The organism is Roseicyclus mahoneyensis (genome assembly GCF_003148775.1).
Taxonomy (GTDB): Bacteria; Pseudomonadota; Alphaproteobacteria; order Rhodobacterales; family Rhodobacteraceae; genus Roseicyclus; species Roseicyclus mahoneyensis.
The window spans coordinates 1-56995 of the sequence record NZ_QGGW01000014.1; the positions used below are offsets into that span (position 1 = coordinate 1).

52 protein-coding genes and 2 tRNA genes (1 of these 54 cut by a window edge) are annotated in these 56995 nt (G+C 63.8%); 32 read left to right on the top strand and 22 right to left on the bottom strand.

Going from position 1 to position 56995, the window contains the following annotated elements; translation table 11 throughout:
- Positions 1-119 precede the first annotated feature (119 nt).
- Positions 120-193, top strand: a tRNA-Gly gene (locus C7455_RS18375).
- Positions 194-207: 14 nt separating this feature from the next.
- On the opposite strand, the gene C7455_RS18380 is transcribed toward C7455_RS18375, so the two are convergent.
- The 3 genes from C7455_RS18380 to C7455_RS18385 form a co-directional block, all read right to left on the bottom strand.
- A complete protein-coding gene (locus C7455_RS18380) occupies positions 208-873 on the bottom strand; it encodes an SOS response-associated peptidase (RefSeq protein ID WP_109670745.1) in 666 nt (221 codons plus the stop codon).
- Positions 874-896: 23 nt separating this feature from the next.
- Positions 897-1061 carry a hypothetical protein gene (locus tag C7455_RS20255; RefSeq protein WP_170119142.1) on the bottom strand — a complete coding sequence of 55 codons (165 nt, stop codon included), beginning with the start codon at positions 1059-1061 and terminating at the stop codon, positions 897-899.
- A gap of 164 nt (positions 1062-1225) precedes the next feature.
- Positions 1226-2836 (bottom strand): bifunctional metallophosphatase/5'-nucleotidase, encoded by a 1611-nt coding sequence (locus tag C7455_RS18385; protein ID WP_109670747.1) that lies wholly within the window; start codon positions 2834-2836, stop codon positions 1226-1228.
- Between the two features lie 122 nt (positions 2837-2958).
- Here C7455_RS18385 and C7455_RS18390 point away from each other — a divergent pair, with 122 nt between their 5' ends.
- Both C7455_RS18390 and C7455_RS18395 read left to right on the top strand, forming a co-directional pair.
- Positions 2959-3294 (top strand): DUF952 domain-containing protein, encoded by a 336-nt coding sequence (locus tag C7455_RS18390; protein ID WP_109670749.1) that lies wholly within the window; start codon positions 2959-2961, stop codon positions 3292-3294.
- A 3-nt stretch (positions 3295-3297) separates the two neighbouring features.
- Entirely contained in the window at positions 3298-4350 is a 1053-nt protein-coding gene (locus C7455_RS18395) for a quinone-dependent dihydroorotate dehydrogenase (RefSeq protein ID WP_109670751.1), read from the top strand.
- 86 nt (positions 4351-4436) lie between these two features.
- On the opposite strand, the gene C7455_RS18400 is transcribed toward C7455_RS18395, so the two are convergent.
- Genes C7455_RS18400 through C7455_RS18410 form a run of 3 tightly spaced genes read right to left on the bottom strand, consistent with a single transcriptional unit; the run spans position 4437 to position 6740 of the window.
- Positions 4437-5762: an MATE family efflux transporter gene (locus C7455_RS18400; RefSeq protein ID WP_109670753.1), complete on the bottom strand. Its 1326-nt coding sequence runs from the start codon at positions 5760-5762 to the stop codon at positions 4437-4439.
- A complete protein-coding gene (locus tag C7455_RS18405) occupies positions 5755-6264 on the bottom strand; it encodes a PaaI family thioesterase (protein ID WP_109670755.1) in 510 nt (169 codons plus the stop codon). The genes C7455_RS18400 and C7455_RS18405 overlap by 8 nt, the downstream gene beginning before the upstream one ends.
- Positions 6261-6740 (bottom strand): PaaI family thioesterase, encoded by a 480-nt coding sequence (locus tag C7455_RS18410; protein WP_245904426.1) that lies wholly within the window; start codon positions 6738-6740, stop codon positions 6261-6263. Before C7455_RS18410 ends, C7455_RS18405 begins: the two co-directional genes overlap by 4 nt.
- A gap of 139 nt (positions 6741-6879) precedes the next feature.
- Here C7455_RS18410 and C7455_RS18415 point away from each other — a divergent pair, with 139 nt between their 5' ends.
- Positions 6880-7254 (top strand): MerR family transcriptional regulator, encoded by a 375-nt coding sequence (locus tag C7455_RS18415; protein WP_109670845.1) that lies wholly within the window; start codon positions 6880-6882, stop codon positions 7252-7254.
- Between the two features lie 113 nt (positions 7255-7367).
- Complete coding sequence (locus C7455_RS18420; protein WP_211315519.1) at positions 7368-7745, top strand: hypothetical protein; 378 nt, start codon at positions 7368-7370, stop codon at positions 7743-7745.
- A gap of 8 nt (positions 7746-7753) precedes the next feature.
- Here the strand turns inward: C7455_RS18420 and C7455_RS18425 are convergent, their stop codons facing one another.
- On the bottom strand, positions 7754-8509 hold the full coding sequence (locus tag C7455_RS18425; protein ID WP_109670759.1) for a glycosyltransferase family 32 protein: 756 nt from the start codon (positions 8507-8509) through the stop codon (positions 7754-7756).
- Between the two features lie 226 nt (positions 8510-8735).
- On the opposite strand from C7455_RS18425, the gene C7455_RS18430 reads away from it, so the two are divergent.
- The 7 genes from C7455_RS18430 (at position 8736) to C7455_RS18460 (ending at position 16096) form a co-directional block, all read left to right on the top strand.
- Complete coding sequence (locus tag C7455_RS18430) at positions 8736-9137, top strand: MerR family transcriptional regulator (RefSeq protein ID WP_109670847.1); 402 nt, start codon at positions 8736-8738, stop codon at positions 9135-9137.
- Between the two features lie 31 nt (positions 9138-9168).
- On the top strand, positions 9169-10944 hold the full coding sequence (locus tag C7455_RS18435; RefSeq protein ID WP_109670760.1) for an acyl-CoA dehydrogenase C-terminal domain-containing protein: 1776 nt from the start codon (positions 9169-9171) through the stop codon (positions 10942-10944).
- Positions 10945-11004: 60 nt separating this feature from the next.
- Positions 11005-11217: a hypothetical protein gene (locus tag C7455_RS18440; RefSeq protein WP_109670848.1), complete on the top strand. Its 213-nt coding sequence runs from the start codon at positions 11005-11007 to the stop codon at positions 11215-11217.
- A 301-nt stretch (positions 11218-11518) separates the two neighbouring features.
- On the top strand, positions 11519-12151 hold the full coding sequence (locus C7455_RS18445) for a glutathione S-transferase family protein (protein ID WP_109670762.1): 633 nt from the start codon (positions 11519-11521) through the stop codon (positions 12149-12151).
- Positions 12152-12164: 13 nt separating this feature from the next.
- Positions 12165-13376: an acetyl-CoA C-acetyltransferase gene (locus C7455_RS18450; RefSeq protein ID WP_109670764.1), complete on the top strand. Its 1212-nt coding sequence runs from the start codon at positions 12165-12167 to the stop codon at positions 13374-13376.
- Positions 13376-13858 carry a hypothetical protein gene (locus C7455_RS18455; RefSeq protein WP_109670766.1) on the top strand — a complete coding sequence of 161 codons (483 nt, stop codon included), beginning with the start codon at positions 13376-13378 and terminating at the stop codon, positions 13856-13858. The genes C7455_RS18450 and C7455_RS18455 overlap by 1 nt, the downstream gene beginning before the upstream one ends.
- A 33-nt stretch (positions 13859-13891) precedes the next feature.
- Positions 13892-16096, top strand: a complete 2205-nt coding sequence (locus C7455_RS18460) for a 3-hydroxyacyl-CoA dehydrogenase NAD-binding domain-containing protein (RefSeq protein WP_109670768.1) — start codon at positions 13892-13894, stop codon at positions 16094-16096.
- Between the two features lie 79 nt (positions 16097-16175).
- On the opposite strand, the gene C7455_RS18465 is transcribed toward C7455_RS18460, so the two are convergent.
- Positions 16176-17264, bottom strand: coding sequence for an enolase C-terminal domain-like protein (locus C7455_RS18465; RefSeq protein ID WP_109670770.1), 1089 nt, complete (start codon positions 17262-17264; stop codon positions 16176-16178).
- Positions 17265-17421: 157 nt separating this feature from the next.
- Here C7455_RS18465 and C7455_RS18470 point away from each other — a divergent pair, with 157 nt between their 5' ends.
- Positions 17422-19056 carry an AMP-binding protein gene (locus C7455_RS18470; RefSeq protein ID WP_109670772.1) on the top strand — a complete coding sequence of 545 codons (1635 nt, stop codon included), beginning with the start codon at positions 17422-17424 and terminating at the stop codon, positions 19054-19056.
- A 76-nt stretch (positions 19057-19132) separates the two neighbouring features.
- Positions 19133-20143, top strand: a complete 1011-nt coding sequence (locus C7455_RS18475) for a hypothetical protein (protein ID WP_109670773.1) — start codon at positions 19133-19135, stop codon at positions 20141-20143.
- Positions 20144-20165: 22 nt separating this feature from the next.
- Here the strand turns inward: C7455_RS18475 and C7455_RS18480 are convergent, their stop codons facing one another.
- The 9 genes from C7455_RS18480 to C7455_RS18515 all read right to left on the bottom strand — a co-directional run bounded on the left by C7455_RS18480 (position 20166) and on the right by C7455_RS18515 (position 29361).
- Complete coding sequence (locus C7455_RS18480) at positions 20166-20981, bottom strand: hypothetical protein (RefSeq protein WP_146200049.1); 816 nt, start codon at positions 20979-20981, stop codon at positions 20166-20168.
- A 69-nt stretch (positions 20982-21050) separates the two neighbouring features.
- Entirely contained in the window at positions 21051-21683 is a 633-nt protein-coding gene (upp, locus tag C7455_RS18485; RefSeq protein ID WP_109670777.1) for a uracil phosphoribosyltransferase, read from the bottom strand.
- Positions 21680-22666, bottom strand: coding sequence for an adenosine deaminase (locus C7455_RS18490; RefSeq protein WP_109670779.1), 987 nt, complete (start codon positions 22664-22666; stop codon positions 21680-21682). Before C7455_RS18490 ends, upp begins: the two co-directional genes overlap by 4 nt.
- 1 nt (position 22667) lies before the next feature.
- On the bottom strand, positions 22668-22832 hold the full coding sequence (locus tag C7455_RS20260; RefSeq protein WP_211315520.1) for a hypothetical protein: 165 nt from the start codon (positions 22830-22832) through the stop codon (positions 22668-22670).
- Positions 22816-24045 (bottom strand): phosphopentomutase, encoded by a 1230-nt coding sequence (locus C7455_RS18495; RefSeq protein ID WP_109670785.1) that lies wholly within the window; start codon positions 24043-24045, stop codon positions 22816-22818. Before C7455_RS18495 ends, C7455_RS20260 begins: the two co-directional genes overlap by 17 nt.
- Entirely contained in the window at positions 24045-25355 is a 1311-nt protein-coding gene (locus tag C7455_RS18500) for a thymidine phosphorylase (RefSeq protein ID WP_109670787.1), read from the bottom strand. The genes C7455_RS18495 and C7455_RS18500 overlap by 1 nt, the downstream gene beginning before the upstream one ends.
- The gene (locus tag C7455_RS18505; RefSeq protein ID WP_109670789.1) at positions 25352-25759 is read right to left on the bottom strand and encodes a cytidine deaminase; all 408 of its coding nucleotides are present in this window, start codon (positions 25757-25759) and stop codon (positions 25352-25354) included. Before C7455_RS18505 ends, C7455_RS18500 begins: the two co-directional genes overlap by 4 nt.
- A gap of 75 nt (positions 25760-25834) precedes the next feature.
- Entirely contained in the window at positions 25835-27388 is a 1554-nt protein-coding gene (locus C7455_RS18510) for a response regulator (RefSeq protein WP_109670791.1), read from the bottom strand.
- Between the two features lie 74 nt (positions 27389-27462).
- A complete protein-coding gene (locus C7455_RS18515; RefSeq protein WP_109670793.1) occupies positions 27463-29361 on the bottom strand; it encodes a propionyl-CoA synthetase in 1899 nt (632 codons plus the stop codon).
- Positions 29362-29521: 160 nt separating this feature from the next.
- On the opposite strand from C7455_RS18515, the gene C7455_RS18520 reads away from it, so the two are divergent.
- Positions 29522-29785: a hypothetical protein gene (locus C7455_RS18520; RefSeq protein WP_109670794.1), complete on the top strand. Its 264-nt coding sequence runs from the start codon at positions 29522-29524 to the stop codon at positions 29783-29785.
- A gap of 4 nt (positions 29786-29789) precedes the next feature.
- Here C7455_RS18520 and C7455_RS18525 read toward each other — a convergent pair whose 3' ends face one another.
- Positions 29790-32069, bottom strand: a complete 2280-nt coding sequence (locus C7455_RS18525; protein WP_109670796.1) for an NADP-dependent malic enzyme — start codon at positions 32067-32069, stop codon at positions 29790-29792.
- A 79-nt stretch (positions 32070-32148) separates the two neighbouring features.
- Positions 32149-32916: an NAD kinase gene (locus C7455_RS18530; RefSeq protein WP_109670850.1), complete on the bottom strand. Its 768-nt coding sequence runs from the start codon at positions 32914-32916 to the stop codon at positions 32149-32151.
- A gap of 195 nt (positions 32917-33111) precedes the next feature.
- Here C7455_RS18530 and glyA point away from each other — a divergent pair, with 195 nt between their 5' ends.
- Together glyA and C7455_RS18540 are read left to right on the top strand one after the other, a co-directional pair.
- The gene (gene glyA / locus C7455_RS18535) at positions 33112-34407 is read left to right on the top strand and encodes a serine hydroxymethyltransferase (protein WP_109670798.1); all 1296 of its coding nucleotides are present in this window, start codon (positions 33112-33114) and stop codon (positions 34405-34407) included.
- A 141-nt stretch (positions 34408-34548) separates the two neighbouring features.
- On the top strand, positions 34549-35592 hold the full coding sequence (locus C7455_RS18540) for a fatty acid desaturase (protein ID WP_109670852.1): 1044 nt from the start codon (positions 34549-34551) through the stop codon (positions 35590-35592).
- Between the two features lie 150 nt (positions 35593-35742).
- Here C7455_RS18540 and C7455_RS18545 read toward each other — a convergent pair whose 3' ends face one another.
- Positions 35743-36330 (bottom strand): TetR/AcrR family transcriptional regulator, encoded by a 588-nt coding sequence (locus C7455_RS18545; protein WP_109670800.1) that lies wholly within the window; start codon positions 36328-36330, stop codon positions 35743-35745.
- 77 nt (positions 36331-36407) lie between these two features.
- Here C7455_RS18545 and C7455_RS18550 point away from each other — a divergent pair, with 77 nt between their 5' ends.
- The 6 genes from C7455_RS18550 to C7455_RS18575 all read left to right on the top strand — a co-directional run bounded on the left by C7455_RS18550 (position 36408) and on the right by C7455_RS18575 (position 41739).
- Positions 36408-36662, top strand: coding sequence for a hypothetical protein (locus C7455_RS18550; RefSeq protein WP_109670802.1), 255 nt, complete (start codon positions 36408-36410; stop codon positions 36660-36662).
- A gap of 81 nt (positions 36663-36743) precedes the next feature.
- Positions 36744-38030 carry a homoserine dehydrogenase gene (locus C7455_RS18555; RefSeq protein ID WP_109670804.1) on the top strand — a complete coding sequence of 429 codons (1287 nt, stop codon included), beginning with the start codon at positions 36744-36746 and terminating at the stop codon, positions 38028-38030.
- 6 nt (positions 38031-38036) lie between these two features.
- Positions 38037-38726: a ceramidase domain-containing protein gene (locus C7455_RS18560; protein WP_109670806.1), complete on the top strand. Its 690-nt coding sequence runs from the start codon at positions 38037-38039 to the stop codon at positions 38724-38726.
- Between the two features lie 75 nt (positions 38727-38801).
- Positions 38802-39767, top strand: coding sequence for a class II fructose-bisphosphatase (gene glpX, locus C7455_RS18565; protein ID WP_109670809.1), 966 nt, complete (start codon positions 38802-38804; stop codon positions 39765-39767).
- Positions 39768-39806: 39 nt separating this feature from the next.
- A complete protein-coding gene (gene recJ / locus C7455_RS18570; RefSeq protein WP_245904427.1) occupies positions 39807-41576 on the top strand; it encodes a single-stranded-DNA-specific exonuclease RecJ in 1770 nt (589 codons plus the stop codon).
- A gap of 88 nt (positions 41577-41664) precedes the next feature.
- Positions 41665-41739 (top strand) — tRNA-Glu (locus C7455_RS18575).
- Positions 41740-42204: 465 nt separating this feature from the next.
- Here C7455_RS18575 and C7455_RS18585 read toward each other — a convergent pair.
- Together C7455_RS18585 and C7455_RS18590 are read right to left on the bottom strand one after the other, a co-directional pair.
- Entirely contained in the window at positions 42205-42879 is a 675-nt protein-coding gene (locus C7455_RS18585) for a response regulator transcription factor (protein ID WP_170119145.1), read from the bottom strand.
- 14 nt (positions 42880-42893) lie between these two features.
- Positions 42894-44660 carry an ATP-binding protein gene (locus C7455_RS18590; protein ID WP_109670816.1) on the bottom strand — a complete coding sequence of 589 codons (1767 nt, stop codon included), beginning with the start codon at positions 44658-44660 and terminating at the stop codon, positions 42894-42896.
- A 237-nt stretch (positions 44661-44897) separates the two neighbouring features.
- Between C7455_RS18590 and C7455_RS18595 the strand changes: the two genes are divergently transcribed.
- From C7455_RS18595 to C7455_RS20265, 9 genes are all read left to right on the top strand, one after another.
- Positions 44898-45653 carry a hypothetical protein gene (locus C7455_RS18595; RefSeq protein ID WP_146200050.1) on the top strand — a complete coding sequence of 252 codons (756 nt, stop codon included), beginning with the start codon at positions 44898-44900 and terminating at the stop codon, positions 45651-45653.
- A gap of 159 nt (positions 45654-45812) precedes the next feature.
- On the top strand, positions 45813-46223 hold the full coding sequence (locus tag C7455_RS18600; RefSeq protein WP_109670820.1) for a hypothetical protein: 411 nt from the start codon (positions 45813-45815) through the stop codon (positions 46221-46223).
- A gap of 990 nt (positions 46224-47213) precedes the next feature.
- Positions 47214-47408 (top strand): methylation-associated defense system helix-turn-helix domain-containing protein MAD1, encoded by a 195-nt coding sequence (gene mads1 / locus C7455_RS18605; RefSeq protein ID WP_109670822.1) that lies wholly within the window; start codon positions 47214-47216, stop codon positions 47406-47408.
- A 90-nt stretch (positions 47409-47498) separates the two neighbouring features.
- Complete coding sequence (locus C7455_RS18610; RefSeq protein ID WP_109670824.1) at positions 47499-48065, top strand: BrxE family protein; 567 nt, start codon at positions 47499-47501, stop codon at positions 48063-48065.
- Entirely contained in the window at positions 48062-48847 is a 786-nt protein-coding gene (locus tag C7455_RS18615; protein ID WP_109670825.1) for a BrxA family protein, read from the top strand. The genes C7455_RS18610 and C7455_RS18615 overlap by 4 nt, the downstream gene beginning before the upstream one ends.
- Positions 48844-49419 carry a BREX protein BrxB domain-containing protein gene (locus C7455_RS18620; RefSeq protein WP_109670827.1) on the top strand — a complete coding sequence of 192 codons (576 nt, stop codon included), beginning with the start codon at positions 48844-48846 and terminating at the stop codon, positions 49417-49419. Before C7455_RS18615 ends, C7455_RS18620 begins: the two co-directional genes overlap by 4 nt.
- 13 nt (positions 49420-49432) lie before the next feature.
- Positions 49433-52975 carry a BREX system P-loop protein BrxC gene (brxC, locus tag C7455_RS18625; protein ID WP_109670829.1) on the top strand — a complete coding sequence of 1181 codons (3543 nt, stop codon included), beginning with the start codon at positions 49433-49435 and terminating at the stop codon, positions 52973-52975.
- Positions 52976-52987: 12 nt separating this feature from the next.
- Positions 52988-54913 (top strand): Eco57I restriction-modification methylase domain-containing protein, encoded by a 1926-nt coding sequence (locus tag C7455_RS18630; protein ID WP_109670831.1) that lies wholly within the window; start codon positions 52988-52990, stop codon positions 54911-54913.
- A gap of 4 nt (positions 54914-54917) precedes the next feature.
- Positions 54918-56995 carry the 5' portion of a hypothetical protein gene (locus tag C7455_RS20265; protein WP_170119146.1) on the top strand. Its footprint extends 67 nt past the window's final position, so 2078 of the gene's 2145 nt are visible here — the first part of the coding sequence; its start codon is at positions 54918-54920; its stop codon lies off the right edge, out of view.

Genomic DNA, 56995 nt, shown 5'->3' on the forward strand with positions numbered 1-56995 from the left:
CTGCAGGGCCTGTTGGAGAGTCAGCTCTCGGCGGATGATTTCATCTTCACCTGACCAAGCCACCGCGCGGCGGCGTCTTGACGCGGCGCGCGGGCACCTTTAGCAGTCCGGGCAGAGCTGCGGGCGTTGTGTAATGGTAAGACCCTTGCCTTCCAAGCAAGAGACGCGGGTTCGATTCCCGCCGCCCGCTCCAACCGTCACTTCAGATCAGGCCGCCGATGGCACCGTCAGCTCCGCCCCCTCGGCGCGGTTGGAATTGACACTCGGGTCCACGCGCCAGCGGTCGAAATACCCCTCGGGCGCTGGCCGCATAAGCGGCGCCGCCTTGTCGCCGGTCTCGCCCAGCCAGCGCGCCCAGTCGTCGGGCGCCAGCCGCACCGGCTCGCGGTGATGGGTCGCCGACATCCAGTCCGAGGCGGATGTCGTGACGATGGCGCAGGCGGTCAGGCGGGCCTCGCCCTGCCCCCAATCCTGCCAGATGCCCGCAAAGACAAGCGCCGCGCCATCACGCGGCACGAAATACCACGGCAGGCGGTTGCCGCCCTCGTCCTTGGTCCATTCGTAAAAGCCGGTGGCGGGGATCAGGCAGCGGCGTTCGCGCACCGCAGCACGAAAGGCCGGTTTTTCCGCGATGGTTTCCGCCCGCGCATTGATCAGCAGCGGGCCATCGGTCGGCGTCTTGTACCAGTGCGGCACGAAGCCCCAGCGCATCGGGCGGAGCCGTCGATGGCCCTGCCCTGCCGTCACCACCGCGACAGGTTGCGTCGGGCATATATTGTAGCGAGGCACCGGCGGCAGGTCATTGTCGGGCGCGGCACCGAACAGACGCGCCATGGCGTCGTTCGGATGGGTCATGGTCATGCGCCCGCACATGCGGTGCAGATTAACCTGCGCGCTCAGCGCCCGTAAACGTGTTTCCAGGCGATCTTTTCGGCATCCTCGGGAAAGATGCCAAGATCCCACGAGATTTCGCGGGGCAGGCGAGAGATTTCGCGCACGGTCTGGTGGTATGCGGCGCGCTTGGCGAAGGCTTCGCGCAGGCGGGTCATGAAGACTGTCATTTGTGCAGCTCCTTTCGAGTGCAGGTCTTTTGTCCTGCACCGGATATGGTAGCGCTACCATTCGGGACAATCGCCATTGCCGGAAAGCCGCCCTGCACATGCTGCATGGCAGCAAAAAACCCGACGCGGGAAGGCCCGCGCCGGGTTCGTGCATCACCGACCGCTCACTGCGTCGTGGCGATGCGCCCGTCCGTGTAGGGGGCGTAGGGGCTGTTCTGACCCAGATAGGTCGCTACGACCTCTTCCAGACCGGGGCCGAAGTCATAGGCATTCATGCCGCTTTCGGCAAAGACTGCATAGCCGTCGCCGCCCGCCCGCATGAAGTTGTTGGACACCACACCATAGGTCGCCGCCGGATCAAGCGCTTCCCATGTGCCGCCCATATCGACCTCGACCGAGGCGACGCGCGCGCCCGGTTCAGCCGTCGGCGTCCAGGTGAAGCGCAGACCCGAGACCTGCGGGAAGCGGCCCGCGCCCTCCTCGACCTGGCTGACGCCATTTTCCAGCGCAGCCAGCACATCGGCCCCGGTCAGCTGGAAGGTGGCCAGCGCGTTCTGGAAGGGCAGAACGGTGAACACCTCGCCCATCGTGACCTCACCCGCGTCGATCGAGGCGCGCAAGCCCCCGCCATTGGCGATGGCAATCTGGATGCCCTGCTCGCGCACGCGGTCCAGCATCGCGTCGGCAACAAGGTTACCCATCGAGCATTCCATCGCGCGACACACGCTGCGGTCGCCTTCGACATGGTCCGTGGTCTCACCGACCGGCACGGCCATGGCGACCTCGATCTCGCCGCCGAGCTCAGTGATGCGGGCGGCAATCGCCTCATCGGGCACGACGCTGGCATCGAGCAGCATGGTGTTGCCATCGGCGAAGATCACGGCACCGGCGTCGTCGAAAGTGACGGTCAGGTGGCCGAGATAGCGCGAATAGGCCCCGGCCTGCACGATCGGCACCATCGCGCCGTCGGGCGCGTTGACCCACAGCGGATAGGGTCCGTCGCGGTCTGGATCGGTCGCGCTGAGATAGGTGTGGGAATGGCCGCCCACGATCACGTCAATGCCGGTCACGGCCTCGGCGATGCGGATGTCGTCGGGCAGGCCCACATGGGTCAGCGCGATGATCATGCCGACGCCCTGCGCGGTCAGCGCATCAACATCGGCCTGCAGCGCCTCGATCTCGGGCTGGAAAACGACATCGGGGCCGGGCGACGAGATTTCGAGCGTATCAAGCGTCACCGCCGACACGATGCCGACCTGCATGCCGTTTACGTCAAGCACCAGCGTATCGCCGACACGCCCGTTCAGCGACGGGTCCGCGCTGACATCGAGATTGCCCGCGACGACCGGGAAGCTGACGCCGTCAAGCAGCGGCAACAGACCCTCGGGGCCGTTATTGAACTCGTGATTGCCCAGCGCCATGGCGTCAAAGCCAATGGCCTCCATGAACTCGGCCTCGGCCGCGCCGCGGTAGGTGGTGAAGAACAGGCTGCCCTGATACTGGTCGCCAGCATCCAGAACGATTACGTTCTCGCCCGCGGCCTGCAGTTCGTCGCGCAGCGTGTTGATCGCGGTCGCCACGCGGGCCACACCGCCAAAACATTCCCCCGCGGCATCGTTTTCGGCCGAGCAGGTCGACCCCGAGCCGGTGATCGGCTGGATGCGGCTGTGCAAATCGTTGATGTGCAGGATATGGAGCGTGGTCTCGGCGGTGACCGGAGCGGCCAATGACAGGCCGGCGAGGATCGCGGTGGACCCGAGGATGCGTGCAAGCATTGTTGCTCTCCCGAAAGTGTTGGACAGGCGCCAGAGTGGCGGCCCCGGGCGCCCAAGTAAAGCGGCTTGGTGACGCTTGCGTAACACTTGACGGCAGGTCGCGCCCGGGCCAATGCAGGCCCATGCAGATCTACAAGATCCTCACGAGTCCGGAATGGGCCGAACTTGAGCGCGCAGGCGAAACCGCCGGCGCGCCGATCGACCTCGCCGATGGTTTTGTCCATTTCTCGACTGCGGATCAGGTGGCGGAAACCGCCGCGCGGCATTTCGCGGGCGAGGACAGGCTGGTGCTGGCCGCCTTCGACGCAGAGGCGCTGGGAGAGGCGCTGGTGTGGGAACCGTCGCGCGGGGGCGCGCTCTTCCCGCATCTCTACGCGCCGCTGCGCCGGGCAGATGTGATCTGGCACGCGCCCCTGCCGCTGCAAGACGGCGTGCATGTCTTTCCGGCGGATCTGTGAGCCATGTGGGAACGCTTCGGCCTGTCGGTGATGCAGCGGATGGAGCCCGAGCGGGCGCACGGGCTGGCCATCGCCGCTCTCAAGACAGGGCTCTTGCCCGCCCCCGGCCCCGTCGCCTCGCCACGGCTCGAGACGCGGCTGGCGGGCATGGTGCTGCCCAATCCCGTCGGCCTTGCGGCAGGCTTTGACAAGAACGCCGAGGCAGTGGGGCCGCTGTCGCGCGCGGGCTTCGGCTTTGTCGAGGTGGGCGCGGCCACGCCGCTGGCGCAAGACGGCAACGCGCGCCCGCGCCTGTTCCGCCTGACCGAGGATCTTGCCGCGATCAACCGCTTCGGCTTCAACAACCAAGGCATGGACGCCATCGCCGACCGGCTGGCCGCAGCCAAGTCTGCGGTGCCGGTGGGCCTCAACCTCGGCGCCAACAAGGACAGCGCGGACCGCGGCGGCGATTTCGCGCGCGTGCTGGCGCGCTGCGGGGCGCATGTGGATTTCGCCACCGTCAACGTCTCCTCGCCCAACACCGAACGCCTGCGCGACCTGCAGGGGCGCGCGGCGCTGGACAGCCTGCTTGCGGGCGTGATGGCGGCGCGGGCGGGGCTGGCAAAGCCCATCCCGGTCTTTCTCAAGATCGCCCCCGATCTGGACAACGACGCACTGGCCGAGATCGCCGAGGTGGCGCTGGCCCATGGTCTTGCGGGGATCATCGCCACCAACACCACCTTGTCGCGCGAAGGGCTGGCGAGCCGCCACCGGGGCGAAGCGGGTGGCTTGTCCGGCCAGCCGCTGTTCGAGCGGTCGACCAAGGTGCTGGCGCGCCTCTACCAACTGACCGACGGGCGCTTGCCCCTGATCGGCGTGGGCGGCGTCTCCAACGCCGAACAGGCCTGGGAGAAACTGCGCGCGGGTGCCAGCGCCGTGCAGCTCTACACCGCGCTTGTCTATGGCGGGCTGACGCTGGCCGGGCGGATCGCGCGGGATCTGGACACGCGCGCGCAGGCCGAAGGCGTGATCAACCTGTCCGACATCACCGGCAGCGGTGTGGGCGACTGGACCTGAAAAACGGCACAGCGCCCGCTTCTCTGTTTCGAAAATATCCCGGGGGAGGCGCGGCCTTAGGGCCGTGACGGGGGCAGAGCCCCCACCTACCCCGCCGCCCGTTCCAATGCCGGGTAGCGCACGGCCAGCGTGACGCCGCGAAGCGCAAAGAACCCCGCCAGCGCCGCCCAGAGCCCGTGGTTGCCATAGGCAGGCGCGAGCAGCAGCACCAGCGCGACATAACCTGCGAAACTCAGCGCCATCATGTTGCGCATGTCGCGCGTGCGTGTCGCGCCGATGAAGATGCCGTCCAGCATCCAAGACGCCCAGCCCGCCAGCACGGCAACGACGATCCACGGCAAGTAGCTGCGCGCCTCGGCCCGCACGCCCTCGGCCGTGGTCATCGCGTCGATGAACACGCCCCCCGCCAGCGCCAGCAGAACCGCCATCAGCGCGCAGACGCCAAGCCCCCAAAGGCTGGTCAGGATCGCCGCGCGGCGCAGCGCGACCTGCGCCCTTGCCCCCATCGCCTTGCCCACCAGCGCCTCGGCAGCGAAGGCGAAGCCGTCCATCCCGTAGGAGGTGACATAGACGAACTGGATCAGCACCTGATTGGCCGCAAGCGTCGCATCGCCGAAATCGGCCCCCATGAAGAGGAAGGACGAAAACGCCAGCAGCAACAGGACCGACCGGATCAAGATGTCGGTGTTCACCGCCGCCATGTGCCAGAGCTTGACCTTGTCGAAGATCCGCGCCCAGTCGCGCCATGCGGGCACGCCAAAGGCGCGGCGACAGAGCCACAGGCCCAGCATCAGCCCGCTCCATTCCGCAAGAAAGGTGCCCAGCGCCACGCCCTCGACCCCCATGTCGAGGCCGATCACGAACCAGATCGACAGCGCGATGTTCAGCCCGTTTTGCCACAGTTGCAGCACCAGCACGGCGGCAGTGCGTTCCTGCGCGATAAGCCAGCCGGTGATCCCATAGATTGCGATGGCGGCGGGCGCGGACCAGATGCGGACCTGCAGATAGGCGCGCACAAGGGATTCCACTTCTTCGCTGGCGGGCGAGAGCCACATCGCCAGACCGAAGATCGGCGCGCGCAGGGCGATCAGGATCAACCCCGCCCCGCCCCCGATCAGCAAGACCCTCGTCAACAGCGCTGCCACCTCGGCCCGGTCGCCCGCGCCGATGGCCTGCGCGGCCAGTCCCACGGTCCCCATGCGCAAAAATCCGAAGGCCCAATACATCGAGGTCAGGATCACCGCGCCTAGCCCCACCGCCCCGATGGGCGCCGGGTCGCCCAACTGCCCCACGACGGCCGTGTCGACCACCCCCAGAAGGGGGATCGTGGCGTTGGAAATCACCACCGGCAGCGCGATCTTCAGCACGCGGGCATGCGACAGCCGAACGGCGGGCGCGGCCGCTTCAGTCATCGCGGGACGGCATCAGGAAATGCCCCGTGGCCTGCGCGAAAAGCCGCTGGCGGTTGTCTTGCCATGCCTCGACATGGACCGAGGCGTAGCGCCGCCCCTGCCGGTTCACCCGCGCCCGCGCATAGGCGTCGCGCGGCAGGCCGGACCGCAAGTAATCCACGGTGAAATCGATCGTCTTGGGCAGGCGCGGCAGGGTTGCGGGGCTCAGGCTGTCGGCCAAGATGCGGCCAGTTTCCACATCATCCCACAGAAGCGTGAAGGACAGTTCCATGATCGCCGTCACCTCGAGGAAAGACGCGATGGCGCCCCCGTGCAGCGCGGGCAGCAGCGGGTTGCCGATCAGCTTGGGGTCGTAGGACAAGACGCCCGTCAACTCATCGCCGCGCCGGTCGAAGCTGACGCCGAGAAAGCCGATATAGGGCACCGCCTCGACCAGCACGGCCAGCGCACGGTCGCGGCGCTGCTTGATCAGTTCGACGGGTTCGGGCGGGCGGCGGCTCATGGCTTTGGCCGCTCTGCGGGGCGTTCGACGGTGAAGGCGCCGGTGGCCGCCGCAACGGGACGGGCGCGGTCCTCGTCCCAGGCTTCTGCGCGGACAAAGGCGACGGACCGCGTGACATGGTAGCAATGCGCCCGCGCGGTGATGCGCTGGCCGGGCGTGGCCGCGCGCATGTAGTCGATCCTGAGGTCTATGGTCGCCGTGCCCGCCAGTGCCTCGGGGTGGCACATGACCGCCGCACCGCCGCAGGTATCCATCAGGGCTGACACCGCCCCGCCATGGATTACGCCCGTCTTGGGGTCCCCCACCAGCGCGGCGTTCCACGGCATCGAGATGACGGCGATCCCATCGCCAATATTCTCCAGCCGCATATCCAGCGCGCCGGAAAAGGGAATGGCCGCAATGAATTGCCGTGCGATGCGGACCTTGCCGTCGCCCTCGGCGCCGGGATGCTGGCCCATACCTTCCGTCTCGGTCATGTCGCCATTCCTGCCCGTGGCTGCGCTGCGAACCAATCTTCCCTGTGCGTTCAATGGGCGCAAGACCCAGCGCACCACGCTTTGCATGCAAAGGCCGAGTGCCTATGCTGGCAACACGGACGACAGCAAGGGGGCGGCAATGGCCAAGGATAGCCGGCTGAGCTTCAAGGAGATGTGCGCGCGATTCGAGGTGACGCCGCGCACATTGCGCCATTACGAATACATTGAGCTACTCTTCCCCGAGCGCGAAGGCCGCGCGCGGTTTTATGGCCCGCGCGAAGTGGCGCGGATGACGCTGATCTTGCGCGGCCGCCGCTTTGGCTTTGCACTCGAGGAAATCCGCCAATGGCTGGAGATGTACGACACCGACCCGCAAGGCGCCTTGCAGCGCGAGGCCTGGCTGAAACTCGCCAACCGGCAACTGGCTGAACTGGACCAGCGGCGCCGGGAACTGGACGAGATCATCGCCGAATTGCGCAGCTTGCGCGACGAGACCGAAGCGTCATGGTCCTGAGACTGGCGGGAGTCGCACTGGTTGCCCTTGCCTGCCTCTGCGGCACGGCGGAGGCGGATTCACCTCTGCCCGCGCCCACGGATTGGCGGCACGACCTTCAGGGTGTCAGCGTCATGGCTGACATCGCGGCAAACAGGGTGACGATCCGCCCCGTCGATGGACCCGCATGGCAGATCGACGGCTGGCAGCCGGGATGGGCCGTTCATCCCGCGCCGGACGGACGCGCCGTGATGCTGTCCAATCCCGGCGGCAACCTGCTGGCGGGAGCCGCGCCTGACCTGACCGTCCTGCGAATCATGGAAGCGCCGGGCGTGCTGCGCGCAGTGGTGCCGCTGTCCAGCCTTGCAAATCCCACGCGGCTACAGCGCACGGCCTCACAGGTCGTCTGGATCTCCGGCGGTTACCATTGGCAAGACGACGGATGGGCCTTCACCACGCCGGACGGGCAGAATTGGCATCTGACCGCCGAAGGGGGGCTCAGCCGACGCTAAGGCCACCCTCAGCGCCCCTTGCGTCCCGCCACCAGCCAATGCAGCGCAGTCTTCTTGTAGTGCAGCGGCGCCTTCAGCAGTTCGGGGCCGTTTTGCACCATCTTGTAGGCCTCATCCGCGTCGAGGACCGTAATCCCCTCGGACCCGCGCGCCGCGATCCAGCCACCCACCGCCTCGGTCAGTGCGCCCGGCCCATAGGCGAGCGCGTTCTTCAGGGCCAGTTCGGCATCCGCCGAGACCGCCGCCGCCATCTTGGTCGCGGTGTGCATCAGGCAGGTCAGCGCCAGATCATGCCCCGGACGGAACCCGATCAACCAGTTCGGCGCATTGTGCCGGTCTTGCAGGTTCCACTTGAACACCAGCGCATCCGTGAAGGACAGCCACAGGTTGGCCCCCGCACCCGACCTGAGCGCCATGTCCGCATCGAGATAGACCCCGCCGTGGCGCCACAGGATCGCAAGACGCAAGATGTCGGCCTGCATCGAGGGATGCGGGGCCGACTTGTGGGCCTGTGCCACGATATCGGGAAAGCCGTCGGCCAGCAGCGCCGCGCCCGATGCGGCATCCCAAAGCCGGTGTTCGACGCCCGCCTCGCGGCAGACCTTCGCGGAGTGGTCGAGAAGGGTCTTGATCTGGGACGGCGGGTCACGATCCCAGAACTGATGCAAGATGCGCGGCGGACGCGGCGCCTGTCGGGTACCGATGATGCGGCACGCCTCTTTCAGGGGCAGCGCGGCGGGAAGAGGGCTTTGGGCATCTGTCATTGCGCCATCTTGCCGATGCCGCCCGCACCCACAAGCCCCCGACCCAATGCCCCTCAGCAGCGTCACAAAATTGCGCCTTCCCCTGCGTCAGCTTTCCTGACGTTTCGTCAACGCAAAAGTGACGTGACGTCCTGTTTACGTCAACGTCATGCTGTCTTGTAATGATGAGGTCGACTCGCACATCAGGACGGCCAGACACCGCATGTTCGACAGGACCGATCCGATCATGACCGCCGACACGATGACCATCCGCCAGATGTGCGACGCCTTCGAGGTGACGCCACGGACCCTGCGCTTCTATGAGCAGAAGGAACTGCTGTTCCCGATCCGCGACGGGCAGAAACGCCTGTTCACCCGCCGCGACCGCGCGCGCCTCAAGCTGATCCTGCGCGGCAAGCGCTTCGGCTTCAGCCTCGAGGAAATCCGCCAGCTGCTCGACCTCTATTATGTCGGCGACCAGCAGGCGACACAGCTGTCGCGCACCATCGACATCGCGCGCGACAGACTGACCGACATGGAACGCCAGCGCGCCGAACTGGACGTGGCGATCCACGACCTGCGCAGCCAGATGAGCCTTGTGCAAGACATGCTGGCCAGCCGCGGCAGCGCTCAGGATGCCGCCGAATAACAGACCAGACCGACCGGGAGGAGACCAGAGGATGCCCAGCTACACCGCCCCCACCAAGGACATGCAGTTCATCTTGCACGATGTTCTCAAGGTCTCGGACGCTCCCACGCCCGGCTACGCCGATCTCGACCGCGATTTCACCGCCGCCATCCTCGAGGAAGCGGGCAAGATCGCCTCCGAGGTGCTGGCGCCGCTGAACCCCGTTGGCGACACCGAAGGCTGCCGGCTGGAAAACGGCGTGGTCTATACCCCCACCGGCTTCAAGGCGGCCTTCGCACAGATGCAGGCGGGCGGCTGGCCCGGCATCGACATGCCCGAGGACTTCGGCGGCCAGGGCATGCCCTATGTTCTGGGCACAGCCGTGGGTGAATTCTTTTCAGCCGCCAACCAGGCCTTCACCATGTATCAGGGCCTGACCCATGGCGCGGCCTCGACCATCCTTGCCCATGGCACCGAGGAGCAGAAAGCGACCTATCTGCACAAGATGGTGGCCTGCGACTGGACCGGCACCATGAACCTGACCGAGCCCCATTGCGGCACCGATCTGGGGCTGATGCGCACCAAGGCCGAGCCGCAGGCCGATGGCAGTTACAAGGTGACGGGGCAGAAGATCTTCATCTCGGCGGGCGAACATGATCTGGCCGAGAACATCATCCATCTGGTCTTGGCCAAGATCCCCGGCGGCCCCGAGGGGATCAAGGGCGTCTCGCTCTTCATCGTGCCGAAATTCCTTGTCAACGAGGACGGCAGCCTCGGTCCGCGCAACGGCGTCTCGTGCGGCAAGATCGAGGAAAAGATGGGCATTCACGGCAATGCCACCTGTGTGATGAACTACGACGGGGCGACCGGCTACCTCTTGGGCGAGGAACACAAAGGCATGCGCGCCATGTTCACCATGATGAACGAGGCCCGGATCGGCGTCGGCATGCAAGGCGTGGCGCAAGCCGAGATCGCGTTCCAGAACGCGCTCGCCTATTCCCGCGACCGGCTGCAGGGCCGCGACATCACCGGGCCCAAGAACCCTGACGGCCCCGCCGACCCGCTGATCGTGCACCCCGACATCCGCCGCAACCTGATGGAACAAAAAAGCTTTGTCGAAGCGGCGCGCGCCTTCCTGCTCTGGGGCTCCACCTTGATCGACGCGGCCCACCGCGACGGGGACCGCGATGCCGACGGGCTCATCTCGCTGATGACGCCGGTCATCAAGGGCTTCCTGACCGACAAGGGCTTCGACATGACCGTGCAGGCCCAGCAGGTCTATGGCGGGCATGGCTACATCGAGGAATGGGGCATGTCGCAATACACCCGCGACGCCCGGATCGCCATGATCTACGAAGGCGCGAACGGGGTGCAGGCGCTCGACCTCGTGGGCCGCAAACTGGCGCTGGACGGCGGCAAGCACGTGCTGGCCTTCTTCGACATGGTCAAGGGCTTTTGCAAGACGGCAGGCGAGACCGAGGAGATGGGCGAATTCGTCGAACCGCTCAAGCGGGCGTCCAAGGACCTGCAGACGGCGGGCATGTATTTCATGCAAGAAGGCATGAAAGACCCCAACGCCGCGCTCTCGGGCAGCTACGATTTCATGCATCTTTTCGGCCATGTCTGCCTTGGCCTGATGTGGGCGCGGATGGCCGAAGCCTCGCTCGCCGCGCTGGCGGCGGGCACGAAAGACCCCGAGTTCCACCAGACCAAACTGGCGACCGCACGCTTCTACATGGCCCGGCAGCTTCCGATGACGGCGACGCATCTGGCCCGCATCCAGTCCGGTGCAGAACCCGTGATGGCCCTCGACGCCGCGAACTTCTAGACTTGGGCAGTGGCCACGCCGCAAAAGCGTGGCCCGCCAGAACCGGAGGGGAGGACCAAGATGCCCAAGCGCCTGAGGCTTACGCGCCGCCCAAGCATCGCCATGAGCGAGGACGGCTACAGAAAACTGCGTTCACTCGGCGAGGAGGCGGGGCTGGACGACGGTGAGTTCCTGTCCTTCCTGTTCGAGAACTGGGCCAGCGTGATCAACGAGGAAAAGCTGACCGCGCGCCTGAGGCTGTTCAATTCGGAACTCGAGGACCGGAAACGGTGACGGCGGCCTCCATCACCCCAGCGGGAGCGCGACGCGGATGCGAAGGGCCTGCATATTTGTGGAAAGATGAACCGCAAGATGCAGCACCCTGCCCCGCCGAGTGTTCCCCAACGGGTCCGCGGTCCCGAGGGGCGCTGCACGACGCGGCAGGGTGCCTTCACCTTTCACGGTCATCGGCTTGCCAGCCTGTACCGCTCGACCAGCTTGGCTCGTTAACCTTAACAAAGGGTAATGAGCCTTCATCTTTCCACAAATATGCACGGCGGAGCGGCTCGACCGGGACTGTCGCGGGAGTGATGCGATGACCAACACACTTTATTGCTTCGGCGAATCCGGTAACGCCTACAAGGCGGCTCTCGCGCTGACCCTTGCCGGTGTCGACTGGACGCCGCGTCATGTGGATTTCTTCAACGGTGAGGCGCGCGGGCCCGAGTTCCGGGCGATCAACCCGATGGGCGAGGTGCCCGTGCTGGATGCCGACGGTCTGATCCTGACGCAATCGGGCGTGATCCAGGATTGGGTGATGGACGAGACGGGACAGCTGTGCGGCGACGGGTCCAGGACCACCCGCCGCGAAATCCTGCGTTGGACAATTTTTGACAATCAGAAGGTCTCGGGCGTTGCCGAGCCGCTGCGTTTCGTGATGAATTTCCTGCCCGAGGACAAGCGCCCGCAAGAGGTGATCGGCTTTCTCTCGGGCCGCCTCAAGGTTGCGCTGCAGGTGCTGGAGGGCGAGCTCGCGACACGCGACTGGTTGGCAGGCGACAGCTTGAGCTGCGCCGACATCTCCTGCGCAGGGTATCTCTACTACCCCGAGCCCTTCACCTTCGACCGCGGCGACTACCCCGCGATCTCGGCCTGGCTCGACCGCATCGCTGCCAAGCCTGGCTGGATGCACCCCTATGATCTGATGACGCGGGCCTTTCCCGCCTGACCGGAGATGACCGATGACCGAAGCCTACATCTACGACGCGATCCGCACCCCGCGCGGCAAGGGCCGCAAGGACGGCGCGCTGCACGAGGTGACGGCGGCGCGGCTGTCGGCGGTGACGCTCAACGCGCTCAAGGACCGCAACAACCTCGGCGGTCATGCGGTCGAGGATGTGATCTGGGGCAATGTCACGCAAGTGATGGAACAGGGCGGTTGCCTAGCGCGCACCGCCGTGCTGGCCTCCGAGCTTGACCAGCGCATTCCCGGCCTTGCGATCAACCGTTTCTGCGCCAGCGGCATGGAGGCGGTGAACCTCGCCGCCAACCAGGTCAGGGGCGGCGCAGGCGCGGCCTATATCGCGGGTGGGGTCGAGATGATGGGCCGTGTCGCCATGGGCAGCGACGGGGCGGCCATCGCCGTCGATCCCTCCATCGCGATGGAGACCTATTTCGTGCCGCAGGGCATTTCGGCCGACATCATTGCCACCGAATTCGGCTTCTCGCGCGATGATGCCGATGCGCTGGCCGTCGAGAGCCAGAAACGCGCCGCCCTCGCGTGGGAGGAGGGGCGGTTCGCCAAATCGGTCATCCCGGTCCGGGACATCAATGGCCTCACCATCCTCGACCGCGATGAATACATGCGCCCGGGCACCGACATGCAGAGCCTTGGCGCCCTCAAGCCCGCCTTCAAGGAGATGGGCGAGATGATGCCCGGCTTCGACCAGATCGCGCTGATGAAATACCCCCATCTGGAACGGATCGAGCATATCCATCACGCCGGGAATTCTTCGGGCATCGTGGACGGTGCGGCGGCGCTGTTGATCGGCAATGCGGAGTTCGGGCAACGCCATGGCCTGACGCCGCGGGCACGCATCCGCGCCACGGCCAAGATCGGCACCGACCCGACCATCATGCTGACCGGCCCGGTGCCCGCGACCGAAAAGATCCTGCGCGAAAGCGGCATGGCGATTGCCGACATCGACCTGTTCGAGGTGAACGAGGCGTTTTCGTCCGTGGTGCTGCGTTTCATGCAGGCCTTCGACGTCGATCACGACCGGGTCAACGTGAACGGTGGCGCCATCGCGATGGGCCATCCCTTGGGGGCAACAGGGGCGATGATCATCGGCACATTGCTCGACGAGTTGGAGCGCACTGGAAAAGGCACCGGCCTTGCGACACTGTGTGTGGCAAGCGGCATGGGGGCCGCAACCATCATCGAGAGGCTCTGATGTCCGAGGCCAAGCGCATCTACCAAGCCAACCTTGATGCCGTTTCGGCCGCGGTCGTCGCAGGCGACTTCACCAAGATCCGCCAGCACATCGCCATCCCCAACATGATGTCCACGACCGACAGCGAGATCGTGATGGCCAGCGTCGAGGAATTCGACATTGTGATGATGGATTTCCGGTCCGAACTGCTGGCGCGCGGCATGGTCGACTACCGCCGCACCTGTCTCGAGGCGCATTTCGTGGCCGGCCAATCCGACATGGTGGCCGGTCGTCACCGGACAGAAGTGATCTTGCGCAATGGCGCCACCCTGCCCCCCTACGAGAACCATTCCGTGATCATGCGGATCGACGACCGCTGGATGGGCATCTGGCTGCAGGCGATCATGGACAATACCGAACTGCAACTGCTCAGCCCGGACATCGCCGCAGCGCAGGCCGAGGCGCGGCGCATGCTGGACCGGACGGGCCACCGCACCGCCTGATCCCCAAAGACCCCACGGGAGGAACCCGAGACTATGACCGATTTCACCATGGACACGGACGCCGACGGCGTCGCCGTCATCACCTGGGACGTTCCGGGCAAGTCGATGAACGTGCTCCGCCGCGAGGCCGTGGACGTGCTCGAGGCCTTGATCGACAACGCGCTGGCTGATCCGGCAGTCAAGGGCATCGTCATCACCAGCGGCAAGGACAGCTTTGCGGGCGGCATGGATCTGAACGTGCTGGCGCGCATCCGCGACGAGGCGGGCGAAGACCCCGCGCCCGCGCTGTTCGAGTTCACGATGAATGCGCACCGTTTCATGCGCAAGATCGAGCGCGCGGGGATGGACCCCAAGACCAACAAGGGCGGAAAGCCGGTGGCCTGCGCCATTCCCGGCACCTGCGCGGGCATCGGCACCGAAATCGCCCTTTGCACCCATCGCCGCTTCATGGCCGACAATCCCAAGGCGCGCATCGGTCTGCCAGAGATCCTTGTCGGCCTGTTTCCCGGCGCGGGCGGCACCACGCGCTATTCCCGCATGGTCGGCGCGATGCAGGCCGCCCCCGTGCTGCTCGAAGGCAAGATGCTGGACCCCAAGGGCGCGAAATCGGCGCAGTTGATCGACGAGGTGGTGCCCCACGGGCAGCTGCTGGCGCGCGCGAAGGAGTGGGTTTTGGGTGCAAGCGACGCCGATATCGTAAAGCCGTGGGACCAGAAGGGCTGGAAGATGCCGGGCGGTGCGCCCTATCACCCGGCGGGCTTCATGACCTTCGTGGGCGCCAGCGCGATGATCAACGGCAAGACCAAGGGCGTCTATCCGGCGGCCAAGGCGCTTTTGTCGGCGGTCTACGAGGGGGCGCTGGTGGATTTCGACACCGCGCTCAGGATCGAGGCGCGCTGGTTCGTTTCGGTGCTGCTGAACCCGTCCTCTTCGGCGATGATCCGGTCGTTGTTCCTGAACAAGGAAGCGCTTGAGAAAGGCGCGAACCGGCCCGCCGTGGCGGATCAGACGGTGCGAAAACTGGGCATCCTGGGCGCGGGCATGATGGGCGCCGGTATCGGTTACGTGGCGGCCAATGCGGGCATCGAGGTGGTGCTGATCGACGCGGCGCAGGACGCGGCCGACCGGGGGAAAGCCCATGCCGAGGGCATCCTCGACAAGGGGATCAAGCGCGGCCGCGTCACGGCCGAGAAGAAGGCCGAGGTGCTGGGCCGGATCACCGCGACGACCGATTACGACGCGCTCAAGGGCTGCGATCTGATCGTGGAGGCCGTGTTCGAGGATGTCGGCGTCAAGGCCGAGGTGACCAAGAAGGTGCTGGCCGTCGTCGGCCCCGACTGCATCTTTGCCACCAACACCTCGACCCTGCCGATCACGGAACTGGCCAAGGCCAGCGACAAGCCGGACCAGTTCATCGGCATCCATTTCTTCAGCCCCGTCGACAAGATGGCGCTGGTGGAGATCATCAAGGGCGCGAAAACCGGCGATGTGGCGGTGGCCAAGGCGCTCGATTTCGTGCGCCAGATCCGCAAGACCCCCATCGTGGTCAACGACGCGCGGTTTTTCTACGCCAACCGCTGCATCATCCCCTATATCAACGAGGGCATCCGCATGGTGGCCGAAGGGGTCGCGCCTGCGCTGATCGAAAATGCCGCGAAACTGGTGGGCATGCCGCTTGGGCCCCTGCAACTGACCGACGAGACCTCGCTTGATCTGGGCGCCAAGATCGCCAAGGCCACCAAGGCCGCGATGGGCGCCGCCTATGACGACACGGTCGACCCGGTGATCTTCGGTATGGTGGAGGCGGGGCGGCTGGGCCGCAAGGCGAACGCCGGGTTCTATGCCTATGACGAGAAAGGCCAAAGGCTGGGCCTGTGGGACGGGCTCGCGGCGCACTACCCGGTGGCGGGCGAGCAGCCCGACCTGACCGCGGTGCAGCATCGGTTGCTGTTCGCGCAGGTGCTGGAGGCCGTGCGCGCGCTCGAGGATGGCGTTCTGACCGACATCCGCGAAGGCGATGTGGGGGCCATTCTGGGCTGGGGCTTTGCGCCGTGGTCGGGCGGGCCGTTCTCGTGGCTCGACATCCTTGGCACGCCTTATGCCGCCGAACGCTGTGACCAGTTGCAGGCCGCCTATGGCGACCGCTTCGCCTGCCCCGCGCTGCTGCGCGAGATGGCGGACAAGGGCCAGAGCTTTTACGGGCGGTTCGGGACGGGTGTGGATAGCAAGGCGGCCTGAGCCGGAAAGGTCGGAAAACGCGCGTTTTCCGACTCGAAGAACCCAGCGCCTTTTCGGCGCCCTTTCGAAAGAGGGACGGCTAAATCACCCGGCAGGCCGCCAAGGCCTCCTCATCTGGCGACAGGCCCAAGCCCGGCGCGTCGGACGCCACCAGCATTCCGCCCGCCATCTCGGGCGGACTCCCCATCAAGAGCCGTGCGATACGGCCCTGCGCGCGGTGCAGTTCGACCGCGCCCATGGTCATCGCGCCGCACATCCAGTGCAGGTTGACCAGATCCCAGCCCCCCGCGGGCGACACGGCGCAACCCGCGGCCTCTGCCGCCCGCGCTGCATCTACGGCCGCGGTGATGCCGCCTGCAAAGACCGCATTGGGTTGGATCACCGCCACGCCCGCACCTGCAAGCAGGTCGAACCGCTCGGCGCTCTGTTCCATCTGGCCTGCGCCCAAGGGCACGATCCGCTCGGCCGCCAAAGCCGCCAGCGCATGGCGGTCATTGCCGCGCACCGGTTCCTCCAGAAAGGCGAGGTTCAGATCGGCCGCGCCGCGCGCAAAGGCCATCGCGCTGTCCAAATCCCATCCGCAATTAGCATCCGCGATCAGCGCGGCACCATCCCCGATGGCTGCCCGCACGGCGGCGACACGCGCCACATCCTCGGCCACGCTGCGGCCCTTGGCGGCGACCAGCACCTTGACCCCGTGGGCCCCGCCCGCGATTTCGTCCGCGCAGGCCGCGACCAGCGCATCGAGGTCCAGCGCGGGAAAGCCGCAGGTCACATCGACCGGCGCCGAGGGCCGCGCAGCGCCCAGAAGGGCAGCCACGCTTTTGCCCGCCCGCTTGCCTGCAAGGTCCCAGAGCGCGACATCCAGCGCCGACAGCGCCGAGACGACGACGCCGGTCATGGCGCGCGGGTTCAGCTTGCGGGAAAGATCGGGCATAGGGCCGGGCCCCGACAGCGCATCCGCCACCGCGCCATTGAGCAGATGCGCCACCTCGGCCGCGCAGAAGCGCCCGGTAAAGCCGTCGCCTGTCACGCCATCGGCATCGGTGACCTGCACCCGGACAAAGGTGAAACTGTCCTCGCCCGCATAAGGCGCGGGATCGCCCGGCGCTGCCCCCGCTTTGTGCACGGCGGCTGCCACGCGCAACGGCCCGTCGATCTGGATCATGCTGTCCCCCCCTGTTTGTCCCGGCGCGACCCTAATCGCCTTTAGCGTCAACGGAAAGTCATGCCGCGCAGGCCCCGAGGCCTGCCCCCCTTTCCTTTTCTTGCGCGACAGGCGATGTGTTGGCTCAGATTCTTGCGCTGCAATCGGAGGTTCTGACATGGGCTGGATGAAGGACGAGACCGGGCTGGAAAAGCGCGCCGCGAACCATGTGGCGCTGACCCCGCTCAGCCATCTGATCCGGGCGAGCCGCATCTTCACCGACCGCCCCGCGTTGGTCGACCGCGGGTATCGCGCCACCTATGGCGAGTTGCATGCGCGCACGACGCGACTTGCCTCGGCCTTGGCCAAACGCGGCGTGAATCCCGGCGATGTGGTCGCCGCCGTCATGCCCAACACCGCCCCGCACGTCGAGGCGCATTGGGGCGTGCCCGCCTGCGGCGCGGTGCTCAATTCCATCAACATCCGGCTCGATATCGGCACGATTTCCTACATCCTCGACCATGGCGAGGCCAAGGTGGTGCTGGTCGACACCCAGTTCCTCGGCGTGGTCGAGGAGGCGATCCACGCGCAAGAGAGCGAGGATTTGCCTTTGATCGTGGAGGTTCCCGACGAGGCGGCGGGCTATCACGCCTCGGGCCGGCATCTGACCTATGGCGGGCTGCTGGCCGAAGGCGATCCGGAGTTCGCCTGGATCATGCCCATCGACGAATGGGAAAGCCTTGCGCTCAACTACACCTCCGGCACCACCGGGCGGCCCAAGGGCGTGGTCTATCACCACCGGGGCGCGTATCTGATTACCATGGGCACGCCGATTTCGTGGCGGATGACGCTTTACCCCCGCTATCTCACCATCGTGCCGCTGTTTCACTGCAACAACTGGTGCCATGTCTGGACCATGCCCGCCGTGGGTGGCGCGACAGTCTGCTGCCGCGACATCACCGCGAAAACCATCTACGACGCCATCGCCGACGAGGGCGTGACCCATTTCGGCGGCGCGCCCATCGTGCTGAACATGCTGGTGAACGCGAAGGAGGCCGACCGCCGCGATTTCGACCACGTGGTCGAGGTCTTTACCGCAGGCGCCCCCCCTGCCCCCGCGACGCTGGCCAAGATCGAGACAATGGGGTTCAACATCACGCAGGTCTACGGGTTGACCGAGACCTATGGCCCGGCGACCGAATGCACCTTCAAGGATGGCGACTGGGACCATCTGCAGGGCGATGACCGCGCGGACGTCAAGGCGCGCCAAGGCGTGCCGATGCCCAACATGGACCACATCACCGTGATGGAGCCCGAGACCATGACCCAGATCCCGATGGATGGCGCGGCTCTGGGTGAGATCATGATGCGCGGCAATTCGGTGATGAAGGGCTATTACAAGAACCCGCGCGCCACCAACGAGGCGTTTGCCGGCGGCTATTTCCACACCGGCGACATCGCCAAGCAACATCCCGACACCTATGTCCAGATCGCGGACCGCGCCAAGGACATCATCATCTCGGGCGGCGAGAATGTCAGTTCGGTCGAGGTGGAGGGCGTGCTGATGCATCACCCCGCCGTGCTGCTGTCGGCGGTGGTGGCGAAACCGGACGAGAAATGGGGCGAGGTGCCTTGCGCCTTCGTCGAACTGAAAGAGGGAGCGGCGGCCACAGAGGAGGAGATCATCGCCTTCGTCCGCCAGCGGCTGGCCGGCTTCAAGACGCCCAAGCATGTCGTGTTTCAGGAATTGCCCAAGACATCGACCGGAAAGATCCAGAAATTCGAGCTTCGCAAGATCGCAACCGCGCTCTGACTTTGCGCGCATGGACAGTTGAGCCGGGGATGCCCGCAGTTTATGCTCAACGCAAACAGGGTCGAGCGGCAAGCCCATGACAGTGCTGGAGCAATACAAACGGCTCGAGACCACGGGCCTCTGGCGCGAGGCGCCGGATGCACAGCGCCGCGAGGTGGTGGTCGCGCTGGGCGATGCCACGCTGATGATTTCGAACATGGCCGAGGTGGCACTGACCCATTGGTCCTTGCCCGCCATAGCGCGGCTGAACCCCGGACGCCAGCCCGCGCTCTACGCGCCCGGCGCAGACACCGAGGAACGGCTGGAGATCGAAGACCCCGACATGATCGCCGCCATCGAGATGGTGCGCAGCGCGATCGAGAAACGCAGACCCCATCCCGGGCGGTTGCGGCTATGGGTCGGGACGGGCATGGGCGCCGTGCTGCTGGGCTTGGGCATCTTCTGGCTGCCCGATGCCCTGACCCGGCAGACCGTGGCGCTGTTGCCGCCCGCCAGCCGCGAGGCCATCGGCAACCGGATGCTGCAGGAAATCGGGCGGCTGGCCGGCCCGATCTGCACCAACCCGCGCGGGTCGGTCGCGCTTGGGCGGCTGTCACGGCGCGTCTTCGGCGAAGGGGCGCCCCCCCGGGTGGCGATGTTGCCCGCGTCGATCCCCGATACTCTGGCCTTGCCCGGCGGCATCCTTGTGGCCAATGCCGCGCTGGTCGAGGATCATGAGACGCCCGAAGTGCTGGCAGGCTATCTGCTGGCCGAGGATGCCCGCCGGGCCGGGGCCGATCCGATGCTGGCGCTGCTGACCGACGCGGGCCTCGGCGTCACCTTCCGGCTGCTCACCACGGGCGAGATCGACAGTGCTCCACTACATGCGCATGCCGCGAGCCTGCTCTCGCGCGAGTCCCCTCGAGTGCCCGATGACATGCTGCTGGCGCGGTTCGGGGCTGCCCAGATTTCCGCACAACCCTATGCTTTCGCACAAGACATCACCGGCGAAACCGTGCTTGCGCTGATCGAGGCAAGCCGAGGAACTCCCGCCCCCTTGCTAGGGGATGCGGATTGGATCAGCCTGCAAGATATCTGCGGGCGCTGACCTCTGCCCCAGCTTCGGGCCGTCAGGGACGGATCAGCACAAGTTGCGCGGGCACGATTTCGGCCGGGCGCGAGGGCCGGGTGAACAGCGCCTGCAGGCCGCGCGGCACAGGCTCCGACGCCAGTCGGCGCGGCACCGTGTTGGTCCAAACCTGTTCCATCTGCCGCTGGCCACCGGCAAAGGCGAGGCCACGATAGGGGTTCATCCGGCCATCATCCCAAGCGGCGCGAAAGCCCGCCGGGGGATCGACCTCGTAGCGGACCACCTGCCGCAGACCGCCCGTGCCGCCCAGACTGCTTTGGTCAAGGCCGCGGGCAGCGTCGCCGGGATGCACCGCCTGCGGGCCACAGCGCACATTGGGGCCGCTGAAATACGCCTGCACATCGGCGGGCAGGTTCGGGCAGGCCCCGGTTGCGGCGGGTGCCGCGGGTTGCGGCATCGGCCGGGGCGTGGTGGCGACGGGGCGCGGCGTTGTGGCGACGGCGCGCGGGACCACGGGCGCGGCAGGCGCGGCCGCGACGGGAGTGCTGGCCATGGGTGCGGGGCGCGCGGGCGCCGCGACAACAGGAGCGGGCGCGGGCGCAGGTGCTGCGGCGACCCCGGTCGGCGTCTGGCCACAGACCTGCCGACGGTTGCCGTCGACGCGCGGCACCCATTCGACGTTGGCCCCCACGCCCACCCGCACAAAAGCGCAGCCGCGGCTGTCGACGTATTGTGTCCCGGTGTAGCTGAGGGGCGGGGTTTCCGCCGGCACCGCTTGGGCGGCCGTCATGATCGGCGCAGAAAATACGGTGGCAGCCGCTATCCCCACGACCCCAAGGATTCGTGTCAGTCTCATGCAAACCCCCACGTTTGCGTTTGCCCGAGACTGGCCGAAGCGGATCGACAAGTAAAGCGGAAGAAAGGGTTATTTTGTGCCGAACATGCGGTCACCCGCATCCCCTAGTCCCGGCACGATGTAGCCATGATCGTTCAGATGGCTGTCCAGCGCGGCCGTGACGATGGGCACATCGGGGTGCGCGGCCTTCATCCGGGCCACGCCTTCGGGGGCGGCGAGCAGGCACAGGAAGCGGATGTTGTTGGCGCCCGCCTTTTTCAGAAGGTCAACGGCGGCGGCGGACGAATTGCCGGTCGCCAGCATCGGGTCGACCACGATGGTCAGCCGATCGTGAAGCGCGTCAGGCACCTTGAAGTAGTATTGCACCGGCTGCAGCGTCTCGGGGTCACGATACAACCCGATAAAGCCCACCCGCGCATTGGGGATCAGCTCAAGGATGCCGTCGAGCAACCCGTTGCCTGCCCGCAAGATCGACACCAGTGCCAGTTTCTTGCCCTCGATCGTGGGGGCATCCATCTCGCACAGCGGCGTCTCGATCCGCTTGGTGGTCATCGGCATCTCGCGCGTGACCTCATAGGCGAGCAGCAGGCTGATCTCGCGCAGAAGCTGTCGAAAGGATTTGGTCGAGGTGTCGGCTTCCCGCATCAGCGACAGCTTGTGTTGCACCAAAGGGTGCTCGACGATGGTCAGGTGCTCGGTCATGCGGTGCTGTCCCCCAGTCTTTTGGCGATCTTGTCTTTCGTGGCCGCGTCGCAGAACGCGGCATCCAGTGCGGTGCGGTTGATCTCGGCGAAAACCTCCTCGTCCCAGCCGAAATGCCGGTTCAGGTTCTCGTAATCCGAGGTCATGGTGATGCCGAAGAACGGCGGGTCGTCGGTCGAGACGGTTACCTTCACGCCCCGTGCCCGCAGTTTTTCAATGGGGTGGCTGCGCCAGTCCTTGTAGACGCCCAGAAACACGTTTGAGCCGGGGCAGCATTCCAGAACAATGCCATCCTCGGCCAGCCGGTCGACCAGCGCGGGGTCGTCGATCGCCTGAACCCCGTGCCCGATCCGTTCGGGGTTGAGCGCGTCGAGCGCGTCGCGCACCGACGCCGCCCCGCCCCATTCGCCCGCGTGGACCGTGATGCGCAGCCCGGCCTCGCGCGCGCAGTCAAAGGCCCAGCGGAAATCGGAGGGCTTGCCCTTCAACTCGTCGCCCGCCATGCCAAAGCCGGTCAGCCAGTCGCCCGCCGTGTCGGCCGCGCATTCCGCGATGGGGCGCGACCGCTCGGGGCCGAAATGGCGGATGCAGGTGACGATACCGCGCAGCGTGATGCCGTGGCTGCGTTCCGCCGCCTCGGCTGCCTCGCGGATGGCGGTCAGGTAGTCGCGCCATGCGCCGACATCGCCGCCGCCGCAGAAATCGGGGCTGAGAAAGGTTTCGGCGTAGACCACACCATGGGTCGCCGATTGCTCCAGCACGGCGGTGGTGAGCCGGGCGTAATCCTCGGGGGTGGTCAGCACGCCGGTGGCGGCCTCGTAGACCTGAAGGAAATGCCAGAAATCGCGGTAGGTATAGCCGCCGTCCTCTCGGAAGATGCCCGAGATATCGACGTTTTTCTCGCGCGCCAGCCCACGGATGAAGGCAGGCGGCGCGCCGCCTTCGAGGTGGAGGTGCAACTCGATCTTGGGAAGATCCCTCATCTCACGCTCCGATGGCCCAGCCGATGAAGGCGATGATGAGCCCGAAGGTGACCGCCCCGCGCCACGGTGTGCGCGGGCGTCCGATGAAGGGGCCGATATAGCGCGTGGCCAGGGTGACGACGACGAAGGTCATCACGAAATAGATCAGTTCAGAGGCTGACATCATCCCTCATGAGAAAACTGCGGCCCGGCCCGTCGATCGCCAACCCCAGATGCGCGGCGACGGACGCGCCGACATCAGAAAAGGCGCGGATGCCGATCTGCCCGGAATAGGGCCCGGTTGCAACCACCGGCACCCGTTCGCGGGTGTGGTCGGTGCCGGGCCATGTGGGATCGTTGCCGTGGTCGGCGGTCAGGATCATCAGATCGTCGGGGCGCAGCGCGGACAGGACAGGGCCAAGCGCCGCGTCGAACCATTCGAGGTGGCGCGCATAGCCCGACACGTCGCGGCGGTGGCCATAGAGGCTGTCGAACTCGACGAAATTGGCGAAGGTGAGGCTGCCATCGGCGGCATCGGCCACGCAAGTTGCCAGATGCCCCATCAGGTCGCGGTCGGCCCCGGTCAGGGTGTGATCCACGCCCCGTCCGGCGAAGATGTCGCGGATCTTGCCGATGGCGCAGGTGGCGCGGCCGGCCGCCTGCGCATGGTCCAAGAGCGTCGGACCCGGCGGGGCAAGGGCGTAATCGTGGCGGTTGAGCGTGCGGGCGTAATGCCCCGGCGTGCCGGTGAAGGGTCGCGCGATGACGCGACCGACACGGCGGGCGTGGAGCATGGGGGCGAGGCGCGCGCAGAGATCAAGCAGCCGGTCGAGGCCAAAGCTCTCCTCATGCGCAGCGACCTGAAAGACGCTGTCGATGGAGGTGTAGCAGATCGGCCAGCCGGTTTTCTCGTGCTCTTCGCCAAGACGGGCAATGATCTCGGTCCCGCTGGCGTGCTCATCGCCCAAGATGCCGCCTGTGCCCGCAAGACGCTTCACCTCGGCCACGATGTCGTCGGGGAAGCATGGCTTTGTCTTGGGAAAATAGGACCAATCGAAGGGCACGGGCAAGCCTGCCAGTTCCCAGTGCCCCGACGGCGTGTCCTTGCCGCGCGACACTTCCTCGGCCGCGCCCCAAAGGCCAACGGGGTCGGCATCCATCCCCTCGCCCCGCGCGCCGGAGGCCAGTCGCAAGGCCGCGCCAAGGCCCAATGTGTCGAGGTTCGGCAAACGCAAGGGTCCGCTCCGCCCCTCCTCCGCCTGCCCCAAAGCGCAGGCGGCGGCTATATGGCCCAGCGTGTTGGCCCCGGTGTCGGGCAGATCGCCGTTGAAATAGCTGCCCGCGTCGGGTGCGCCGCCTATGCCGAGGCTGTCCATCACGATGAGGAAGGCGCGCGGCATCAGCCGATCCGCTCATGGATCAGAGGCGGCTCGGAGGGCGCGATATCGGAGAGGGCGAAGGCCCCGCGGATCCCGGCGGCCACGGCGCGCGCAGCCTCTTCGCTGGCGGCGTGGATGCGGGCAAGCGGGCGCGAGGGGTCGACGCGCTCGCCGATCCGCGCGATGTCCGACAGGCCCACCGCAAGATCGATCCGGTCGTCTTGCCTGAGCCGCCCGCCGCCCAGACGCACGACCGCCTCGCCAAGGGCGCGGGTGTCGATCTGGCCGACGAAACCGGTTTCGCCGGGGATGACATCGATCATGACACGCGCGGCGGGCAGACGGTCGCGCCATCGGTCGATGAAATCATGCGGACCGCCCAAAGCCGCCACCATCTCGCCAAAGACATCCGCCGCCTCGCCCGAGGTCAGCGCCTCGGCAATGCGGCCCTCGCCATCGGCGGCGTCGGCGGCAAGCCCGCCCAGCGCCAGCACTTCGCCGCCCAAGGCCTGCGTCAGGCGCGCCAGCGGCGAGGCCAGATCGCCCGAGGTCAGCACCTCCATCACCTCGATCACCTCGAGCGCGTTGCCCGCCGAGGGCACGAGCGGCTGGCTCATGTCGGTGATCAGCGCCGTGGTCATGCAGCCTGCACCCTGCGCCGTTTCGACCAGCGATTGCGCCAAGGCCAGCGCGTCGCGCGGCGAGGTCATGAAGGCGCCCGAGCCGACCTTGACGTCAAGCACCAGCGCCTCAAGCCCCGCAGCCAGTTTCTTGGACAGGATCGAGGCGGTGATGAGGTCGATGGATTCTACCGTCCCCGTCACATCGCGGATGGCATAAAGCCGCTTGTCGGCGGGCGCGATATCGGCCGATGCCCCGACGATTGCGCAGCCGATGTCGGCCACGATCTCCTGCAGATCCTCGATCGAGACCTGCGTGCGGTAGCCCGGGATCGCTTCCAGCTTGTCGAGCGTACCGCCGGTGTGGCCGAGGCCCCGGCCCGAGATCATCGGGACAAACGCCCCACATGCGGCCAAGGCGGGCGCCAGCAGAAGCGAGGCGCAATCGCCCACCCCGCCCGTGGAATGTTTGTCGATGACCGGTCCGTCGAGCTGCCATGTCAGCACCTCCCCCGTCTCGCGCATCGCATTGGTCAGCATGACGCGCGCAGGTTTGCCAAGGCCCCGAGCACAGACCGCCATGGCAAAGGCGCCCGCCTGCGCATCGGTGACCTCGCCTGTGGCAAGCCCTTCGGCGAACCAGAACAGCTCCGCCTCGGTGACGGTGTCGCCGTCGCGCAGCTTGGCCAGGATCGTGCGCGCATCGCTCACGGGGCGGAGTTCTCTGCGTTGATCATGAATCCCGCGTTGAAGGCGCCCGGCAGCAATTCGGCGACGGTCATTGCCAGCGTCGCGCCCGATGTCGTGGCCATGGTCACGACCACCTCGCCTGCGGCGAATTCGGCCAGTTTCTGACGGCAGCCACCGCAAGGCGGCACCGGTGCGGGGCTGTCGGCGATCACGGCGACCTCAGCGATGCGGCGGTCGCCCGCGGCGATCATCGACGCAATCGCGCCGGCTTCCGCGCAGGTGCCTTCGGGATAGGCCACGTTCTCCACGTTGCAGCCCAGATGCACCCGACCTTCGGCCGACAAGATCGCAGCACCCACCTTGAAGCCGGAATAGGGCGCGTGGGCATTCTCGCGCACGCCGGCGGCATCTTCGATCAGCGACATGGGAGCGGTCCTTGTGCCATGGTATCGTTGGATGACAGTCTGTGACGCCCGGCGGGGCAGCGCAAGGGTGGCCCGTCAAGCCGGGGGCAGCGACAGGCCGATCCCAGCGGCGTAGTGTTCGACATGGCGCAACAGATCGTCGAGCTCGACCCGGCATGGTTTGTAAAGCGCCGCAAGATCCCCCGAGCGCCGCCGTTTCGCGGCGATGTTGAGCACCTCGACCAGCCGATAAAGGCGTTCGGCCCCCACCGCGCCGGAAAGGGCGATCAGGATATGGGTCTGCGCCCGGATCTCGGGGATGTCGCCCCGCGCGACCGCGACATCCAGTGCCGCGCGTACCGTTGACAGATCCTCGTGCAGGCGTTCGAGCAGTTCCACCGCCCCATCGGGCCCCGCCACCTCGAGCAGGGCTTCAAATCGCGCCTGATCCATCTTGCGGCCAAGACTGGCATCTCCCGCCAGCACATCCTCGGGCTCGGGAAGGCCCGCGGGGCGCCCGGCGTAGCGCAGGACCGCGCGCCCGAATTCGGCGGCCGACGAGATCGGCTTGCCGATGATCCCGTCGGCACCTGCCGCATAGATCGCCTCTCGGTTGTCGCGCAGCACATAGGCGGTCAGCGCGACCATCGGCAAGAAGGCCACCGCGTCGCTGCGCGCGCGGACGGCCTGCATCACCTCCAGCCCCGAGAGGCGCGGCATCTCGATGTCGATCAGCGCGATGTCGAAGCCTTGCCTGTCCAGCACTTCAAGGGCTGCGACCCCATCGGCGACAAAGACCGCGTCCGCGGACATCCCACCAAGGATCTGGCGCAAAATCGTCTGGTTCGTCAGGTTGTCCTCGGCCACCAGCACCCTCAGGCCGCTCAGGTCCGGGGCCGCGTCGGGGACGGAAGGGGCCGGGGCCCAGTCGAGCAATCCCTCGGGCAGATGCAACACGGCCTGCGCGCCGCCTGTGGAGGGGTTGGACAGGTGCAGGCTGCCACCGATGGCGCGCGTCAGGTCGGCCACGATCCGCAGGCCAAGCCCGCTGCCGGTGCGGCTGTCCATCGGGGCCGGTCCCGCGACAAGGTCGATCCGGTCCAGCACATCGGGCGGATACCCCGGCCCGCCATCGGCGACGGTCAGCACCAGTCCCTGCCCCTGCGCCGCGGCCAGCCGCAACGTCACCGCCCCGCCCTCGGCATGGCCCAGCGCATTCGAGATCAGGTTGCCGACGATCCGGTCGAGCGTCACCTGCGACACGCGCAAAAGCCGCGGCAGCGGATCGTGCCGGTGCAATGCAAAGCAGCCGCTCGCGGCAAAGGCTCGGCCTGACCATCGACCGTTGATCGCGGCGAGCCAGTCGGACAATGCCACGCTTGTGGCATCTTGCTGGATCAGGGTTTCCCCCGCCGCCGCCATCAGCGCGCCGTCGACAAGGGCTGCCAGCGTGTCGGCGGCGGCTTGCACCCGGTCGATCTGGATCTGCGCCTCGGGGCTGAGGCGGGACCGATCCACCAGTCTCAGCCCGCCGATCACATCGGACATGGCCGACCGGATGTCATGGCTGAACAGCTGCAGCGTCTGGTCGGGCAAACCCTTGCGCGGGCCGTCCGCGGGGGCCCGGCCGCCGGTGTCGTCCGTGGACATTGCAGGGGCCTCCGTCGATGATGCGGAAAACTATAGCCCGCGCGCTGCGCAACTCAACAGCGGGTTCCGCCCCGTCAGATCTGGCCGGACGGATAGCCGATGCGGCTCAGCGCCGCGCGGATCTCGTCGAGGATGGCGGGATCGTCGATGGTGGCGGGGGTCTTGAACTCGGCCCCATCGGCGATCTTGACCATGGTGGCGCGCAAGATCTTGCCCGAGCGCGTCTTGGGCAGGCGGTCGACCACCACGGCCAGCTTGAAGGCCGCAACCGGCCCGATGCGGTCGCGCACCAGCTTGACGCAGTCCTTCACCACTTGTTCCGGCGGGGTCTGCGCGCCCTTGTTCAGGCACAAAAAGCCCATGGGCAATTGCCCCTTGAGGCTGTCGCTGACGCCGATCACGGCACATTCGGCCACGTCGGGGTGGCTGGCCAGAACCTCCTCCATCCCGCCCGTCGACAGACGGTGGCCCGCGACGTTGATGACGTCATCGGTGCGCGCCATGATGTAGAGATATCCATCCTCGTCGATCAGGCCCGCGTCGCCGGTTTCGTAATAGCCCGGGAAATGGGTGAGGTAGGCCTTGTGGAACCTTTCTTCGGCGTTCCACAGCGTTGGCAGGGTGCCGGGCGGCAAGGGCAGCTTGACCGCAATGGCACCAAGCGTGCCGGGCGGCAGCGGGTGGCCGCCTTCGTCCAGAACCTGCACATCGTAGCCGGGCATCGGCACCGAGGGGCTGCCGATCTTGACCGGCAGCTTTTCGATCCCCATCGGGTTGCCCGCGATGCACCAGCCGGTTTCCGTCTGCCACCAATGATCGATCACCGGCACGCCCAGCCGGTCCATCGCCCATTGGATCGTGTCGGGATCGGCGCGTTCACCGGCCAGAAACAGCGTCTCGAGGCTGGAGAGGTCGTAATCCGCGATCAACTCGCCCAAGGGATCGTCGCGCTTGATGGCGCGAAAGGCGGTGGGCGCGGTGAACAGGCACTTGACCTTGTGATCCTGAATGACGCGCCAGAAGGTTCCGGCATCGGGCGTGCCCACGGGCTTGCCCTCGAAGACGATGGTGGTGCAGCCGAAGGTCAGGGGCCCGTAGCAGATGTAGGAATGGCCCACGACCCAGCCCACGTCCGAGGCGGCCCAGAACACCTCGCCGGGGTTCATGTCGTAGAGGTTGCGCATCGACCAATTGAGCGCGACCAGATGGCCTGCGGTATGGCGCACCACGCCCTTGGGCTGGCCCGTGGTGCCCGAAGTATAGAGGATATAGGCCGGGTGGTTGCCCGCGACGGGCACGCAATCAGCGGGTTCGACGCCATATTGAAAGGCGTGCCAGTCGTGATCGCGCCCCTCCTCCAGATGCGCGACCTCCTGTTCGCGCTGGAAGATCACGCAAAACTCGGGCTGGTGTTTGGCCAAGGCCAAGGCCCCGTCGAGCAGCGGCTTGTAATGCACGACGCGGCCCGGCTCGATCCCGCAAGAGGCCGCGATGATGCATTTGGGCGTGCAATCGTCGATCCTGACGGCCAGTTCATTGGCCGCAAAACCGCCGAACACGACCGAATGCACCGCGCCCAGCCGTGCGCAGGCCAGCATCGCCTCCAGCGCTTCGGGGACCATGGGCATGTAGATGATAACCCGGTCGCCCTTTTCGACGCCCTTGGCGCGCAGCGCGCCTGCCAGCGAGGCGACACGCTTTTGCAGTTCGGCATAGGTGATCTTGTGCACGGTGCCGGTCAGCGGGCTGTCGTGGATGATCGCCAGCCGGTCGCCATGGCCTGCCGCCACATGGCGGTCGACGGCGTTCCAGCAAGTGTTGAGCGTGCCATCGGCGAACCACTCGTAAAGCGGCGCATGATCGTCGAACAGCGCCTTGGACGGGCCGGTGAACCAGTCGATCCCCTCGGCCGCCTCCATCCAGAAGGTGTCGGGATCGGCTTTCGCGCGTGCTTGGACCTCGGCATACCGCATGGGCTCTCCTCCTGGCTTGTATGCGACTGTCTACCGAACAGGGTGCCGTAAAGGCAATTCGGCGATAGTGCCGCATGGGGGCGCTAACGGCCTGCGACAGCCTGCCCTTTGCTGCAGTGCAGCATCGCCCTATGTGACAGCTGTAAAAAGGAGAATTGCCATGACCCTAGCCCAAGACATTCCTTCCACGGCCGCCCGCCCCCGCTACATCACCCGTCACGTCACGTACCGCCTGCCGATCATCGGCCGCATGGCGCGCGAGGTGGTCGAAGGGCCCGTCGACAACGCCTTTGCCGCGATCATCGGCGGCGTCTCGGCGGTGGCCATCGCCGTGGTGATATGGGGCTACCCGGCCCTCATCTTTTCCGCCTTGCTGGCCACGGTGCTCATGCTGGTGACCCTGATCCGGATCACGCTGGGGTGACGGCTCAGCCGTAGGTGCTGACGGGCGTGCCCGCCAAGGCAGAGATGTTGAGCAATCCGCGCGCCGTGATGGACGGCGTCACGATATGGGCGCGGTTGCCCATGCCCATCAGGATCGGCCCGACCTCAAGCCCGTTGGCGCGCACTTTCAGCATGTTGCGCGCCGCACCCGCCGCGTCGGTCGAGGCGAAGACAAGGGCGTTTGCCGGCCCTTCCATACGGCTGCCGGGCAACAGACGCGCCCGCAATTCGGCATCGAGCGCGGTATCGACATGCATCTCGCCCTCATAGGTGAAATCGAGGCCCATGCCGTCCAGCAGGTCCAGCGCCGCGCGCATCCGCCGCCCGCTATCGGTGTCGAGATTGCCGAACTGACTGCCCGAACACAGCGCCACCTTGGGGTCGATGCCGAAGCGGCGGATATGGCGCGCGCAGCCGCGCACGGTTTCGGCGATCTGTTCGGGGGTCGGTTCGGGGTGCACCTGCGTGTCGGCGATGAACAACGGGCCATCATCCGAGATCATCAGCGACAAGGCACCGACCGGGTGCAGACCATCCGCGCCCAACACCTGCGTGATGTAGTTCAGATGCCACAGATACTGACCGAAGGTGCCGCAAATCAGCGATTCCGCCTCGCCGCGTTGAACCATCACGGCGCCGATGGCGGTGGTGTTGGTGCGCATGATCGCGCGCGCCAGATCAGGCGTCACGCCACGCCGCGCCATGATGGCGTGGTAGGTCTGCCAGTAGTCTCGGTAGCGCGGGTCGTTTTCGGGGTTCACCAGATCGAAATCGGTGCCGGGGCGCAGCGTCAGGCCCGCGCGCTCGATCCGTGTCTCGATCACCTCGGGACGGCCGATCAGGATCGGTTTGTCGGTGGTTTCCTCGGTCATCGCCTGAGCGGCGCGCAGCACGCGTTCATCTTCGCCCTCGGCAAAGACGATGCGCCGCTCGGAGGTACGCGCGGCCTCGAACACCGGGCGCATAATGAGGGCGGAACGGAACACCGACTGGTTCAGCCGGTCGCGGTAGGCATCGAGATCGTCCAGCGGGCGGGTCGCCACGCCCGAGTCCATCGCGGCCTTGGCGACGGCGCTGGCCACCACGCCGATCAGGCGGCGGTCGAAGGGTTTGGGGATCAGGTAATCGGGGCCGAAGGTCATATGCTCACCGGCATAGGCGGCGGCGGCCTCGGCGCTGGTGGTGGCGCGCGCCAGCGCCGCGATGCCCTCGATGCAGGCGATCTGCATGGCGTCGTTGATTTCCGTGGCCCCCACATCCAGCGCGCCGCGGAAGATGAAGGGGAAGCACAGCACGTTGTTGACCTGATTGGGGTAATCGCTGCGCCCCGTGGCGATGATCGCATCGGGGGCGACGGAGCGCACGGCATCGGGTTCGATTTCCGGCGAGGGGTTGGCCAGCGCAAAGATGATGGGACGGGGCGCCATGCGGGCCACCATCGCAGGCGTCAGCACCCCGGGGCCTGAGAGGCCAAGGAACAGATCCGCCCCGTCGATCACATCCGTCAGCGTGCGCGCATCAGTCTTTTGCGCATAGGCGGCCTTTTGCGGGTTCATGTCGATCTCGCGGCCCTCGTGGACAAGGCCATGGATGTCGCAAAGCCAGATGTTCTCGCGCTGCACGCCCAGTTTGAGCAGCATGTTGAGGCACGCGATGCCCGCCGCCCCGCCGCCCGTCGAGACGATCTTGATGTCCTCGAACCGTTTGCCGGTGACGCGCAGCGCATTGGTGGCCGCCGCCCCCACGACGATCGCCGTGCCATGCTGGTCATCGTGGAAAACGGGGATGTTCATCCGCTCGCGGCACAATTGTTCAACGATAAAACAATCCGGCGCCTTGATGTCTTCGAGGTTGATGGCACCAAAGGTCGGTTCCAGCGCGCAGACGATATCGGCCAGCTTGTAGGGGTCGGGTTCGTTCAACTCGATGTCGAAACAGTCGATGTTGGCGAAGGTCTTGAACAAGACCGCCTTGCCCTCCATCACCGGCTTGGACGCCAGCGCCCCGATGTTGCCAAGCCCCAGAACGGCAGTACCGTTGGTCACCACTGCGACAAGGTTTCCGCGCGTGGTGTAGCGCGCGGCATTGGCCGGGTCCGCCTTGATTTCAAGGCAGGCCTCGGCGACTCCGGGGGAATAGGCACGTGCAAGATCACGCCCGTTCGCCAGCGGCTTGGTGGCCCGTATCTCGAGCTTACCGGGCTTGGGGTACTCGTGATAAAACAACGCGGCGGCGCGCAACCCGTCTTGCTTGTCCTCGGCCATCGCACCCTCTCCGGCTGGTTTTGTTTAACGTTAAACAGTTTTTCTCACGCCGTCAAAACGCGGCGCATCGCCGCGTGGCTCAGGTGAACTGCTCGCGCAAAAGACGCTCTTCCAGACCGTGGCCGGGATCGAAAAGGATGCGGTGGGATACCGCGGGCTCCGACCGGATCTCGACCGAGACGACATTGCCCACCGACCGGCTGTCGGCATCGGCCATCACCGGTCGCTTGCCGGCCTCGCCCACCTCGATGCGGACCACGGCGGATTTGGGCAGCAGCGCACCGCGCCAGCGCCGGGGCCGGAAGGCCGCCACCGCCGTCACCGCCAGCACATCGGCGTCAATCGGCAGGATCGGACCGTGGGCGGAATAGTTATAGGCGGTCGACCCCGCCGGTGTGCAGACCAGCGCCCCATCGCAGATCAACTCCTCCATCCGCATGCGCCCGTCGACATGGATCTTGAGCTTGGCCGCCTGCGGACCCGCGCGCAGCAAGCTGACCTCGTTGATCGCAAGCGCCTCGACCACCTCGCCCGAGACCGTCTGCGCCGTCATGTGCAGCGGGTTGATCACCGCCTCCTCTGCGGCTTCCAGCCGGGCGATCAGCCCGTCTTCTTGATAGGCGTTCATCAAGAAACCGACGGTGCCCCGGTTCATGCCGTAGACCGGCGCGCCCAAGGCCTGCGTGGCATGCAGCGTCTGGAGCATGAAGCCGTCACCGCCCAGCGCCACGATCACATCGGCATCCGCCGGTTCATGGGCGCCATAGCGCGCCTCCAGCCGCGTCTTGGCCTCCTGCGAGAGGGCAGTATCGGATGCGAGAAAGGCGATGTTGCGCGCCGCAGGCATCATGCCCCCCTTGTGACGGTCTTGGGGGCACCCTTGCGCGCGCGGATCGGAAACTCAATCCTTGATCGGCGACGCAGACATGGCTTTCCGACCCGCCCGCGCTGCTTTGCGCCCTTTCCCGGGCCGCTTTCATCCCGTAAATGGCGCGCTAAATGTGATCCAAAGCCCCATCGCTGCCCTTCAGGAGGTTCGCCCATGAACGCCCCCCATCGTGACGCCGGTTTCTTCACCGAAAGCCTCGAAACCCGCGATCCCGAGATCTTTGGCGCCATCCGCAAGGAACTTGGCCGCCAGCGCCACGAGATAGAGCTGATCGCATCCGAGAACATCGTCTCCGCCGCCGTGATGGAGGCGCAGGGTTCGGTGATGACCAACAAATACGCCGAGGGCTATCCGGGCCGTCGCTACTACGGCGGCTGTCAGTTCGTCGACATCGCCGAGGAACTGGCGATCGACCGTGCCAAGCAGCTATTCAACGTCGGTTTCGCCAATGTGCAGCCCAATTCGGGAAGCCAAGCCAATCAGGGCGTGTTCACCGCGCTATTGCAGCCCGGCGACACGATCCTCGGCATGAGCCTCGACGCGGGCGGTCACCTGACCCACGGGGCAAAGCCGAACCAGTCGGGCAAATGGTTCAACGCTGTCCAGTATGGCGTGCGCCAGCAGGATCTGGCGGTCGACTATGACCAGATCGCCGCGCTGGCAGTGGAACACCAGCCCAAGATGCTGATCGCGGGCGGCTCGGCCATTCCGCGCATCCTCGATTTCGCCAAGATGCGCGAGATCGCCGACAGCGTGGGCGCCTATCTGCTGGTCGACATGGCGCATTTCGCGGGCCTGGTCGCCTCGGGACATTACCCCTCGCCCTTCCCGCACGCCCATGTCGCCACCACGACCACGCACAAGACACTCCGCGGCCCGCGCGGCGGCATGATTCTGACCGATGACGAGGGGATCGCCAAAAAGATCAACTCTGCCATCTTTCCGGGCATTCAGGGCGGGCCCCTCATGCATGTCATCGCCGCCAAGGCCGTGGCCTTCGGCGAGGCGCTGCGCCCCGAGTTCAAGGAGTATCAGCGCCAAGTGATCCGCAACGCCCAAGGATTGGCCGACCAGCTGATGAAGGGCGGGCTCGATATCGTCACGGGCGGCACCGATACCCACCTGATGCTGGTCGACCTGCGGCCCAAGGGCGTCAAGGGCAACGCCACCGAACAGGCGCTGGGGCGCGCGCACATCACCTGCAACAAGAACGGCATCCCCTTCGACACCGAAAAGCCCACGATCACCAGTGGCATCCGTCTGGGCAGCCCGGCGGGCACCACCCGCGGCTTCGGCGAGCCCGAGTTCCGCCAGATCGGCGACTGGATCACGCGCGTGGTTGATGGCCTTGCGGCAAACGGCGAGGGCGGCAATGCGGAGGTCGAGGCGCAGGTCCGCGCCGAGGTCGAGGCGCTGTGCGAACGCTTCCCGATCTACCCCGCGCTCTGATCCGCCGATAGGGGCCATTGGCCCGTTTGAACATCTTGCAGCCCCCCGTCGCGCATGGCACCTTGCAGGCCGCGTCGGGGGGCTTATCTGTGGTGGGATTTGCTGCCCCCAACCCATAAACATCTGATCGAGACCGGAAAGATGCAGGCTGCTTCATCCTCCCGCCCCGAGATCACGCCCGGCTACCGTGCCGAGGCCGAGCGCGAAATCCGGGCCTTCACACGGCAATGGACAGCGCGGGATGACCGGCTGGCCGCCGTCAGCTATTTCGGCACCTTTGCCGCCTATTTCCTGACGCTTTGGCTGGCGGTGCAGGCCTGGCAGGTCTGGTGGTTGGTCGGGCCGCTGATCGTCGTCAACGCATTGGCGGGCGTGCGGCTTTACGTGCTGCAACATGATTGCGGGCACGGCTCGCTGTTTTCCACCAAGCTGCGAAATGATCGCGCGGGCTTCGGGCTCAGCGTCTTCACACTGACGCCCTACCGGGTCATGCAATCCAACCACAACGACCACCATTCCCATCTTGGCAATCTCGACGAGCGCGACACGACCGAGATCCTCACGCTGACAGTCCGGGAATGGGAGGCCGCGGGACGATGGAAGCGCCTGTGGTACAGGCTCTACCGCAACCCGTTGATCCTCATTCCCGTGGGGGGCCTCTTCACCTATGCTCTGGCCTATCGCTGGCCCAAGAATGCAGGCGCCGTGGACCCCAGGGGCGTGATCTTGCACAACCTCGGGCTGCTGGTCTGGGTTGGGTTCCTTTGGTGGGCCGCAGGCGTGCCGGGGCTGATCATCTATATGGGAACGGTCTTTGTCGCGGGCTGCATCGGCGTGTTCCTCGTCTACCTGCAGCACAATTTCGAAGACACATGGTGGGATCGAAAGCCCGACCTGAACCCCGCGCGCGCAGCGCTGCAGGGCTCCTCGGCGCTGGATCTGGGCTGGTGGTTCGATCTTGCGGTGGCCAACATCACCTATCATGACATCCACCATTTCAACGCCAACATCCCCAGCTACCGGCTGCGCGCCTGCCATAGGGCGCTGCGCGAGCGCTACGAGGTACAGACCATCGGCTGGCGCGAGGCGTTCCGGTCCTTCACGCTCAAGCTCTGGGACGAGGATCAGGGGCGCTTGGTCCCGTTCCCGCGCCCGCCGGACGCCGTGTCTGTGGCCAACGCCTGACAGGGGGGCGCTGCCCCCCCGTCGCGCTGTGCGCGCCTCCCCCCGGGATATTTTCGAAACAGAGAAGGGGCATCAGGGCTTTCGCTTCTCTGTTTTCCAAATATCCCCGCCGGAGGCTCCCGCATGTGCCACGGGCGCGGCGCCGACGGATCAGCGTGCGGCGGCGACCGCCTTGCAGGCCATCCGCCAATAGTGATCCTCGACCGCTGCCCGGTCGAGCCGTCCGCCCTCGCGGTACCATGTGGTCACGCCCGTCAGCATGGCAATCAGCGCCAGCGTGGCGAGCTTGGTATCGGGGACCTCAAAGACGCCTTGAGCCTGACCGCGCTTCAAGATCGCCTCGAGCTGATCTTCATAGTCGCGGCGCAGCCGCTCGATAACCGCAAAATTGGCCGGGTCGAGGTTGCGCAACTCCATATAGGCGATGAACACCAGATCGGGCCGGTCGAGGTGGTAGCGGATGTGGTGGCGCACGAAGCTTTCGAGTTGCCGCTCGGCCGGGGCATCGGGGGGCGACCAATCGGCCAGCAGATCCTCGAGGTGGTCGCGCATCAGATCGAAGAGCAGCGCCTGCTTGTCGGCGGTGTAGAGGTAAAGCGCGCCCGCCTGCACCCCGACCTCCGCCGCGATCTGGCGCATCGACACGGCGGCAAAGCCATGGCGCGCGAAAAGCCGCAGCGCGGCCTGCCGCAAACGCGGCCCGGTGATCTCGGCGTGGCTGCCCTGTTTGCGTGCCATGGGGTCAGATTATCTGAACGGGTGTTCAATTCAACCGGGATGGACAGGCCCGCCCTGCAGACGGTAGCACTCGGGACATGATGTTGCGTCTTGTCCTCCTTGTCGCTTTGGCCGGACTGACCGCTTGCGGCCCGTCGCGCCCAGATCTGGCCAGCCGGATCAGCGCCGAGGGGCATGCAGCGGATTTCCCGGCGCTGGTGCCGCTCGGGCCATTGTTGCAAGGTGCCGACGCGCTGGTGCCGCGCAGCGCCGAGCGCGAGGGGCAGACCCTCGAGGCACGCGCGGCGGATCTGCGGCGGCGCGCGGCGCTGTTGCGGCAGATGGCGCTTTAGGCCTGCCCGCGTTGCAGGGCTGTCGGGAAGGCGCTAACAGGTGCATGAAAGCGCCCTGACCCGTTCCGGAGGACATTACCCATGACTGATCCCCTGCGCCTTGGCATCGCCGGGCTTGGCACTGTCGGCGTGGGTGTCGTCAAGATCGTGCAACGGCAGGCGAACCTGCTCGCGCAGCGCTGCGGGCGGCCGGTCGAGATTACCGCCGTTTCGGCCCGGTCGAAGGGCAAGGATCGCGGCGTGAACCTGTCCCGATACGCGTGGGAGGATGATCCGGTGGCGTTGGCGCGGCGGGCGGATGTCGACGTCTTTGTCGAGCTGATGGGCGGGTCGGACGGCCCGGCCAAGGCCGCGACCGAGGCCGCCATCGCCGCGGGCAAGGACGTGGTCACCGCCAACAAGGCAATGCTGGCGCTGCACGGGCAGGCACTGGCCGAGGCCGCCGAGGCCAAGGGGCTGGTGTTGCGTTTCGAGGCGGCTGTGGCAGGTGGCATCCCCGTCATCAAGGCGCTGACCGAGGGGTTGGCGGGCAATGCCATCGGGCGTGTCATGGGGGTGATGAACGGCACCTGCAACTACATTCTGACCCGGATGGACAGCGCGGGCCTGAGTTATGAAGAGGCCTTCGCCGAGGCCGATGGTTTGGGCTATCTGGAGGCTGATCCGACGCTGGACGTGGGCGGCATCGACGCGGCGCACAAGCTGACGCTGCTGGCAGCCATCGCCTATGGCGCGAAGGTGAATTTCGACGCGATCCAGCTGGAGGGGATCGGGTCCATCACCATCGAGGATATCCGCCGCGCGGGCGACATGGGTTACAAGATCAAGCTCTTGGGCGTGGCGCAAATGACCGGCCGGGGGCTGGAGCAGCGGATGTCGCCCTGCCTTGTCCCCGCGACCTCGCCTTTGGGCCAGCTTGAGGGCGGGACCAACATGGTGGTGATCGAGGGCGACAGCGTGGGCCAGATCGTGCTCCGGGGTGCCGGCGCGGGCGAAGGGCCCACGGCCAGCGCGGTCATGTCGGACGTCTGCGACATCGCCCGCGGCATCCGCGTGCCGACCTTCGGGCGGCCTGCCACGTCGCTCGATGATGCCGCCCCAGCCTCTGCCGCCAGCCCGGCGTGCTATTACCTGCGGATGGAACTGGCCGACAAGCCCGGCGCGCTGGCCAAGGTGGCGACCGTGCTGGGTGAGGCCGGGATTTCCATCGACCGGATGCGGCAGTATGATCACCCCGGTGCCAATGCGCCCGTGCTGATCGTGACCCACAAGACCGCGCGCCCAAACCTTGACACGGCGCTGGCCGCTCTGCCGGGCACCGGTGTCTTGAACGGCGCGCCCGTGGCGTTGAGGATCGAGGAGGTCTGAGTCCGCATGGACTGGACCGCAACCATCGACATCTACTGCGAGCGGTTGTCGCCCGATTTCTGGGCCGAGCCGGTAAATGCGCTGACCAATGCGGCGTTCGTGCTCGCCGCGATCTGGGGCGCAGTGACGGCGCGGCGGTTGGGCGTGATGCATCCGGTCGCGTGGCTGCTCATCGTGCTGGCGGGATTGATCGGGGTCGGGTCGTTCCTGTTCCACACCCATGCGACCGTCTGGGCGGCATTGGCCGATGTGGCACCGATCTGGACCTTTGTCGCGGTCTTCGTGCTGGCGGCCATGCGGTATCTCATGGGCATGCCGCCCGGGCGCGTGGCGTTGGTCTCGGGGCTGGTGATCGCTGCCGGGGTGCTGACCGCGACGTTGCTGAACATGACCGGGGGGACAGACCCCGCAACCGCGCCCGACCCGTTGAACGGATCGGGGCAATACGCGCCGGCGTTGCTGGCGCTGGTGGTCTTTGCGATCCTCACACGCTGGCGTGGGCATCCATCCGCCAACTGGATCGCGGCAGCGACAGGGGTGTTCCTTATGTCCCTGACCTTCCGGACCTTTGACCGGGATATCTGCGAAGCCCTCCCGCTTGGCACGCATTTCCTGTGGCATCTGCTGAACGGGCTGGTGATCGGGCTGCTGCTTCAGATGTTCTTGCGCACCGCCGACCTGCCCCGCGCACGTTAGCGCCCCCATGCTGGACGCCACGGGGCAGGATCGCTAGACCTGCGCCAACCGCAATTTGCCCAAGGCCGCATTCCCATGACGCACCCCGCCGATTTCAATGACCGCATGCTGTCCTTGGGCCTTGCCCGTGTGTCCGAGGCTGCGGCCCTTGCCTCCGCCGATTTCATCGGGCGTGGTGACGAGAAGGCCGCCGATCAGGCCGCCGTGAACGCAATGCGCGATCAGCTCAACAAGCTGGAGATCCGCGGCACCGTCGTGATTGGCGAGGGCGAGCGCGACGAGGCCCCTATGCTCTATATCGGCGAGCAGGTGGGTGACGGCACCGGCCCCGAGGTCGACATCGCGCTCGACCCGCTTGAGGGCACGACGCTGACCGCCAAGGACATGCCCAATGCGCTGACCGTCATCGCCATGGGGCCGCGCGGGTCGATGCTGCACGCGCCCGATGTCTACATGGACAAGCTGGCGATCGGGCCGGGGTACCGCCCCGGTGTCGTGACGCTGGACATGACGCCCTCCGAACGCGTTTCGGCACTGGCCGCCGCACAGGGCTGTTCGACGCGCGACATCACCGTGTGCGTGCTGGAACGCCCCCGCCACGAGACCATGATCGAGGAACTGCGCACCACCGGCTGCGCGATCCGGCTGATCACCGATGGTGATGTGGCGGGCGTGATCCATTGCGCCGAAACGGCCGTGACGGGCATCGACATGTACATGGGATCGGGCGGCGCGCCCGAAGGGGTGCTGGCGGCGGCCGCGCTCAAATGCATGGGCGGGCAGATGTTCGGGCGTCTCTTGTTCCGCAACGACGACGAAAAGAGCCGCGCGAAGAAGGCTGGGATCACCAATCTAGACCGCGTCTACACCCGTGACGACATGGTGACCAAGGACGTGATCTTTGCCGCCACCGGCGTCACGGACGGCTCCATCCTGCCCGGCATCAAGCGCGAGGTGGGGTATCTGACCGCCGAGACGATCTTGATGCGCTCCAAGACGGGATCGGTGCGGCGGATGACCTATCGCAACCCGACGAAATGAGCGTGACAGGGTGGTCGCGCTGCCTGTAGTGTGGCGCGGATGTCCCTGCCCCAACATATGGAAAACGGCCTCGGTTTTCTGGGGGTCACGCGATCCCTGACCGGACGCCGCTGGGTCGGCCCGGACCCCGAGACCGCACGTCTTGCCGGTGCGCTGGAACAGCGCGCGGGGCTTGAGGGCGCGCTGGCGCAGGTGCTGGCGCGGCGCGGTGTCACCCCCGAGGCCGCTGCGGGCTTTCTGGCCCCTGCCCTGCGCGACCTGATGCCCGACCCGCGCCACCTGAAGGACATGGACACCGCCGCCGCCCGCGTGATCGCAGCGCTGGAGCGGCGCGAAAGGATCGCAATCTTCGCCGATTACGATGTCGACGGGGGCGCATCCGCCGCGCTGCTGATCGACTGGTTGCGCGCGTTGGGTCGCCCGGCCACGCTTTATATTCCCGACAGGATCGACGAGGGCTATGGCCCCAATGAGCCCGCCATGGCTGCGCTGGCCCGGGAGCATGACCTGATCATCTGCGTCGATTGCGGAACGCTGTCCCATGGCCCCATCGCGGCGGCGGCAGGGGCAGAGGTGATCGTGCTCGACCACCACCTTGCAGGCGCGACCCTGCCGGACTGTGTCGCTGTGGTGAACCCCAACCGGCAGGACGAGGATGGCAGCCTTGCACATCTGTGTGCCGCCGGTGTGGTGTTCTTGCTGTTGGTCGAGGCGAACAGACGGCTGCGCGAGGCGGGCCGGAAAGGCCCTGACCTGATCGCGATGCTGGATCTGGTGGCATTGGCGACCGTGGCCGATGTGGCGCCGCTGACGGGCCTCAACCGCGCCTTCGTGCGACAAGGGCTCAAGGTCATGGCTCGTCGCGCAAGGCCGGGTCTGGTGGCGCTGGGGGATGTCGCGCGGCTCGACCGGCCGCCAACCAGCTACCATCTGGGCTTTGTTCTCGGGCCACGGGTCAATGCGGGCGGGCGGATCGGGGCGGCGGATCTGGGCGCGCGACTGCTCGCCACGACCGACCCTGCAGAGGCCGCCGCGATGGCCAAGCGGCTCGACGACCTCAACACCGACCGCCGCGAGATTGAGGGCCGCGTACGCGAAGCCGCTCTGGCCCAGGCCGAGGCGCGTGGCCTCGAGGCCGCGCTGGTCTGGGCCGCCGAGGATGGCTGGCACCCCGGTGTCGTCGGAATCGTCGCCGCCCGCCTGAAGGAGGTGACGCACCGCCCCGCGGTCGTGATCGGCTTTGACGGCGATGCGGGCAAGGGCTCGGGCCGGTCGGTCACGGGCGTGGATCTGGGGGCCGCGATCCAGCGGCTGGCGGCTGAGGGGCTGATCGAAAAGGGCGGCGGCCACAAGATGGCCGCTGGCCTCAGCCTGACGCGCGCGCAACTGGGCCCGGCCATGGCGCGCCTGACCGAACTTCTGGCTAGGCAGGGTGCGGGCGCGCACGGGCCGGGCGAGCTGCGCCTCGATGGCATGTTGATGCCCGCCGCCTGCACCGTCGAGCTGATCGAGCAGCTGGACGAGGCAGGGCCTTTCGGTGCCGCCGCCCCTGCCCCACGCTTTGCCCTGCCTGCCTTGCGCATCCGGCATTTGCGACCGGTCGGCGACGGCCATTTGAAGCTGACCTTGTCGGATGGCGGGGTGACCTTGGACGCGATCTGTTTCAACGCGGGCAGCAGTGGCCTTGACGCGGCGCTGCAGGGCCACGCCGGGCGCGCCGTCCATGTCGCGGGCCGGATCGAGGTCAACCATTGGAACGGACGCCAAAGCGTGCAGCTGCGCCTTGACGACGTCGCTTGGGCCGAGTGAGGGGGTCAGCGCCTGTTTCCGGCCGAAGGGGAAAGAATCCGCTTGAACCCCGCGTCGCGTTTTTCTAGAAGCCCCTCACGCCATGTGTGGCCCGTTCGTCTATCGGTTAGGACGTCAGGTTTTCAACCTGAAAAGAGGGGTTCGACTCCCCTACGGGCTGCCACTTTTCCGCCAAGATGTTAGGAAGCATGGGCTTTGTCCTCGTGCTTGCTTACGTCTCAGCGCCGGTAGGCAGGTTTCGGGGTGATGGCGGTGTATTTCAGCTTTTCCACCGCGCCGTGAGCCAGCAGAACTTGGTCGACCTTCGCCGTGTAAAGGCGTCGCTCTGCGTCGATCTTGTCGCCGGTGATCGTCTTGATTACGTGGAGGGTGCATTGCGCCTCGGCCGGGCGCCGGGCTGATGGGGATCATCAGCACGGTTGCCGTATTTTGCTGAAGGACCCGGATCACGCCATGGGAAACATCGCCCCACCCCATCCTGACCACATCTGAGCGCGGCGACCCGGTGCTGCACATGCGCGTCATGGCCAGATAGGCCTTAGTCCCGACCTGCAGGACGCAAGGTAGGATGCCGCGCATCATCCGGTCATCGGGTAATCCCCCAGCCGAAATCATTACGCTTGATATTCTATTCGTTCATCACAAGAACCGGAACACACAGCCGATAGCCGACGCCACGGATTGATTGAATTGCCGGAGCAGGCGCACCACAGGCGAGCAGTTTCTTGCGCAGTCGACCGAGTTTCACTTCGAGATTTTCCTTGGACAAGTCCTCGCCTTGGCCAAAATGAGCTGCAACTTGCCAGTGTTCGAGGCTTTGCTGTGCCGCCCGGGCGAAGGCCGCAAGGAGAACCTGTTCCGCTTGCGTGACCCGCGTTGAGGCTTTCGGCCCTGACACCTGCATTCTCAACGGATGCAAATGAAATGAACCTTCCTTTCCCCTTTCGACCTCGACCAGGCGCTGCGCGAACCCAGCTACGACGGACCGGAGCTCATCCAAGTAAACCGGTTTTGTCAAATATATGTTGGCGCCGGAAAAGTAGCCACCAATGCGATCAGTGACTTCATTACGCGCAGAAACGATAACGATGCCAACGCTCGGTTCAGATCGGCGGATGCGCGTTGCCAAACTGATGCCGTCCTCTCCTGGCAAACCAAGATCGATGATGTACAAATCTGGCACGAAGCCAACGGGCGTGTCATCCACGTCTTCAGCCATTGCTACGCCGCACACCTCATGGCCGTCCTGCTGCAAAACATTGCACATTGTTTCACGCAAGGCGTCGTAATCTTCAATGACCATGATGCGTAGTGATCTCATTGCGGCAGCCAGACACTGAATGTGGCTGTCTGCATGCCTTCGATTTCGCCGGAAACCAGGAAATCCACAATTCCACCAAGTGCCGTAACCCATCTGTCCACAAGAAAAAGGCCAAGTCCGGAACCTGGATTCCGATGGGCACGCTTGGACCGGTAGTACTTTGTGAAAACGAGGTTCGGGTCCGGAGCGCCAACGTCGCCGATGACGTTTGATACCCGCACGACAACACCCACTCGATCACCCAGAGCGGCACCGGACACCTCGACGCGGACAACAGTGTCTTTTGCACTGTACTTGGTTGCATTATCCAAAAGGTTTTCGAACACGTGCTGCATCAAGCGCGGATCAGTGAGGATCATTTGTGCGCCTGAATTTTCAATAAAAACTCGGCCATTAAGGGCATGCGATTGGACGACTTGCGCAACCAGTGCGGCCATATCAAAATACGACTGCTCTACATGTATCTGCCCACCATCGATCCGCTCACTTTGCTCGACACGGGCAATGACATTCGCCATGTCGCTAGCTGCTTGCCGCAATGTCTTGTCGCCTTCTTTTTCGCTGCTCGACAGCAGCTGAATGACACTCAACGGGTTACGCAGCTCGTGCGTGAGCATCGACAGAAAGCCTTCTTTCGCTAGGCGGCGCCTGCTTTCTTCGCGCAGTTCGGCGTCTTTCATGCTCAACAGAACCCTTGCCTCCTGCTCCGCCAAGTCACGTTGGCGGTTTCGTATCAGCAGCAGCCCAGACAGAATGATGGTGGAAATGATCGCATGTACGAACATCATCTTGAAAAGCGGAACACTGGTACTGAGGATGTTCAGGTACATGAGGAGTGGAGCAACGACCACCATGGCCATGACAAAATAACCGCAACGAATAAGCCATAGCGACCGACGGCCTAATTCTTTTGACCGGTCGCCTTCCGCGCTCAATGTCAGGAGAACCATCATCAAAAGCTGAACATTTATCAACAGAGCCGACATTTGCAAGGATGTCTGGACATGACCCGCAATAGCAAGGGGCAGCGTCACAGCGGGCAGGCAGAGCAAGACGTAGATTGCTTTTCTCAACCAGCGCCAACCACCAAGCTCTGAAATCAATCTTACATCAAAGATCCCAGCGACCGATGCGATGCTACAACAGACGAAAACATAGATCAGGTCCCGAGCATCAGGACTGAGAAAACCAGAAGAGAAAAAGCGAAGCGATCCGAAGTAGACGAATATGTGAGCTGCAGAGAACAGCTGCCTTAGCGCAAAGAGACCAAACAAACCATCACGCCGAATGGCCCATGCCATCAGGCCCCACGCACCGAAACTCAGCAAGAATGCAATATACGCGGCGACCAAGCCGCCCTGCACAAAACTGTTCCTTTTTGCCATATCAGCTGACATGACAGACACATCTACGGTTAAGCTGGTGGTTGTCCTCAATCGCAAATAGACGTTGCGCGTGTATCGGGACGACGGAATAATGAAGCCACTGTAAAGACCCACATGGTTCCCGACTTCAATGGCCGCGTCCCGGCCACTCAGCGCTGGTGGCGCATTCATACCGTTCATTGCCGGGTCGTAGAGCTCTATTCGCCGCAGGAACGCTGGCTCCACGACAATGGCAATTTCACCATCCTCTGACTGCCCCGTGATGGTCAACATTACCCAAAGTTCATCTCGTGAGTAGCCCAACGCAATCGAACCTTCGAACTCGGTAAAGGTGGCTTGCTGAGCCTCTGCGAGGGAAGCGCGGTGCGGACCACCCACCCAATATAATTACCTAAAGATCGAATGATCTTCAGCCAAGGACTCGGAAACAAACCAAAGTTGGAAAAATGCCACCTGAAAGATAAACGCGATGGGCTTCATTTAAACTTCCAGAGGCCTCGAAGCATTGGGTTGTGTTGGGTTTCGAAAATGGGCTTGTGCTACGGCGTCCGCGGTGGATCGGTAAGTCGGTTCAAAAAAAACACAACCTGAATATTCCATGGAAGGGAATATAACTTGTCGAAAAAGATGATGCTGGGTGCGGTCAGCGCGATCGCAATCCTTGCTGCTGGAACTGCACTGGCCGATACCGCGCACGACCTGATTGAGCATGCCGATGAAGCCAGCGAGCACGCTCATCTTCTGGCTGAGACAACAGATGCTGCGATCGATCTGATGAACAACATGATCGACCAAGCCATCGTGATGATCGAGGATGCACATGAGCTGGCGGAAGCTGGTGACACTGCTGCAGCAAAGGACGAGATGGTTGATGCCGTTCTTGCGCTGACGGCTGCACACGAGCTGAGCGAAGCGGTTGCCGCCAGCGCGGCTGCTGCCCATAGCTTTGCCGAAGAGGCGCACATGCTGGTAGAGCAGGCTGTTGCCGCGAACGCAGCGGCACTTGCTGCTGATGCTGACGACGTCCACCTGCTCGCTGCGTCTGCCGAACTGGCCCATGCCGACAAGGAAGCCGGTCACGCCGACACGGACGCGGAAGTTGCACAAGATGCTACCGAAGCTGCTCATGTCGCGGTTGAAGCGGCGCTCGCAGCTGCCGAAGCCGTGGCCGCCGCTGAAGGTGATGCTGCGCACACCGCAATCGAAGCCGCACTGGCTGCCGCCGAATCCGCCGACGATGCGGGCTGGGCCGCTGAGCACACGCTTCACGATCTGGATGGCTCGTCTGAACATGCGCATGACGCCATCACGGATGCACACAACACCACTGAGATGGTCGAACTGATCGAAATGCTTGAGCACAGCAACTGATCTGCTGGGCTGAAGGTCTGTTTGGACGCAGCGGGCCACCCGCTGCGTCTAAACAAACGGCATCCTTGTGATGGTGCATGAAAAGGGCGTCGGAAATAGATTTGGCTAATGTCCGATACGGCGCCTGATTAACCAAACCAGAAAATACGGAGAATACCAATGATGAATAAATTCGCTGCCCTCTGTGGCGCGTCTGTGGTCACAATGATGTCGGTCAGCGCAGCTGTTGCGTCTGAGTGTTCGGTCGCAACTCTGACGGGCCATTACACTTACTGGCTGCAGGGCGCTGATGAGGCCGGAGCAGCTTACGCCGAGGTCGGTCAGGAGACCTATGACGGCGCTGGAAATGTTCGGTCCCAGGTCAGCGTCTCCGGAAACGGCGCGATCGAGGAAGATACCGCCACCTATGTCGTGAACGCCGATTGCTCGGGTACGGTTTCCTACGCGTCCGGTGCTGCCTTCAACATCTTCGTCGCTCCGTCGGGGGACAGCTTCGTGTTCAGCAGCTCGGTCGCGGGCGTTGTGCAGGTTGGTGAAAACACCCGCGTTGACATGGACGCTTCTCACTGACGTGTGACTGCTCCCGAGGTCTCAGGCTTGGGACCTTGGGGCCCCGCGTTTGTCCGGGCTTGTGGGCTATCGCCACAGAAGCGGTCTACTTGACCGGTTGGTAGGTCCTCAACCTTGGCAGTGCTGTTTGGACGCAGTGAATCGCTTCACTGCGTCTATTCGTTTCTTTGGTCGGCGTGGCGCAGTCAGCCAGCTTGTGTTCAGAATCCGACATAAGCTGCCGTTATCTTTTGATACGGTCGAGCCCGCGACGCGCGCAGGTGATGATGTTCTCGACGGTCTTGCTCCATAGGATCACTGCTCGAGACACGCGATGAAAAGCGCCACGCTCCGCGCTTCTGCGCCGCCTGCGAGTGCCATCATTGGCAGTTAGAGCCGCAAAACCGCTTCAACTGCGGTAGGCTGAAATTTTTACAACATGCTGAAACTGCGTCATTTTTTAAGACCCGCCCCGGTCTTGGATGAAGGGCGGGTGGGAATGAGGCGCGGAGGCATCAAAGACCGATCTTGACCGAAACGCCAGTGCTCGCAAGTTTGATGGTCCGCCAAACCCCTTGAAAGAAAGAAAAAGGCCCGGTCAGGGACGTCATCTCGGGTTTGCGATGTGACAGTGGCGGAGGAAGTGTGACAAATACCGAACTCTCTCCCGCAGAGCGTTGCACAAGAAAATGATGTTCGGGCAAACCGACAAGTAAACCCGGTTCGCAAGCTGTCGCTGCCCCGAGACGTCGGGAGTCACTCTGCATCGACACCGCTGCCTCTATTCACGGGGTGTCGCTGACCGGCAAGCCTCCTCGGCCACTATCTTGTCCGGCGGATTTCCCGGTACATCCAACTTGCGGTTCATCCTGCCGTGGTATCCTTGGCGGCAGCCGCCAGCCAGCTCGCAACGACTTATCGCGCGCCGCTGCCTCTGACTTCAGCCATTCGGGGGTGGCGTAAACTGGCAAAGTCTGCCATCCTCTGCGCAACATTGAGTGCGAGGCTGGCATGCCCGACGAGATCCTAACCCTGCCGGAGGTTGCCGAATTGCTCAAGGTCGCAGAGAAGACCGTGTACACAATGGCTCAGAAAGGTCGGCTGCCCGCATTCAAGGTGGGCGGGCAGTGGCGGTTTCAACGCGTCGACATCGATCGCTGGATTGAGCAGCAGAAGGCAAACGCTCGACACAAGGGAGAGCGCTGAAATGGCCGCCCCAAGGCGCGGAAGCTATTTCTATTCGCGAAAGGCGTTTGGCGCGCTCCGTGTTGCCTGTAGCCTCAGGGGCCACGCTTTATGACCCGCGCTAGGATCGACTTTGATCGACTGTTGAAGTTACGTTTGGTTGTCGCCCGCGTGGGCGAGATGGACCTTGCCAAGTGGTGGAATACCCGCGGGCAGCTCAGCCGACTGGGAACGGCCGCCGTCAGACGGGGATTCCCACGCACGCACTATTTCTCCCAGGCTCGCTCCGTATTCTCAGTCGCGGGCTTCCGCTGTCGTGAGGTGTTTGATCCACCTAAAAGCGTGACCCTCTGGCAGCTTCCTGACACAATTGAAGAGGAATTCGAGGCACGTTGGGAGCGCTGGCTTGATCAGGCGGACCAGTGGAAGCCGTTCTTCAATGAGCTCGAATCTTTGAAAGAGGTCGAGCTGAAGACGGTTCTCCACTTCTTCAATCTGATTACTGACGAAGACGTTGAGCTGTTCTCACAGTTGCGTCGATCCGCAGAAGGACGCGCCGTGCCCATACCCGCACCGTTCACCGCCACAGATCGGGGTGTCGCTTCACTCGCGCTTGGCTTCGCCTGTGGAGAACCAGGCGCACTGGCCGTTCCCTATGCCCGCTTGGACACCGCATGAAAGGGGTGGATCGGTCAAATATCGCTTCTTCATTCACCCTCATCAAGGGAGCGATGATTGATGAAACGTATGCTGTCTTCGCCTCGTGGGACTTTGGTTATTCAAAGAAGGAGAACCTCGAACGCCTTAGAAGCGAAAACTTCATTGGCGTCCGGACGGCAGCCCGATTGCGAGATTTTATCTTTGTTATAAACAGACGTTTCGATCCAGGATGCCGTGATCGAGCGCTAGTTATGCTAGCAAAGAATGGTTGTCCCATGGAAGAATGGAAACCAATCCTGCTTTGGCACATGACCCGGGATGAATTTTTGCTTCGCGATTTCCTCGTGAACTGGCTGTTCCCAAGTTTTACATCAGGTGCCTATCGTGTCCGTCCCGAAGATCTTTATTCGCATATCAGGAGCGTTGAACTCAGGGGCGGAAAAATCGAACACGTGTGGAGCGAGACAACACTGAATCGCGTTGCCGCAGCGCTGCTCAAAATGTCAGTGGATTTCGGCCTTCTGCGCGGCAGTGCCGTCAAAGAATTTGGTGGATACCATCTTCCGGAGCGCAGCTTTCTCTATATCGTCCATGCTATTCGCGAACACATGCAAAATCCAAGAAGAGTGCTCGCCTCTGAAGACTGGCGGATGTTCCTAATGTCGCCGTCTGATGTAGAGCGGGAACTGCTTCGACTTCATCAATTCCGCAAGGTTGACTACCAGATCGCCGGCAGCATCGTGCAGCTCGCGCTGCCTTGTGCCAGTGCCTGTGAATATGCGGAAAGGATGGTAGCATGAGCGATCTCGTACACCGCATCAAGACCACTCTCGAACCAATCCTCGACCTGGCCGACCCGCGTGAACGCATAAGCGCGTACCATGACATGCCCTATGCGCTCTTCCGCTATGAACCCGAAGAGGAGTTTGAGTTACGAAAGCAAATCTCACTGCTCGAGACGCGGCTTACCCAAAAGGGGAAACGCGTCAGCCGCATATCTTTGGCCCAGTGCCTAGACGAGGCAATGCAATCTCAACGAACACTCGAAGAGTGGTTTTCGGCGGAACGTGAACAGGGTACGGAAACGATAATTGAAACGGTGCATTCGGTCCTTTCTGAGTATGCACCCCTTGTTGATCTCGTCGCTGCGCGGATGCCAGACGACCCCGATCCGCTTCGCGACGTCGTCTTCATCATGCGGACCGGTGCCTTGTTCCCCGTCTACCGCACATTCTCATTGTTGGAACAGCTGAAGGGGCGGGTCACCGTGCCGACGGTCTTGTTCTACCCAGGCGATCTCGACGGTGCCGCAGGACTCCGGTTCATGGGCGTGCTCGCAGCCGAGCATAACTATCGTCCAAAAATCTTTTGACGGGATTTCAGTGATGGCCAACGAACCGATCAAAAGCCTCTTTGCAAATGACATCCATCGTCGCATCGAGGAAGTCATCAAGGTCGATCAGACCAGCGATGACATCCTGCGCGACGAAATCAATGAGTACGTGGTCACCGACGCCATTCGGTCCCACTACACCAATATATTCGACGCCTTTCGCGAGACCCCGAACAAGCCGCACGAGGGTATTGCGATCTGGGTGTCCGGCTTCTTCGGCTCGGGTAAGTCCAGCTTTGCAAAGATGCTGGGCCTATCGATCGAGAACCGCGTCGTAGCGGGAATTCCCGCCGGAGACCGGTTCGCCCAAAAAGCCGGTGACAACAAGCTTCAGGTGCTGCTGAAGGCGATAAACGAACAGATTCCAACACACGCCGTGATCTTCGATGTCTCGACTGACCGAGGGATTAGAAGCGGAAACCAGTCTCTCACCGAGATCATGTACGGGCTTTTCCTTCAGAGCCTTGGCTATGCCAAAGATCTCGACCTCTCCGAACTGGAAATCGCCCTTGAAGAGAAGGAACAGCTCGAGGAGTTTGAGGCTGAGTACGGGCGCATCTTCAAGAAGGAATGGGCTCACGAGAAAGGAAAAGTTGCGTTCGCCCTCAGCGAGGCCAGCCGGGTTCTGCACAGCCTTGATCCCGAGACATACCCGATGGCCGATTCATGGGTGAAGGCAGTCAAGAACAAGGCTGATATCTCACCCGGGAAGCTGGCGGAACGCGCGAATGAATTGATGAAGCGCAGGCGACCGGGCCAGGCGCTCATGTTCGTCGTCGACGAAGTCGGTCAGTTCGTCGCTCGCGACGTGCAAAAGATGTTGGACCTCCAGGCCGTTGTTCAGAGCCTCGGCGTCAAAGGCCGCGGCAAACACTGGATCGTCGTCACCTCGCAAGAGAAGCTCGGCGAGCTAGTCAGCGGCCTCGACGATAAGAAGATCGAGCTTGCCCGTCTCATGGACCGATTCCCGCTGCAGGTTCACTTGGAGCCGTCGGATATCTCCGAGGTCACAAGCCGACGGGTTCTGTCGAAAAATGCGCCTGCGCAGAAGTCGTTGGGAGAGCTGTTCGACCAGCATCGCGGAAGATTCACGGAGCACACACGCCTCACCGCCGATATCAAACTGCCGGAGCTCACGCGGGACAGTTTCATCGATCTCTATCCGCTGCTGCCTTATCAGATCGACCTGATCATCCAGGTCGTCTCGGGGCTTCGGACGCAGGGCGGCGCGAGCAAGCATGTGGGAGGCGCAAACCGAACGATCATCAAGCTGGCCCAGCAACTGCTCATCAACCCAGCCGTCAATCTTTCAGACCAGCCGGTCGGCTCCGTGGCTAGGCTCGATCAGGTCTATGACCTTGTGGAGGGCAACATCGGCTCTGAGGTCCGGGCGAAGATCTCCGCCATTTCGAAGGAGCTTGAACACCCCCTGGCACAGCCAGTCGCTAAGGTGATCTGCCTGCTGCAGTATGTTAAGAGCGTTCACCGCACGGCGGAGAACATCTCAGCGGCGCTCCATCCCGGTGTCGCCGGGGATTCCCGGCTTGCCGCGGTGAAGGAAGCACTGCGTCAGCTTGAGGCCGCCAACAAGGTTCGTCTCGGCGACGACGGATATCGGATTCCGACGCCGGCGGAAGATGATTGGGAGCGCATTCGCAACGGGATCAGCCCGAAGCCAGGCGATGCACATCGAATCTATTCTGAGGTGCTGGCCGCTTTCTGGCAGCCGCAGCCAAACCACACGCTTTTTGACACCAAGACTTTCAAAGCGGGCCTCTCCATCCATGGCCGAGAGATCGTCGATGGCGACATGATGTTCCACGTTCAGCTCGCTGAAGTGGGCGCATCCTTCCAGGCACTGGCGACGGAACTGCGTGCGCGTAGCCAACAGGAGCGCAAGAGCGTGTTTTGGGCTGTCGCGCTCAACGACGCGATAGACCGAGAGACTGTCGAACTCTTCCGCTCCAAAGAGATGCTGGCCCGGAAGGAACGCGAAGCCAAAACGGCGGACGAAACCGCGCTCATTGGCGAAGAGAAAATTCGGCAGAGGCGGCACCAAGACGAATTGCGCCGGCTCATAAAGGCTGCCTGCCTAGCCGGCAGCGTCAGTTTCCGCGGAAATGACCGAAGCCCCGACGATCGGGCCGTCGACATGGGCAAGAGCGCGGCTGACATCCTGAGCGACGTGCTTCCGGAGGTATTCGATCGCTTCAAGGAAGCCGCCGCCAAGCCTGCCGACGTGAAGAAGGGCGTCGATGCGCTGTTTACCGCAGATAACCTCCAAGGTCTGCCGTCGGTGTTCGGTACGCTCGGGCTCTTGCGAGACGAAAAGGGGAAGACCGTCTTCCGGGTTGAAAGTGGCGCCCTGGCTGAGGTGCTGTCGCGGATCGAGGAGCGCGCCAATTACGGGGACACCGCGAGTGGCCGATTCCTCGCGGACGAGCTGGCGAAAGAGCCCTTCGGTTGGGACTTCGAAGTTGTGCGGTTGCTTGTGCTCTCGTTGCTGCGGGCCGGAAAGATTCAGGCAACCAGCAAGGGACAGACGATCGACTCCGCGACAGGGATCGAAGCCCGCGACACTTTCTCAAACAACAACTTTTTCCGTCAGGCCTCGTTCCTGCCAAAAAAAGGCATCGAGTTCGAGGAACTGGTGAAGGCGTCAGAGGCCTTCCGGGACACGTTTGGAAGCGAAGTCCGCGAGCTCAATGCCGGCGCCATCGTGGCCGAGGTTCGCAAGGAAATCGCGCGGCATGAGGACCCGGTTGCCTCAGCGCACGGCCAGCTCATTGCTTCGCGCCTTCCCGGCGCTACGGTCCTCGAGGGGGCCATCGGTCAGATGAAGGCCATCCTGCGCGGTTCAGAGGACAACGCGATCGCCACGTTCAATGCGTCGCATCGCTCCATCAAGGACGCCATCAAACGCGCGACCGAGCTTGACCAAGCACTCTCGGAGCCTCGCTTGCGGGACCTTGATCGGGCGCGAGAGGCGCTGAAGACGGCCTGGCCCTTCCTGCGCGCTGAGTCTGATGTGAGCGAAGAACTCCGAGTCAAGGCGGCGGAACTCGAAGATCTCCTGGCACGCGAGACCTTCTACCGGGAGCTGCCAACGATCGAGCAGAACGCGTCGGCCATCGACGCCGAGTACGAGCGTCGATTTGACGAAGCGTTGGAAGTTCGGATTGCGGCATACACACAAGCGCTTGACCGGCTGGCACATACTCCTGGCTGGGACGGCATCGACCAGGATCAGCAGCAGAGGCTGGCGGCACCCTTGGAGCGCGGAAAGACGCGGGACCAAGAGCGGGTGCCAATTCCTCAGCTCCGCTCGGAGTTGGATGCCTGCGAGACGCGTCTTCAAGACGCCATTGCAGAGCTCCATCGCATTGTCGACGGCGATCGGGTCGCGACGGTGAGACTGGTCGGCTATTTCTCTGGAGGGGTTGAGACCGAGGAACAGCTCGATGCCGCCCTTGCCGGCATTCGGGAGGAATGTTCGCGCCTGATCGGCACCGGCAAGAAGGTAATTGTCCAGTGATCGGCGCGCACCATGGATAAGGCGACGCGCAACTCCATTGAACGAGCGACTCAGCAAGTGCGAAAGCTGCTTGATGAGGATTTTTCGTCGCAGCTCGAAGGGGCATTCGACGTATTGCGGAGCGGCGTCATCGCTCCGACAGGTGGTGCACATCTTTCCCGCCGCCAGCAGTTTCAGCGGGACAAAATCGTCGCCGCTATCGAACACAAACGCGCCGCTGGTATGATCGCCGCGGACGCGGTCGCGGATTATGTGCGGGACTCCGCCTTTACGACACTTAATCGCTTTGTCGCGCTAAAGATGCTGGAGGCGCGCCTATTGGTCCAGGAGTGCATCACGAAGGGCGAGCAGTCCGCTGGTTACCGGGAATTCTGTGGGATGGCCCCTGGGTTAGCCCTGCTCCCCGATGCCACAGGATATCGACTCTATGTTGAAAGTCTGTTCGACGAGTTCTCGACTGAGATAAAGGTCCTTTTTGACCGACGCGATGTCGCGTCTGTCCTTTGGCCAAAGCGGCAGACGTTCGAGGCGCTGCTCACCATTCTCAACGCACCGGATCTGTCGGGGGTTTGGGGCGAGGATGAGACGATCGGCTGGGTCTACCAGTTCTTCAATAGCGGCGAAGAGCGTAAAAAAATGCGCGACGATAGCCCTGTACCGCGAAACAGCCGTGAACTTGCCGTGCGAAACCAGTTCTTCACGCCACGGTATGTTGTCCAGTTCCTCACGGATAACACGCTCGGCCGGATATGGGTGGAGATGCATGGGGAAAGGACTCGTCTCATTGAAGTCTGCGAGTACCTCGTCTGGCCGACTGACCAGCCGGCTCAACCACGCTTGCGAAAGGACCCGCGAGACCTTCGTATTTTAGACCCCGCCTGCGGCTCAGGGCATTTTCTGCTCTACAGTTACGACCTGCTTCTGACGATTTACGAAGAGGCTTGGTCAGACGGTGGGCCGGCTCCGAAAAGCGAGGTAACGGGCCGCTCGCTACGCGAAGACTACCCGGACCTCGCCGACCTGCGCCGAGCGATGCCAGGGCTGATCATTGAACTTAACCTCCATGGCGTGGATATCGATCCACGCTGTGCGCAGATCGCGGCTTTGGCGCTGTGGCTGCGGGCACAGCGGGCATGGAAAGATATTGGTGTTCCAGCATCCGAGCGGCCGCGTATTCGGCGAACACATATCGTGGTGGCGGAACCGATGCCGGGCGATACGACGCTGGTTGAAGAATTTGCCGCGCGGCTAGATCCACCGCTGCTACGCGACCTATTCACAAAGATGGTCGATGAAAGCCAGTCAGCCGGTGAACTCGGCGTTCTTCTTCGAGTAGAGGGTGGCATCGCTGCCGAGGTACGTCGTGCGCGCGAGCTATTTGTAAAGCAGCGCCAGATGTCCGGTTTCCTCCCGGGGATGGAGCCGGTGGCACAACAAGGAAATCTTGATCTATCTGGAATCAATGATGACGGCTTTTTCCACGAGGCCGAGGCTCGTATCGTCGAAGCGCTTCGTGTCTTCGCGGAGACGGCCCCTGCAACCGCTAGCGTGCGGCGGCGGCTTTTCGCCGGGGACGCAGCGCAAGGAGTCGCACTCATCGATGTCGTACGAACGCAGTTCGATGTGGTCTTGATGAACCCTCCATTCGGCGCTTGCAGTCTCGCTGCCAAGAAGAAGTTTGAGAAGAGCTACCCTCGCACAAAGAATGACCTTTACGCCGCCTTCGTGGAGCGCGGGATCGAGCTCCTCCAATCGCATGGTCTGCTCGGTGCCATAACCTCCAGAACTGGCTTTTTCCTGTCCAGCTTTCAGAAATGGCGCGAAGAGATCCTAATGAAAGAAGCGCCACCAACCGTCTTCGCGGACCTTGGTGAAGGAGTTATGGACGCGGCAAATGTTGAGGCGGCCGCCTACTGCTTGATGAAAGGGCAGAGCTAGCGCCATGAAAACCATTTTTCTGCGAGTAATTGACGAAAACGATAAGGCGGCGGCGCTTCTGAAAGCCATCCGAGAACCAGAGAAAGCAAGGGGTGGGCAGCGCTTCGAAGTCGATGCGGCAAGTTTTTCCGCGATACCCCAATGTCCATTCGTTTATCGCGTTCCGGCGCCAATGCTCGCTCTTGCGGCAAATGGAGAAACGCTTATTGCGTCCGGAGCAAAGGCGAGACAGGGGTTCGGAGCTGCTACTCGGTTTCATCGCCTAGCATGGGAAGTTAGCCCCGCTGAAATCGGAGCTGGACGTCGTTGGCTATGGCTTGCGCATGGAACCAAACCTGCCCCATTTTTCAAGCCAACGTTCCACGTCGTACTCTGGGCCGACCAAGGTCGAGAGGCAAAAGCGGACGTTCTAACCCGATATCCATACCTGAACGGTAATTATGGATTCAAGATCCAGGCCGAAGAATATTATGGGCGGCCGGGGCTCTGCTATGGGAAACGGACCGGCAGATTCACTGTACAGGTAATGCCACCTGAACATGCATTTTCGTTCGAGGGAACAGCGATTCATGCCGAGGCCTCAGTAGATGTATGGCACCTCCTCGCGCTGCTAAATTCTGAGCCGATTGCGTTCTGGCTTAACAACGCAAGTGCGCAGCATAAGACATATTCTTACGTGGATTCTACCCCGTTCCCGGTCAAAATAGATGGCCGGTTGGCGTTATTGGCGCAGCGTGGCTGGAAATGCCAATTCGAACTTCGTCGATCTATCGAAAACGGAAACTATTTTGCGCTGCCGTCGCTCCTACAAAGCGAGGGCGAAAACTTAGCTCAGCGCGCCAACGCTTGGGCTCAATTTGTTCGCGATACAGAGTTTGAAATCGCAGAAATTCTTGGTGAGATCAACGATCGCTGCTTTGACCTTTACGAGATTGATGAGGCTGATCGTCTTCCAATTAGGTTGGGATTCGGCGGCGGTATACCAGAGCAGTCCTCGTCCTCCACTACAGAAGCAGATGTGGATGACGATCTTGAAGACGACGATGTGGAGATAAGCGCCAATCCAGAAGGCCTCGCTGCAGATCTTTGCTCTTGGTTAGTTGGCGTGGCGTTTGGTCGCTTTGATGTGCGACTCGCCACTGGAGCACGTGGTTTATCGACACTTCCTGAACCGTTTGCCCAGATGCCGGTGTGTTCGCCGGCAATGTTGTTTGGCGACGACGGTCTACCGCTCGCAACCCCGCCGGCTGGATATCCGTTGGGATTCCCTGAGAACGGCATTCTCGTCGATGATCGCGGACACCCGCGTGACCTCGCCGCCGCGATTAGATTGGCGTTCGATGAGGTATTTGCTGCGAGAGCTGATGCGCGATGGAGCGAATTTGAACTTCTCCTCGATTCAAAAGGTCACGAAATTCGGACGTGGTTGGCGTCGAACTTCTTCGAGTATCATCTTAAGCGCTATTCTAAAGGGCGTCGTAAAGCGCCGATCTATTGGCAACTCGCGATTCCATCGGGTCGTTACAGTATATGGCTCTACGCCCATAGACTTACGCACGATAGTTTTTTTCGAATCCAGAATGATGTAGTGGTGCCTAGACTTGCCCACGAGGAACGTCAGCTAACCAGTCTGATACAAAGCGTCGGACCTAGTCCGTCTGCGAAGGAGCGTAAGGACGTTGCCGAGCAGGAGGCATTAATCGGGGAGCTTCGTTCCTTCCTCGAAGAGGTCAAGCTGGTGTCTCCGCTGTGGCACCCAACGCTCGACGACGGGGTGTCGCTGACAATGGCCCCCCTTTGGCGGCTGATGCCCCAACACAAGCCTTGGCAGAAGGAACTGAAAAGCAAGTGGGATGACCTGACAGCTGGAAAATACGACTGGGCGCACGTCGCCATGCACCTGTGGCCGGAACGCGTCATTCCGAAGTGTGCCGCCGATCGAAGCCTCGCGATCTCACATGGATTGGAAGATGTGTTTTGGGCGGAAGGGCGTGATGGCAAGTGGAGGCCGCGACCTATCCCGACGCGCCCGATGGACGAGCTTGTCCGAGAACGGACTTCGGTTGCGGTCAAGCTCGCTTT

Excerpts from the sequence above, each read along its gene's own strand:
- C7455_RS18380 (WP_109670745.1), bottom strand. The coding sequence starts at position 873 with ATGTGCGGGCGCATGACCATGACCCATCCGAACGACGCCATGGCGCGT.
- C7455_RS20255 (WP_170119142.1), bottom strand. The coding sequence starts at position 1,061 with ATGACAGTCTTCATGACCCGCCTGCGCGAAGCCTTCGCCAAGCGCGCC.
- C7455_RS18385 (WP_109670747.1), bottom strand. The coding sequence starts at position 2,836 with ATGCTTGCACGCATCCTCGGGTCCACCGCGATCCTCGCCGGCCTGTCA.
- C7455_RS18390 (WP_109670749.1), top strand. The coding sequence starts at position 2,959 with ATGCAGATCTACAAGATCCTCACGAGTCCGGAATGGGCCGAACTTGAG.
- C7455_RS18395 (WP_109670751.1), top strand. The coding sequence starts at position 3,298 with ATGTGGGAACGCTTCGGCCTGTCGGTGATGCAGCGGATGGAGCCCGAG.
- C7455_RS18400 (WP_109670753.1), bottom strand. The coding sequence starts at position 5,762 with ATGACTGAAGCGGCCGCGCCCGCCGTTCGGCTGTCGCATGCCCGCGTG.
- C7455_RS18405 (WP_109670755.1), bottom strand. The coding sequence starts at position 6,264 with ATGAGCCGCCGCCCGCCCGAACCCGTCGAACTGATCAAGCAGCGCCGC.
- C7455_RS18410 (WP_245904426.1), bottom strand. The coding sequence starts at position 6,740 with ATGACCGAGACGGAAGGTATGGGCCAGCATCCCGGCGCCGAGGGCGAC.
- C7455_RS18415 (WP_109670845.1), top strand. The coding sequence starts at position 6,880 with ATGGCCAAGGATAGCCGGCTGAGCTTCAAGGAGATGTGCGCGCGATTC.
- C7455_RS18420 (WP_211315519.1), top strand. The coding sequence starts at position 7,368 with ATGGCTGACATCGCGGCAAACAGGGTGACGATCCGCCCCGTCGATGGA.
- C7455_RS18425 (WP_109670759.1), bottom strand. The coding sequence starts at position 8,509 with ATGACAGATGCCCAAAGCCCTCTTCCCGCCGCGCTGCCCCTGAAAGAG.
- C7455_RS18430 (WP_109670847.1), top strand. The coding sequence starts at position 8,736 with ATGACCGCCGACACGATGACCATCCGCCAGATGTGCGACGCCTTCGAG.
- C7455_RS18435 (WP_109670760.1), top strand. The coding sequence starts at position 9,169 with ATGCCCAGCTACACCGCCCCCACCAAGGACATGCAGTTCATCTTGCAC.
- C7455_RS18440 (WP_109670848.1), top strand. The coding sequence starts at position 11,005 with ATGCCCAAGCGCCTGAGGCTTACGCGCCGCCCAAGCATCGCCATGAGC.
- C7455_RS18445 (WP_109670762.1), top strand. The coding sequence starts at position 11,519 with ATGACCAACACACTTTATTGCTTCGGCGAATCCGGTAACGCCTACAAG.
- C7455_RS18450 (WP_109670764.1), top strand. The coding sequence starts at position 12,165 with ATGACCGAAGCCTACATCTACGACGCGATCCGCACCCCGCGCGGCAAG.
- C7455_RS18455 (WP_109670766.1), top strand. The coding sequence starts at position 13,376 with ATGTCCGAGGCCAAGCGCATCTACCAAGCCAACCTTGATGCCGTTTCG.
- C7455_RS18460 (WP_109670768.1), top strand. The coding sequence starts at position 13,892 with ATGACCGATTTCACCATGGACACGGACGCCGACGGCGTCGCCGTCATC.
- C7455_RS18465 (WP_109670770.1), bottom strand. The coding sequence starts at position 17,264 with ATGATCCAGATCGACGGGCCGTTGCGCGTGGCAGCCGCCGTGCACAAA.
- C7455_RS18470 (WP_109670772.1), top strand. The coding sequence starts at position 17,422 with ATGGGCTGGATGAAGGACGAGACCGGGCTGGAAAAGCGCGCCGCGAAC.
- C7455_RS18475 (WP_109670773.1), top strand. The coding sequence starts at position 19,133 with ATGACAGTGCTGGAGCAATACAAACGGCTCGAGACCACGGGCCTCTGG.
- C7455_RS18480 (WP_146200049.1), bottom strand. The coding sequence starts at position 20,981 with ATGAGACTGACACGAATCCTTGGGGTCGTGGGGATAGCGGCTGCCACC.
- upp (WP_109670777.1), bottom strand. The coding sequence starts at position 21,683 with ATGACCGAGCACCTGACCATCGTCGAGCACCCTTTGGTGCAACACAAG.
- C7455_RS18490 (WP_109670779.1), bottom strand. The coding sequence starts at position 22,666 with ATGAGGGATCTTCCCAAGATCGAGTTGCACCTCCACCTCGAAGGCGGC.
- C7455_RS20260 (WP_211315520.1), bottom strand. The coding sequence starts at position 22,832 with ATGATGTCAGCCTCTGAACTGATCTATTTCGTGATGACCTTCGTCGTC.
- C7455_RS18495 (WP_109670785.1), bottom strand. The coding sequence starts at position 24,045 with ATGCCGCGCGCCTTCCTCATCGTGATGGACAGCCTCGGCATAGGCGGC.
- C7455_RS18505 (WP_109670789.1), bottom strand. The coding sequence starts at position 25,759 with ATGTCGCTGATCGAAGATGCCGCCGGCGTGCGCGAGAATGCCCACGCG.
- C7455_RS18510 (WP_109670791.1), bottom strand. The coding sequence starts at position 27,388 with ATGTCCACGGACGACACCGGCGGCCGGGCCCCCGCGGACGGCCCGCGC.
- C7455_RS18515 (WP_109670793.1), bottom strand. The coding sequence starts at position 29,361 with ATGCGGTATGCCGAGGTCCAAGCACGCGCGAAAGCCGATCCCGACACC.
- C7455_RS18520 (WP_109670794.1), top strand. The coding sequence starts at position 29,522 with ATGACCCTAGCCCAAGACATTCCTTCCACGGCCGCCCGCCCCCGCTAC.
- C7455_RS18525 (WP_109670796.1), bottom strand. The coding sequence starts at position 32,069 with ATGGCCGAGGACAAGCAAGACGGGTTGCGCGCCGCCGCGTTGTTTTAT.
- C7455_RS18530 (WP_109670850.1), bottom strand. The coding sequence starts at position 32,916 with ATGCCTGCGGCGCGCAACATCGCCTTTCTCGCATCCGATACTGCCCTC.
- glyA (WP_109670798.1), top strand. The coding sequence starts at position 33,112 with ATGAACGCCCCCCATCGTGACGCCGGTTTCTTCACCGAAAGCCTCGAA.
- C7455_RS18540 (WP_109670852.1), top strand. The coding sequence starts at position 34,549 with ATGCAGGCTGCTTCATCCTCCCGCCCCGAGATCACGCCCGGCTACCGT.
- C7455_RS18545 (WP_109670800.1), bottom strand. The coding sequence starts at position 36,330 with ATGGCACGCAAACAGGGCAGCCACGCCGAGATCACCGGGCCGCGTTTG.
- C7455_RS18550 (WP_109670802.1), top strand. The coding sequence starts at position 36,408 with ATGATGTTGCGTCTTGTCCTCCTTGTCGCTTTGGCCGGACTGACCGCT.
- C7455_RS18555 (WP_109670804.1), top strand. The coding sequence starts at position 36,744 with ATGACTGATCCCCTGCGCCTTGGCATCGCCGGGCTTGGCACTGTCGGC.
- C7455_RS18560 (WP_109670806.1), top strand. The coding sequence starts at position 38,037 with ATGGACTGGACCGCAACCATCGACATCTACTGCGAGCGGTTGTCGCCC.
- glpX (WP_109670809.1), top strand. The coding sequence starts at position 38,802 with ATGACGCACCCCGCCGATTTCAATGACCGCATGCTGTCCTTGGGCCTT.
- recJ (WP_245904427.1), top strand. The coding sequence starts at position 39,807 with ATGTCCCTGCCCCAACATATGGAAAACGGCCTCGGTTTTCTGGGGGTC.
- C7455_RS18585 (WP_170119145.1), bottom strand. The coding sequence starts at position 42,879 with ATGGTCATTGAAGATTACGACGCCTTGCGTGAAACAATGTGCAATGTT.
- C7455_RS18600 (WP_109670820.1), top strand. The coding sequence starts at position 45,813 with ATGATGAATAAATTCGCTGCCCTCTGTGGCGCGTCTGTGGTCACAATG.
- mads1 (WP_109670822.1), top strand. The coding sequence starts at position 47,214 with ATGCCCGACGAGATCCTAACCCTGCCGGAGGTTGCCGAATTGCTCAAG.
- C7455_RS18610 (WP_109670824.1), top strand. The coding sequence starts at position 47,499 with ATGACCCGCGCTAGGATCGACTTTGATCGACTGTTGAAGTTACGTTTG.
- C7455_RS18615 (WP_109670825.1), top strand. The coding sequence starts at position 48,062 with ATGAAAGGGGTGGATCGGTCAAATATCGCTTCTTCATTCACCCTCATC.
- C7455_RS18620 (WP_109670827.1), top strand. The coding sequence starts at position 48,844 with ATGAGCGATCTCGTACACCGCATCAAGACCACTCTCGAACCAATCCTC.
- brxC (WP_109670829.1), top strand. The coding sequence starts at position 49,433 with ATGGCCAACGAACCGATCAAAAGCCTCTTTGCAAATGACATCCATCGT.
- C7455_RS18630 (WP_109670831.1), top strand. The coding sequence starts at position 52,988 with ATGGATAAGGCGACGCGCAACTCCATTGAACGAGCGACTCAGCAAGTG.